Source organism: Cyanobacteria bacterium GSL.Bin1, from assembly GCA_009909085.1.
Lineage (GTDB): Bacteria > Cyanobacteriota > Cyanobacteriia > Cyanobacteriales > Rubidibacteraceae > Halothece.
The window spans coordinates 1-45,141 of sequence record JAAANX010000050.1 but is presented as its reverse complement, the minus strand read 5'-3'; the positions used below and the strand labels follow the sequence as shown (position 1 = coordinate 45,141).

At 43.8% G+C, this 45,141-nt stretch carries 41 protein-coding genes and 1 pseudogene; 28 read left to right on the top strand and 14 right to left on the bottom strand.

Annotated elements, in window-relative coordinates:
- The coding region (tnpB, locus tag GVY04_05410) for an IS200/IS605 family element transposase accessory protein TnpB (GenBank protein ID NBD15590.1) at positions 1-645 on the top strand (645 nt) is incomplete at its 5' end.
- Between the two features lie 178 nt (positions 646-823).
- Here the strand turns inward: tnpB and GVY04_05405 are convergent.
- Complete coding sequence (locus tag GVY04_05405) at positions 824-1,405, bottom strand: hypothetical protein (protein ID NBD15589.1); 582 nt, start codon at positions 1,403-1,405, stop codon at positions 824-826.
- A gap of 119 nt (positions 1,406-1,524) precedes the next feature.
- Between GVY04_05405 and GVY04_05400 the strand changes: the two genes are divergently transcribed.
- On the top strand, positions 1,525-2,142 hold the full coding sequence (locus GVY04_05400) for a hypothetical protein (protein NBD15588.1): 618 nt from the start codon (positions 1,525-1,527) through the stop codon (positions 2,140-2,142).
- A 90-nt stretch (positions 2,143-2,232) separates the two neighbouring features.
- Complete coding sequence (locus GVY04_05395) at positions 2,233-2,850, top strand: CBS domain-containing protein (protein ID NBD15587.1); 618 nt, start codon at positions 2,233-2,235, stop codon at positions 2,848-2,850.
- A 70-nt stretch (positions 2,851-2,920) separates the two neighbouring features.
- On the opposite strand, the gene GVY04_05390 is transcribed toward GVY04_05395, so the two are convergent.
- Positions 2,921-3,793 (bottom strand): undecaprenyl-diphosphate phosphatase, encoded by an 873-nt coding sequence (locus GVY04_05390; GenBank protein NBD15586.1) that lies wholly within the window; start codon positions 3,791-3,793, stop codon positions 2,921-2,923.
- A 138-nt stretch (positions 3,794-3,931) separates the two neighbouring features.
- Between GVY04_05390 and GVY04_05385 the strand changes: the two genes are divergently transcribed.
- Positions 3,932-4,852: a histone deacetylase gene (locus tag GVY04_05385; GenBank protein ID NBD15585.1), complete on the top strand. Its 921-nt coding sequence runs from the start codon at positions 3,932-3,934 to the stop codon at positions 4,850-4,852.
- A gap of 90 nt (positions 4,853-4,942) precedes the next feature.
- Here GVY04_05385 and GVY04_05380 read toward each other — a convergent pair whose 3' ends face one another.
- Complete coding sequence (locus GVY04_05380) at positions 4,943-5,506, bottom strand: plastocyanin (protein ID NBD15584.1); 564 nt, start codon at positions 5,504-5,506, stop codon at positions 4,943-4,945.
- Positions 5,507-5,617: 111 nt separating this feature from the next.
- Entirely contained in the window at positions 5,618-6,013 is a 396-nt protein-coding gene (locus tag GVY04_05375) for a plastocyanin (protein ID NBD15583.1), read from the bottom strand.
- A gap of 389 nt (positions 6,014-6,402) precedes the next feature.
- Between GVY04_05375 and pstC the strand changes: the two genes are divergently transcribed.
- Positions 6,403-8,325, top strand: a complete 1,923-nt coding sequence (gene pstC, locus GVY04_05370; protein ID NBD15582.1) for a phosphate ABC transporter permease subunit PstC — start codon at positions 6,403-6,405, stop codon at positions 8,323-8,325.
- Between the two features lie 32 nt (positions 8,326-8,357).
- The gene (gene pstB / locus GVY04_05365; protein ID NBD15581.1) at positions 8,358-9,167 is read left to right on the top strand and encodes a phosphate ABC transporter ATP-binding protein; all 810 of its coding nucleotides are present in this window, start codon (positions 8,358-8,360) and stop codon (positions 9,165-9,167) included.
- Positions 9,168-9,195: 28 nt separating this feature from the next.
- Here the strand turns inward: pstB and GVY04_05360 are convergent, their stop codons facing one another.
- From GVY04_05360 to fabG, 3 genes are all read right to left on the bottom strand, one after another.
- Complete coding sequence (locus GVY04_05360) at positions 9,196-10,656, bottom strand: amidophosphoribosyltransferase (GenBank protein ID NBD15580.1); 1,461 nt, start codon at positions 10,654-10,656, stop codon at positions 9,196-9,198.
- Between the two features lie 123 nt (positions 10,657-10,779).
- A complete protein-coding gene (gene recN, locus GVY04_05355) occupies positions 10,780-12,474 on the bottom strand; it encodes a DNA repair protein RecN (protein NBD15579.1) in 1,695 nt (564 codons plus the stop codon).
- A 209-nt stretch (positions 12,475-12,683) separates the two neighbouring features.
- Positions 12,684-13,382 (bottom strand): 3-oxoacyl-ACP reductase FabG, encoded by a 699-nt coding sequence (fabG, locus tag GVY04_05350; GenBank protein NBD15578.1) that lies wholly within the window; start codon positions 13,380-13,382, stop codon positions 12,684-12,686.
- 63 nt (positions 13,383-13,445) lie between these two features.
- On the opposite strand from fabG, the gene GVY04_05345 reads away from it, so the two are divergent.
- Genes GVY04_05345 through GVY04_05335 form a run of 3 tightly spaced genes read left to right on the top strand, consistent with a single transcriptional unit; the run spans position 13,446 to position 15,188 of the window.
- Positions 13,446-13,628 carry a hypothetical protein gene (locus GVY04_05345; protein NBD15577.1) on the top strand — a complete coding sequence of 61 codons (183 nt, stop codon included), beginning with the start codon at positions 13,446-13,448 and terminating at the stop codon, positions 13,626-13,628.
- On the top strand, positions 13,591-14,715 hold the full coding sequence (locus GVY04_05340; GenBank protein ID NBD15576.1) for an ATP-binding cassette domain-containing protein: 1,125 nt from the start codon (positions 13,591-13,593) through the stop codon (positions 14,713-14,715). The genes GVY04_05345 and GVY04_05340 overlap by 38 nt, the downstream gene beginning before the upstream one ends.
- 2 nt (positions 14,716-14,717) lie before the next feature.
- Positions 14,718-15,188, top strand: a complete 471-nt coding sequence (locus GVY04_05335; GenBank protein NBD15575.1) for a molybdenum cofactor biosynthesis protein MoaE — start codon at positions 14,718-14,720, stop codon at positions 15,186-15,188.
- A 62-nt stretch (positions 15,189-15,250) separates the two neighbouring features.
- On the opposite strand, the gene GVY04_05330 is transcribed toward GVY04_05335, so the two are convergent.
- Entirely contained in the window at positions 15,251-16,183 is a 933-nt protein-coding gene (locus GVY04_05330; GenBank protein ID NBD15574.1) for a 2-carboxy-1,4-naphthoquinone phytyltransferase, read from the bottom strand.
- Positions 16,184-16,383: 200 nt separating this feature from the next.
- On the opposite strand from GVY04_05330, the gene GVY04_05325 reads away from it, so the two are divergent.
- A complete protein-coding gene (locus GVY04_05325; GenBank protein ID NBD15573.1) occupies positions 16,384-17,811 on the top strand; it encodes an isochorismate synthase in 1,428 nt (475 codons plus the stop codon).
- Between the two features lie 7 nt (positions 17,812-17,818).
- Positions 17,819-18,010: pseudogene (locus GVY04_05320) on the top strand (hypothetical protein).
- Between the two features lie 50 nt (positions 18,011-18,060).
- Here the strand turns inward: GVY04_05320 and GVY04_05315 are convergent.
- Together GVY04_05315 and GVY04_05310 are read right to left on the bottom strand one after the other, a co-directional pair.
- Positions 18,061-19,107, bottom strand: coding sequence for an isochorismatase (locus GVY04_05315; protein ID NBD15572.1), 1,047 nt, complete (start codon positions 19,105-19,107; stop codon positions 18,061-18,063).
- A gap of 191 nt (positions 19,108-19,298) precedes the next feature.
- The gene (locus tag GVY04_05310) at positions 19,299-19,976 is read right to left on the bottom strand and encodes a hypothetical protein (protein NBD15571.1); all 678 of its coding nucleotides are present in this window, start codon (positions 19,974-19,976) and stop codon (positions 19,299-19,301) included.
- Between the two features lie 178 nt (positions 19,977-20,154).
- Between GVY04_05310 and sat the strand changes: the two genes are divergently transcribed.
- The 9 genes from sat to GVY04_05265 all read left to right on the top strand — a co-directional run bounded on the left by sat (position 20,155) and on the right by GVY04_05265 (position 32,122).
- Positions 20,155-21,324 carry a sulfate adenylyltransferase gene (sat, locus tag GVY04_05305; GenBank protein NBD15570.1) on the top strand — a complete coding sequence of 390 codons (1,170 nt, stop codon included), beginning with the start codon at positions 20,155-20,157 and terminating at the stop codon, positions 21,322-21,324.
- Between the two features lie 590 nt (positions 21,325-21,914).
- Positions 21,915-22,283 (top strand): hypothetical protein, encoded by a 369-nt coding sequence (locus GVY04_05300; protein ID NBD15569.1) that lies wholly within the window; start codon positions 21,915-21,917, stop codon positions 22,281-22,283.
- Positions 22,277-24,508 (top strand): hypothetical protein, encoded by a 2,232-nt coding sequence (locus GVY04_05295; protein NBD15568.1) that lies wholly within the window; start codon positions 22,277-22,279, stop codon positions 24,506-24,508. Before GVY04_05300 ends, GVY04_05295 begins: the two co-directional genes overlap by 7 nt.
- A 74-nt stretch (positions 24,509-24,582) precedes the next feature.
- The gene (locus tag GVY04_05290; protein ID NBD15567.1) at positions 24,583-25,314 is read left to right on the top strand and encodes an OmpA family protein; all 732 of its coding nucleotides are present in this window, start codon (positions 24,583-24,585) and stop codon (positions 25,312-25,314) included.
- A gap of 27 nt (positions 25,315-25,341) precedes the next feature.
- Positions 25,342-26,904: a hypothetical protein gene (locus GVY04_05285; protein NBD15566.1), complete on the top strand. Its 1,563-nt coding sequence runs from the start codon at positions 25,342-25,344 to the stop codon at positions 26,902-26,904.
- Between the two features lie 295 nt (positions 26,905-27,199).
- Positions 27,200-28,384 (top strand): aminotransferase class I/II-fold pyridoxal phosphate-dependent enzyme, encoded by a 1,185-nt coding sequence (locus tag GVY04_05280; protein NBD15565.1) that lies wholly within the window; start codon positions 27,200-27,202, stop codon positions 28,382-28,384.
- Positions 28,385-28,562: 178 nt separating this feature from the next.
- On the top strand, positions 28,563-29,798 hold the full coding sequence (locus GVY04_05275) for a glycosyltransferase (protein NBD15564.1): 1,236 nt from the start codon (positions 28,563-28,565) through the stop codon (positions 29,796-29,798).
- Between the two features lie 183 nt (positions 29,799-29,981).
- Positions 29,982-30,845 (top strand): DUF1092 family protein, encoded by an 864-nt coding sequence (locus GVY04_05270; protein ID NBD15563.1) that lies wholly within the window; start codon positions 29,982-29,984, stop codon positions 30,843-30,845.
- On the top strand, positions 30,842-32,122 hold the full coding sequence (locus tag GVY04_05265) for a TldD/PmbA family protein (GenBank protein NBD15562.1): 1,281 nt from the start codon (positions 30,842-30,844) through the stop codon (positions 32,120-32,122). The genes GVY04_05270 and GVY04_05265 overlap by 4 nt, the downstream gene beginning before the upstream one ends.
- On the opposite strand, the gene GVY04_05260 is transcribed toward GVY04_05265, so the two are convergent.
- Genes GVY04_05260 through GVY04_05250 form a run of 3 tightly spaced genes read right to left on the bottom strand, consistent with a single transcriptional unit; the run spans position 32,115 to position 35,927 of the window.
- Complete coding sequence (locus GVY04_05260; protein ID NBD15561.1) at positions 32,115-33,854, bottom strand: EAL domain-containing protein; 1,740 nt, start codon at positions 33,852-33,854, stop codon at positions 32,115-32,117. The two genes, GVY04_05265 and GVY04_05260, sit on opposite strands and share 8 nt — an antisense overlap.
- 57 nt (positions 33,855-33,911) lie before the next feature.
- Complete coding sequence (locus tag GVY04_05255) at positions 33,912-34,304, bottom strand: response regulator (GenBank protein ID NBD15560.1); 393 nt, start codon at positions 34,302-34,304, stop codon at positions 33,912-33,914.
- An 18-nt stretch (positions 34,305-34,322) separates the two neighbouring features.
- A complete protein-coding gene (locus GVY04_05250) occupies positions 34,323-35,927 on the bottom strand; it encodes a PAS domain-containing protein (protein ID NBD15559.1) in 1,605 nt (534 codons plus the stop codon).
- Positions 35,928-36,396: 469 nt separating this feature from the next.
- Between GVY04_05250 and GVY04_05245 the strand changes: the two genes are divergently transcribed.
- The 8 genes from GVY04_05245 (at position 36,397) to rsmA (ending at position 44,972) form a co-directional block, all read left to right on the top strand.
- Positions 36,397-39,042 (top strand): CBS domain-containing protein, encoded by a 2,646-nt coding sequence (locus GVY04_05245; GenBank protein ID NBD15558.1) that lies wholly within the window; start codon positions 36,397-36,399, stop codon positions 39,040-39,042.
- Between the two features lie 197 nt (positions 39,043-39,239).
- Positions 39,240-40,016, top strand: a complete 777-nt coding sequence (gene minC / locus GVY04_05240) for a septum site-determining protein MinC (protein ID NBD15557.1) — start codon at positions 39,240-39,242, stop codon at positions 40,014-40,016.
- 94 nt (positions 40,017-40,110) lie between these two features.
- The gene (minD, locus tag GVY04_05235; protein ID NBD15556.1) at positions 40,111-40,914 is read left to right on the top strand and encodes a septum site-determining protein MinD; all 804 of its coding nucleotides are present in this window, start codon (positions 40,111-40,113) and stop codon (positions 40,912-40,914) included.
- A 102-nt stretch (positions 40,915-41,016) separates the two neighbouring features.
- A complete protein-coding gene (gene minE / locus GVY04_05230; GenBank protein NBD15555.1) occupies positions 41,017-41,280 on the top strand; it encodes a cell division topological specificity factor MinE in 264 nt (87 codons plus the stop codon).
- Positions 41,281-41,351: 71 nt separating this feature from the next.
- Complete coding sequence (gene egtC, locus GVY04_05225) at positions 41,352-42,179, top strand: ergothioneine biosynthesis protein EgtC (GenBank protein ID NBD15554.1); 828 nt, start codon at positions 41,352-41,354, stop codon at positions 42,177-42,179.
- Positions 42,133-43,383, top strand: coding sequence for an ergothioneine biosynthesis protein EgtB (gene egtB / locus GVY04_05220; protein ID NBD15553.1), 1,251 nt, complete (start codon positions 42,133-42,135; stop codon positions 43,381-43,383). Before egtC ends, egtB begins: the two co-directional genes overlap by 47 nt.
- 33 nt (positions 43,384-43,416) lie before the next feature.
- A complete protein-coding gene (locus tag GVY04_05215; GenBank protein NBD15552.1) occupies positions 43,417-44,058 on the top strand; it encodes a hypothetical protein in 642 nt (213 codons plus the stop codon).
- A 104-nt stretch (positions 44,059-44,162) separates the two neighbouring features.
- Positions 44,163-44,972, top strand: a complete 810-nt coding sequence (gene rsmA, locus GVY04_05210) for a 16S rRNA (adenine(1518)-N(6)/adenine(1519)-N(6))-dimethyltransferase RsmA (GenBank protein NBD15551.1) — start codon at positions 44,163-44,165, stop codon at positions 44,970-44,972.
- Positions 44,973-45,065: 93 nt separating this feature from the next.
- On the opposite strand, the gene GVY04_05205 is transcribed toward rsmA, so the two are convergent.
- The coding region (locus GVY04_05205; protein ID NBD15550.1) for an IS200/IS605 family transposase at positions 45,066-45,141 on the bottom strand (76 nt) is incomplete at its 5' end.

Genomic DNA, 45,141 nt, shown 5'->3' with positions numbered 1-45,141 from the left:
CGAGACAAACGTCTCAAGTCCGTTTCTAGGCGGGCATCTCAAACGATGGGCAAAGGTGGAAGGTTGCACAAAGGTTTTTGTGCCAATACCTATCGCAAGTGCCAGAACATCAACACCCAGATCAGCCACGTTGTTTCTAAGCGAATTGTCCAGATTGCCAGCGAGTTTAACTCAGAGGCGATTGTCTTTGAAAACCTAAAAGGCTGGAAGGCGACAGGGGGGCGGAAACGCTCAAGCCTGCGTCAACGCTTTCATGGCTGGCTGAAGGCTAAAATCCGCGACTACACCGAAATGAAGTGGCGTGAAGCTGGCGGCAAGGTCATTGATATCGTTGCCGCCTATACCTCGAAGCTGGCTTACGACGGTTCTGGTATCGTTAAGCGTGATTCCCAGAATTACGCACTCGCAAAATTTTCCTCTAACAAGCGGTATAACGCAGACCTGAACGGTTCCAACAATATCGCCGCCAGAGGCATTATTAAGCTCACGCGCAGAAATGACCGTGAGGACCGTTCCAGCAAAAGTTCTGGACGGTCGCCTAGAAGCTGGGCTTGTCTGTGTGATCTCTGGACCAACGCTCAGGCTGGTGAGCCGGAATTGGATTCCGGCTCATTCCTGACTCAGGATAGTCTGAGATTAGCATAGGACACCTCCACCTCGGCTTTGCCAGGTGGGGAGAGCTTCATGACTATCTCGCTTACACTGACAATACAAAACAGCTTGATGAGCTTTTCAACGGGGAGTTAGTCGAATTGCCACCAGAATCCGGTGCAAATGTTGGCATTGCTAACTTTTTATTCTGTCAGTTTGCCCCCATTGTTAATTATCTCAGAGCAGGAATCGAAAACGTTTGTATTTTCTGAAACTGATACGGTGCCATTAACGCTCCCCAAATTGGCTTTTGCGTTTCTGGATCAATTCCTTTGTCATAGCTGAAAAATTCCTGGGCAGTCACACTAAACCCTAACTGAATTTGACATAAGTTTCCTTGCACATAAAATTGACATACTGAATTGGGAACAGGTTGCGCCGAAAACTGATTGGCTGTGGCTGTTACTTGTAGAACACAACCCGGCAGCTTTTCTAGATCTGTCAATGTCAGGGCATTTAGCTTCTCAGGGGTGATCCCGGCACCGCGCCACTTTAAATGATCTTTGAAGGCGTAATATTGCACCGTTATCGGTTCAGTGGCTGTTGCGGGTTGAATGACTAAAACTCGTTGGCGATAGGCTTGTTCTAGCTTCAAAGCAGGGGCTTGTTCGGCAAATAGGGCATAATTTCCAGCAATGGCAAATGGGAGAGGACGATGCCATAATTTGAGATTCACAAACCAAGCGGGCTGCGACAAGGCTTGGCTTTCATTGCTAAATTCTCCCGCTAACCATTGGGCAAGTTTGAATTCCATTTTATTAAAACTGTATTATTTCCTACAGATTCCATTGATATCAGTTATAGATCGTAAAGCGCCGATTGTTCTCAGCATTACCAATAAAATAAAAAACGAAGTCGTGTTTTCTGAGGCGAATGGACTATCAACAAATTCAGTCCGTATTAGAGACAATGATGCGCCGCTGTGAACAAGCGCAAACCCCTCTTTCTCATCAACAAGCAGAAATCCTCCAAGAAGTTCTTATTGAGATGCTGGCTTCCTCAACAACTGAACTGCCGGATGATGCTAATCCCCTTGATGAACTCACTCTAGAACAACGGGATGCTCTTTTAGAATTTATTGTGGAACAGGGAGAACAGCCTTGGAAAGCACGCATTCTTAATGATTGGTTACAAGGACGCGATTCAGGAAATGTCCAATTTTTACGAGAGGATTATGGTCCTCAGTGGCTCAATCGGGTAAAACCCTATCATGTGGCTCAATATTTAGAACAAAGCGATCGCGCTGAGGACGTCCAATTAAAAGTCGGCGATCGCGTCGAAGTCTCTAACTTAATTTGGGAATGGGTACAAGATGATGATCCCGAAAAACAAGACTGGTATCCTTGCACTGTAGTCAGTCTGTCTGAAGGAGAATACAACGGTCATCGCTACCAAAACTGTACGATTCGCTTCGATAATGGTGCAGAATGGGAACTTCCAGGGATTTATCAATGGAATCGTTATTACTGGCGTCTGGCCCAAAATAGCTAGCTTGGTAAAAAAAGTGCTGGTAGAGGACGCACAATGATAAAGTTTGATTAAATAATGTAAATGGATATTTCATCAGGAGTATCGATAATAATGATGATGAAAGCACAAGATATTATGACCCAAGATGTGGTCAAAATTAAAGGTTCAGCCCCGATTGCCGAAGCTGTTCAAGTCATGCGCGAGAAGCAAATTCGTTGTTTAATTGTTGACCGCCGTCGCGATGAGGATGCCTATGGCATTATTACCGAAACAGATATTGTGAATAAAGTAACGGCTTATGGCAAAGATCCGCAACAGGTGAAAGTGTTTGAAGTAATGACCAAACCTTGTGTTGTTATTAATCCTGAACTGGGTGTGGAATATGTTGCCCGTTTATTTGCGCAAACAAAAATTCATCATGCCCCTGTCATTCGCGGAGAATTATTAGGCTTGGTTTCTACCTCTGATATTCTCCATAAAGGCGACTTCGTGGAAAACCCGAAAGAGAAGTTTTTAGAAAAAGAGATTCAAGAGGCCATTGCTAATGCCCGGCAAGTATGCGCCGAAAAAGGTCCAACCTCAAAAGACTGTGCGGTCGCTTGGGATATTGTGGAAGAATTACAAGCCGAAGCCGCTCACCAAAAAGCGGAAAAACCCCCACAAACTGCTTTTCAAGAATATCTTGAAGAAAATCCTGAGGCAGCCGAAGCCAGAATGTATGAAGTGTAAGGTAACCTGATTGAGTCCCCTTCGATGTTTTTGACGAAATGTTGAAGGGGGATTTCATCGGCTGAGTGTTTTAAAAACGGTTTGCCATCACTCCCCACAAAATCAAGCAGCCAAAGATCAGACGATAGCCCACAAAAACCCAAGTGTTTTGTTGTTGTAGATAACGAATTAACCCCACCACTGAGAGATAAGAGAAAATAAATGTGGTGACAGTACCGATTAAGATCGGTAAAGTTTCCGCATCATTCCAGCCTTGTTCTAAGACATCGACTAATTCCACGCTCCCTGCCAGAAGAATGGTTGGAATGCCCATTAACAAGGCAAAACGAGCGGCTGTAGGACGGTCTAAGCCCATAAACAAACCAGCGGTAATGGTAATCCCCGATCGCGAGGTGCCTGGAATCAAAGCTAAGGCTTGCGCGATCCCCATCAGAATGGCATCTTGGGGTTTGAGGTCTTTTTCGGCGCGATCGCGCTTTCCGACCCAGTCTCCAAGGCCAAGGAGTAAGCCAATGCCAATGGAAGTGATAGCAATGGTCATCATACTCCGGATAGGAGACTCATCGTTGACCAACAGTTTCCAAAATATCCCACAAACCAGAATTGGCAGGGTTCCCAGTAAAATAGCAGCGGTCAAGCGCAAATCCGAATTGTAATAATCTTGTTCCCGGATTCCTTTGGCACTCCCTCGCAGCAGTTGCGTTAAATCTTGACGGAAATACCAAATAATTGCCGCAATACTCCCCAAGTGAATCACTGCAGAAAAGGTAATTCCTGGATCGCCCCAACCTAAGGCCACAGGGACGACTTTCAAATGAGCACTACTACTAATCGGTAAAAATTCGGTAATGCCTTGGACAATCCCCAAAACCACAGCTTGAAAGGCATTCATCGTCGTTTCTTCAGTTACGGTAGCGGTTTGTGCAGAAGCCGAGGGAAAAATCAAACAGAGGAGAAATCCAAGACCAACTGGAAAGAATCGGCAAAAGAACTTGGGAGATGGAGATGGTTTTCGCATTTTGATACTAGAATTTAGGAACTGCTTCGTTAACCGCTGGTTACTAATCGTTGGTTACTGTTAATGCCATTACCGATTATTTATCATCCTGATTATGTCACACCCTTACCCCCGGGACATCGTTTCCCGATGGCAAAATTTAGCCTCTTACAGGAAATTTTATTAGCCGATGACATTATCCAACCGCAACAAGTCTATCAGCCCGAGCTTCCACCGCAGGAGTGGTTAGAATTAATCCACACGCCAGACTATGTTGCCGCCTATTGTGATGGCACTCTCGATGCCAAAGCCCAACGCCGCATCGGACTGCCGTGGAGTCCAGAACTGGTGCGACGGACGTGTTTAGCGATTGGAGGCACGATTTTAACGGCAAAACTAGCTTTAGAACAGGGCTTAGCTTGTAACACCGCCGGTGGCACCCATCATGCTTTTCCCAACTATGGGGCTGGCTTTTGCATTTTTAACGACCTAGCCGTAGCACCAGCAGTCATGTTGGGTTTGGGTTTAGTGAAAAACGTTTTAATTGTGGATCTCGATGTCCATCAAGGGGATGGTACCGCTTTTGTTTTTCAAAATGACCCGCGAGTCTTTACCTTTTCTATGCACTGTGGCGATAATTTTCCCAGTCGGAAACAAGCAAGCGATTTAGATATTGTTTTGCCGCGGGGTTTAGATGATGAGGGTTATTTGCAAATTTTGGCTAAGCAGTTACCAGAGGTCTTGCAACGGGTCAATCCGGACTTGGTGTTTTATGATGCGGGAGTGGATCCTCATGTGGATGATCGCTTAGGCAAACTCGCCTTGAGCGACCGCGGCTTATATCGGCGTGATCGTCTGGTTTTAAGTACGTGTTGGGCGCAAGACTATCCCACCGCCTGTGTCATTGGCGGGGGCTATAGTGACGATTTAAAGGGTCTTGCTCAAAGACACAGCTTATTACATCGTGCGGCAACAACTGTTTTTCAGCAGTCGTTCAAGGGATAGGAACAATTAACCCCCTGCTGACTAAAAAATTAGACCAAACAGGGGGTTGATTGAGATGAATTAAAAGATTAGTGCCGTTTGCTGAAACGATTATTCAACAATGATTTTTCCATTCATACCTGCGCCACGGTGAGGCTGACAGTAGTAATCGTACTCTCCTTTCGGCGCATCTTCCGGGAACATAACGACGTGAGTTTCACCTGTACCCGATAGGAGTTTGTTCTTGCTAAGCGAACTCGCAAGCGCCTTTGATCCATCCGGAATCCCACTGCTGTCAAAGACAACATTATGGGGAGCCAGTTTATTCATCACAAACTCGACACTGTCTCCAGGATGAATGGTCAGTTTTTCCGGGACATATTGCAATTGTCCAGTATCAGACCCCATTTTCACCTGGTAAGTTTCCCCACCGCTAGTGCTGGCGTTTTCCTCGGTTTTAGCAGCAACTTCCGTTGTTTCCGTTTGTGAAGCAGCCATATCTTCAGATTCAGTGGTTGCTTCTTCTGTCGGTGCTTCCGTTTCCTCGGTTTGCACCGTTTCTTCAGTGGGAGCAGTTTGAGCGTCTGGGCTTTTCGCTTCACTGGAACCAGAACACCCGCCTAAGAGGAGGGTCACTGCTAATAGAAAAGTGAGGACAGTTTGAATTGGTTTCATTGTTTGAATTTCCCTATATGCTGAGGACGCTTAAACTTGGAAAAGTGATCGTTAAACTTAATCTGCTAGTTTTAACTGATACTCAATTTCACATTCTAGCTTAACAATTCTTTATTCAACGATGATTTTTCCGTTCATCCCCGCACCGCGGTGAGGCTGACAATAGTAGGTGTATTCCCCTTTGGGGGCATCTTTCGGGAAAGTAACACTGTAGCTCTGTCCAGGAGAGAAGAGCAGTTTGCTGGCACTGAGGGAACTGGCTAAAGATTTAGCGCCACTAGGAACGCCACTGGCATCAAAAACAACGTTATGAGGAGCGAGTTTATTCATGACAAACTCAACCGTATCTCCGGGCTTAATGGTCAGCGTTTCGGGCACATATTTTAACTGTCCGGTATCAGATCCCATTTTCACTTCATAGGTTTCTGCAAGCACGGGGCTAGCGGTAAAGACAAATGTCGCGATCGCGAATAACAGAGTAGAAAGAATTAAACCAAGTTTTTTCATTATCTTAATAACTTTAACTAACGTGACTTCAAATCAACATTGTTAATTTTACTACGACATTGTGTCAAACCTGAAGGATTACGGAAAAAAATGCCCTCTGAAGACGCTACTTAAGTATTGATCGGAAATCGCTAAAATAAAAAGGACTACCAAAAGTTCAGTGAGAGATTACCCTTTCTGAAAAAGAAGGCACTTGTCCTCACGCTTAGCTCCGGTAACCGTTGGTCAGCTATATCCCACATCTAAATTGAGAAAGTATTGTGACAGAACAATACGGCTTTAGCCAATCAGCTGTTAGTTGCCTATTGCTCGCAATCTTGTCGAATAGGACATTTTTGAATGAACGCTGCCGGATTCATTAAGCTGACCTCATCACCCCATAATTGAGAATGAGTAGCAAGCAAGCGGAAATCGAAGCAAATGCCAATTCATGGCAACGGAATTTAGCAAAGAGATTTGCCCTTGAAAAATGGGCGGAAAGAGGACTCGCCTTGCTGGGTTCGATTCCGATTTTAATCACCCTCTCGCTTACGATTCTTCTCTTATTGGAGACAGTTCTGTTTTTCCAAGATGTTTCTCTTTGGCGGTTCCTTACTGATACCCAGTGGACACCCCTGTTTGCTGCCAACCCCCAATATGGGATTTTGGTTTTAGCGAGCGCCACGTTAATGGTAAGTGTCATTGCTGCTGTAACTGCGATTCCCATTGGTGTCTTGGCAGCAGTTTATTTAGCAGAATATGCCACCCCCGATCTAAGACGCTTTCTCAAACCAGCCCTGGAAGCCTTGAGTGGCATTCCAACGGTTGTCTTTGGTTATTTTGCTCTCATCTTTTTCACCCCTTTTCTCAGAAACTTTTTTCCAGAACTATCTGCATTTAATTCTCTTAGTGCTGGCATTATTGTCGGCATTTTAATTACGCCAACTATTTCTTCTCTGAGTGAAGAAGCGTTGAGAAATGTTCCGACAACGCTTCGAGATGGCGCTTATGCACTTGGTTTTACGAAAAGTGAGATGGCGCTCAAAATTTTAATTCCAGCTGCTTTTCCTGGGATTATTGCCTCGATTACCCTTGCCATCTCTCAGGCGCTAGGGGAAACCATGATTGTTGCCATTGCTGCCGGTCAACATCCGAATTTAACCCTTAATCCCTTGGTTCCCGTAGAAACCATGACAGCGTTCATTATTCAAATCAGCTTGGGAACGGTGACCTTTGGTTCAACTGCTTTCAAAACGATTTTTACAGTAGGAACTGTTTTATTTATTATTACCCTGGTTCTGAATAGTTTTGGGAATTGGTTAATTCGTCGCACTCAGAAAGACATTACTGGCATCTTAACGCCAAAAGCAGAATCTTTAGAAAGTAAAACACCAGCAAGAAGTGCAGCCGAAGAAATTGCCTTTACCAAAACTCTGGGGGAGCGAACGAAAAATCCACAGGACAAAATGGCAGATCAGCCCGATCGCTTATGGCGAGACGAGGCATTTCGGATTTTAGCTTTGATTGCTGCGTTTATGGGCATTCTTATGCTCCTCATCCTCTTTTTTGACCTCGCACGACGGGGTTTACCCCAAATTGACTGGCAATTTCTCACCAGTTTTTCCTCTCGTAAGGCAAATGAATCGGGCATTTTAGCTCCGTTAATGGGCACAATTTGGCTCTTGGTCTTAACTGCAATTTTTGTGATTCCGATTGGGGTGGGAGCTGCGATTTATTTAGAAGAATATTACTCGGATCATTGGTTGAGTCGTTTGATTGAAATTAATATTGCGAATTTAGCGGCGGTTCCGTCAATTATTTATGGCTTGTTAGGATTAGAGTTGTTTGTTCGCTACTTGAAACCTTTGACGGGCGGCGGAACGATTCTTGCAGCAGGGTTAACGTTAACAGTAATTGTGTTACCCACGGTGATTATTGCCAGTCGTTCTGCATTGCGGGATATCCCAGAGAGTATTCGCGAAGGGGGGGTTGCCGTGGGGATGACAAAAGGACAAATGCTTCTTAATTTGGTTGTTCCCGCAGCCTTACCCGGTTTATTAACGGGAATTTTACTTGCCCTCTCTCGCGCAGTGGGAGAAACTGCAGCTTTAATTGCTGTTGGGGCTGTAGCTTGGGTTCGTTTTATCCCAGATCTACAAAGTCAATATACAGCCCTACCGGTACAAATTTTTTATTGGTTACAAGAAGTAGATACAGAAGTACAAAATAATGCTGCAGCAGCAACAATCGTTTTAATTATTTTGGTCCTATTATTAAATGTGGCTGCCGTCTTTTTAAGGGAATTTTATCGTCGAGAAATTAAATTATTTTAGAAAATTAACTAATAATTAAATGAGTAAAAATTATGCAATTTGCATTAGGGCACAAACAACAGGATATTATTTTAAATGCAAGTAACGTTTCGGTTTATTACCAAGAGCAGTGTGTATTAAATCAAATCAATTTAGCGGTGCCTCGACATCATGTTGTCGGTTTAATTGGTCCTTCTGGCTGTGGGAAAAGTACGCTTTTACGCAGCTTTAATCGTTTAAACGATCTGGTAAAAGGTGCAAAAGTAACGGGTTTAATTACGCTGAATGGTAAGAATATCTATGATGAAGATGTCAATCCGGCGGCGTTGCGGCAGCAAGTGGGAATGGTGTTCCAGCGTCCTAATCCCTTTCCCAAGTCAATCTATAACAATATTGCAGTGGGGTTGAGAGTCAATGGCTATCGGGGCGATCAAGACGAGTTAGTGGAGTATTCCCTGCGCCAAGTTGGATTATGGGACGAAGTGAAAGATCGCTTGCAGAAAAATGCTCTGACTCTTTCCGGTGGACAACAACAATGCCTCTGCATTGCTCGCGCGATCGCGCTGCAACCAGAAGTCATCTTGATGGATGAACCTTGTTCTGCCCTTGATCCGATTGCCACGGGCCGAGTGGAAGAGTTAATCCGGGAACTACAAAAAGAGTATACCTTGATTGTTGTTACTCATAACCTTAAACAAGCTTCACTCGTCTGCGATCGCGTTGCCTTTTTTGATCTCGAAGGAGAAGCGGAAAAATCTGGGCATTTGGTGGAATATGACCGCACCGAAATTATTTTCCAACGTCCCAGTCAGACAGCAACGCAAGACTATATTACCGGCAGACGAATGCGCCCCACCCTCTAGCAATGATCAGTGACCAAAGAACAAATAATTAACTCGAAACATTTTGTTCTAGTAATAATTTGCTCTGTTTAACTTGATCGGGAATTGCGATGGGATAATCTCCGGTAAAACAAGCCGAACAGAAGTGATCTGGATTTTCTCCAGTGGCTTTGAGCATTCCTTCCCAACTTAAATAAGCCAGGGAATCAACGCCAATTTGCTTGGCAATTTCATCCACTGACTTCGTTGCAGCAATCAATTGATCTTGATTGTCTGTATCAATTCCATAGAAACAAGGATGAGTGACCGGTGGAGAGGAAATTCTCATATGCACTTCAATTGCCCCTGCATCTCGCAGCGCCTGCACAATTTTACGGCTGGTGGTACCGCGAACAATGGAATCATCCACTAAGATAATCCGTTTACCATTGATAACATCCTTGAGGGGATTGAGCTTCATCCGAATTCCCGATTCCCGCATACTTTGGGTGGGTTGAATAAAGGTGCGTCCCACATAACGATTCTTAATTAACCCTTCTTCAAACGTAATTCCGGATTCATGAGAAAATCCGATCGCGGCAGGAACGCCAGAATCAGGAACAGGAATCACCGAATCTGCTTCGACATAAGATTCTCGTGCGAGTTGTTGTCCCAGTCGCAAGCGATAACTGTAGAGAGTTTCTTGATTAACCATGCTGTCGGGACGAGAGAAGTAAATCATCTCGAAGACACACAGTTTCGGTTCCGGTTTTTCTGACCAGTGGTAGGAAGCTAATCCCTCTTCCGTAATCCAAACCAGTTCTCCGGGTTCCACATCCCGTAAATATTCTGCACCGATAATATCTAATCCTGCTGTTTCCGAAGCCAGAACGTAATGCTGAGACTGTTTACCAAACGTTCCAATCACCAAAGGACGAATGCCATGGGGGTCGCGCACCCCCATTAATCCAGCCGGTGTGCCAATGACTAAGCTATAAGCACCCTGACAGCGATTAAAGGCGCTAATTGCTCCTTCTAGCCAGTCTTTTCCCGATTCTATTTCCTGCGCGATCGCGACAGCAATCATTTCCGAATCGGTGGTGGAAAGTAATTCGTAATTATCTTTTTCCAAACTTTTCTTTAGGTCTGGCGCATTCACCAGATTACCATTATGGGCGAGGGCAATTGACCCTAACCGACTCGGAATAACCACTGGTTGGGCATTGGCAATCAAGCTAGAACCGGTTGTTGAGTAGCGGGTATGACCGACTGCAAACTGACCTGGTAATTGGAGGAGGCTTTCTTCATCAAAAACACGAGCCACTAACCCCATATCTTTATGGAGACGGACACCATCGGCATTAAAGGTTGCGATTCCTGCCGATTCTTGACCGCGATGTTGCAAGGCATACAGTCCAAAGTAGCTTAATTTAGCGACATCTTCACCAGGGGCATAAACACCAAATACGGCACAAGCCTCTTCCGGCTTATCTGGAGATTCATTAACGGCAGAGATAGTGGCATGTGACATAGGGCAACGAGGAGAGAATTACCCCATTTATCTTAACAATCCCTTAACACAAAAAACAAGACTTCGTTAAGAGTCACTTAGTCATTAGTCATTAGTCATTGGTCATTGGTCATTGGTCATTAGTCATTGGACTTGGGCTTGTTTGAGTAAAGAATCGGCAAACGCGATCGCGTTCTCATCATTGTCTCCCCCAGCGAGTTGGGCGAGTTCATCCCGCCGGGTATTGGGATCGGCTAAGCGCATCACGCAAACAGTGGTGCGAGAGGAAGAAAATTGTTTCTCCACCCGAAAATGAAAGTCAGCTAAGGCGGCAACCAGAGGTTGGTGGGTAACACAAAGGACTTGCTGTTGTTGGGCCAGTTGACGGAGTTTCTGCCCGATCGCGTTGGCTACTCGCCCGGAAACCCCAGTATCAATTTCATCAAAGACAAGGGTTTGTAATTTCTGTTCAGCTTGGGAAAAGCAAGCTTTCAAAGCTAAGAGAAACCGGCTCATTTCTCCGCCAGAGGCAGTTTCGGAAAGCGGTTTTGGGGTTTCTCCAGGGTTAGGACTAAAGTAATAATTGACTTGTTCTGTGCCTTGGGCACTCGGAGCAATTTCAGTTAGCGTACAGTAAAATTGCACCTTTTCCATTGCTAAGGGTTTGAGTTCAGCAACCAGTTGTTCTTCGAGGCGAGTGGCAGCCTCTTTTCGTTGTTCACTAAGAATACCACAAGCTTCGATAAGGGTGGTGTAAGCAATATTAGTATTTTCTTCTAGGGTTTCTAAAGATTGTTCTGAATCATTGAGGCGATTGAGTTCTGCTTCGAGATCCGCTTGGTGCGCGATCGCGTCTTTTAAGTCAGGACCATATTTGCGACAAATCTGTTTCAAGGTCCGAATCCGGTCTTCTACTTCCGCCAACCGGTCTGGATCCGACTCTAAGCCTTCTCCATAGGCGTAAATTTGTTGTCCTGCTTCCACAATTTGCGTCATCGCATTTTGGACCATCTCTAATAAGGGGGCAAGCTGGGAATCATATTGCACCATTTCGGTGAGAAGATTTTCCGCATCGCCGAGAATATCTGTTCCCGCCGGGGCGTCATCATCCCGTTGATAAAGAGTTTGATAGACTTGATAACTCAGTTGCTGTAACTCTACCGCATGCAGTAAGCGATCGCGCTCTTGTTCTAACTCTTCTAATTCCGATTCTTGGTCTAATTGCGCCGAATGCAGTTCTTCTAATTGATGCTGAATCCAATCTAACCGTTGCAGACGTTCTTGTTCCGTTTGGCGTCGGGTTTCTAGGGTTTCCTTGCACTGGCTATAGGTTTCATACGCCTTCGCCACTTCTTTCCGTTGGATGAGTAAAGCTTGTCCCCCATAGGTATCAAGGAGTTCCCGTTGACGGGCGGGGATCATCAACGCCACGGTTTGTCCTTGCGCTGTAATTTCCACTAAATACGTCCGCAGTTCATTAATCAGTTGCCGGTTAATGAGAACCCCATTGACTCGCGATCGCGATCTTAACCCACTCCGCTTCAGTGACATTTCGCGACTACACACCAAGGTTTCATCATCGAGTAAATCAATTTCCTGTTCTTCCAACCACCTTTTAATTGCAGGCGTCAGGGAAAATGTGGCTTCCACTAATGCCCTTTCACTCCCCGTGCGCATAAAACGGCTGTTCACCTTACCCCCTAAAGCAGCATCAATGGCGTCGAGGATAATCGATTTTCCCGCCCCTGTTTCTCCCGTGAGGACATTCAAGCCTGTACCTAAATCAAGTTCCAGTTGATCGACTAAAGCAAAATTCTCAATTCTGAGGGAAATTAACATGGGCGTTCTGGCAATGGGGTTGCTTTTTATCCCCTATAGTAGAGGGTCCAACAAATTTTAACTTGCACTGGCTATCCTAAGGGACTTGTCTATGGAGTGACGCGATCACCCTTCTCAAGAGAAATCCAGGGTAAGGGTTCAAGGAGGGTTAAACTTGTCCTGATCCCTTACCCTTTCAGGTTAAAGCCTCAAATCCCCCTTTTCGCCACCTAAAGTTTTCCATAAACTGGGAGAGTGGCGCCACGAACTTCTCTTGCCGCTTCTGAAGCCAGATAACAAATTGCTTCTGCCAGTGATTCTGGTTTAACCCATTGATCGGCTTGGTCGCTTCCCATCGCTTCGCGGTTGGTGGGGGTATCAATAATGCTGGGAAGCACACAATTGGCGGTAATATTATCGTAATTTTTCACCTCTTCAGCAAGGGCTTGGGTCAGGGCAACAACACCGGCTTTAGATGCACAGTAAGAGGCGAGTCCTCCCATGGGTTGTACAGCCCCTTTTGAACCAACGGTTACAATGCGTCCATAACCCGCGTTAATCATGGCACGGAGGCTGTGTTTACAAACTAAGAAGGTGGTGTCGAGGTTGAGCTGGAAGTCTTTTTTCCAGTCCTCATAACTGTAATCAACCAGTTGTCCCATAGAAAAGCCCCCAACGAGATGAATTAAAACGTCAACCCGTCCCATATCTTCGATCAGTTGCGCGATCGCGCTTTCTTTGGTTAAATCCAATGTGACAAAGCGAATACTGGCAAATTCAGTGGGTGATAAAATTTGCTTGAGACGCTCGACTGAAGCTTCACTGCGATACGGAATCGTGAGTTTTGCCCCTCGTTTGACGACTGTAGGCGTAACACCTAAACCTAAACCGCCGGTGCCACCGGTAAGAAGAACTTGTTTCCCTTCCATGTTGAATCATTCCTTATTTGCTCTTCCCTCAACTTAGCAAACGTCCTCAAGGAATGAACCCGAATGCATACCTACGGCGCGGGCTTTCGCCCTACGGGTTCACAAGCCTTGAGCGTTGCTCAACTGCAAAAATTCTGCAAAAAGTCTTTTATGATGGGGGGAGTATTTGTAATTGCTGTCGCAAGCGATCCATCGCGCAAACTCACTGATGAAACAATCTCCCATTCTGCACCTAGAAGGCGTTAGTAAAAAGTATTCTCGTCAAGGCATCCCAGCTGTCAATCAAGTTAGCTTCACGTTACCCCAAGGGCATTTACTGAGCTTATTAGGACCGTCTGGGTGCGGAAAAACGACGCTTTTGCGGCTGATTGCGGGGTTTGAGCAACCGTTACAGGGTAAGATTACGATTGCTGGGAAAGTAGTTGCTGATGCCACGTCTAATGTGCCCCCAGAACGGCGGGATGTGGGAATGGTGTTTCAAGATTATGCGCTATTTCCTCATCTGAATGTGGCGAAAAATATTGCTTTTGGTTTAAAACAACATCGCAACCAGAGTGTGGCGAACCTCAAAAAACAAGTGCAAGCCGCTTTAACTCTAGTGGGTTTAGAAGGCTTGGAACAGCGCTATCCTCATGAACTCTCTGGCGGTCAACAACAACGAGTTGCCCTAGCCCGCGCCTTAGCCCCTCGTCCTAATTTAGTCTTATTAGATGAACCGTTAAGTAATTTGGATGTACAAGTCCGCTTGCGCCTACGAACAGAGTTACGAGATATTCTCAAAGCTTCCGGCATTGCTGCCGTATTTGTCACTCATGATCAAGAAGAAGCCCTTTCCATTTCCGATTCTGTGGCAGTGATGCAACAGGGTAATCTAGAACAGCATGATACCCCAGAAACGGTTTATACTTACCCGGCTTCGCGTTTTGTTGCAGAATTTGTGACTCAAGGGAATTTCCTCCCGGCTTCTCGCAGTAGAAACGGCTGGGAAACGGAAGTTGGAACGTTCATTTTAGACCCCTCACAAATTTCAGATCAGGTACAAGGGGATCAGGGGGATTTAATGATTCGTCAAGAAGATATTACACTCATTCCTGATGAAGCCTCAGCAATTGTGGTGCGCGATCGCGAATTTTTAGGACGGGAACATCGCTACCGCCTACAACTTCCTTCGGGACTGCAATTACAAGCGCGAACCTATCAAAAACAACCCTTAGCCTCGCAAACGCGAGTGCGAGTAAGCTGTAATGAGGGCTTATTACATCTCTTTCCCAGTCACGCTTCAGAGGAAGCCAAAGTAGGACACCAGCAACCGCAGTTAACCCAAAAACTTTAACCATGCTTTCTACGCCAACGATTACTCGTCATCCGCATGATCACTTTCACATTGCCTTGGCCCCCTTATCGTTTGATGAAGTGTATCGTCTCGCTGATGATCCCGCCAATGGCGCAATTGTGGTCATGAGTGGCACGGTACGGGAACAAACCGCCGGGAAACCCGTGGCGTATCTGGAATATCAAGCCTATGAACCCATGGCGATCGCGCTGTTTCAACAAATTGCAGCCCACATTCGTCAGCAATGGTCGCCCGTGAATCGGGTAGTCATTCATCATCGCATTGGACGGCTTCAAATTGGGGAAATTAGTGTCCTGGTTGCAGTGGGCTGTCCTCATCGCAGTGAAGCCTTTGCCGCTTGTCAGTACGCGATCGATACTTTAAAGCACAATGCCCCCATTTGGAAGAAAGAAGCCAGCATTAACCCAGATGGAACAATTGAAGCCAACTGGGTGGATTGCCCGCGCTGTTAGGGGGATTTGTGCCAGTTCTGATTTGACTCAAGCGCGATGACAGGACTAATGCTTTGAGATCGTTAACTCAAATGGGTTTGGATTTCGAGTAGTATCCCAACACCAAGAAACAGACTACTCCAGAGATAAAATTGCACGGCAATAAACTTGGAGTTACTGACCTTTTGCGGTTGATCATGATATTGTTGCACGTGGCGCACGAGCTGATAAGCCCAAGGTAAGGCGAGAAAAATGAGTAGACTGGCAATGGGAAAATACCCCCAAGTGATCCAGAAAACTGTTAAAAGAAAGATGCTTGCCGTTAGAGCAAAGAGAACATTTGCACCGGTTTGTGTTCCTAAGCGCACAATGGGAGAGCGCTTTCCCGCTGCCAAATCATCTTCTACTTGATGGAAATGGGAACAAAAAAGGATGATCGAGGTATTAATACCGATCAGGGTCGATATGGCCAAAGCAAAGGGACTAAACGCTTGAGCTTGGGAATAGTAGGCAGCACTAATCGCAAGTGGTCCAAAACAAATGAAGCAGATCAATTCTCCTAAACCTTGATAACCCAGTCGAAAGGGCGGTCCCTGGTAAGTGTAGCCTAAGAAACAAGCGAGAAGTACTCCTCCCACTACAAGCCAATCTTGTTGTAGCCACGCGATCGCGCCCAACCCGAAAAGGGCTCCCACTAGACAAATATTACTCACCCAAAAAACTAGGGATTTATTCCCGGTAATATTCACAACTGATGTGGTTTTATTAACATCAATTCCGGTTTCAGAATCAAAAACGTCGTTGCTTAAATTTAACCAAGCAATAATGAGAATTCCTGATAGTAGAAACAGGAAAAAGATCGACCAGTCCAGTTGTTTTGTTTCCCGGTAAGCAACCAGAGTTCCCATCGTAATTGGGACTACGGCAACACTATAAATTGGAGGTTTAATTGCCGCGATCCATAATGATGTATTAATTTTTTTTACAGTTATCTTTTGGGAACTAGTTAAACGCATAAGAAAATAACAAGCTCATCGCGAGTTTACCATTAAGTGTAACGCTTCAGCGATCTCGCTTCGAGGATCGCTAAAATCGTTGTTAAGATGAATTAATAGCGAGCAATGGTTGAAATCGGATACAACATCTCCATTAGAAATATCATCTTTGTTCCCCTAAGACCAGCAAGATTATAAAATTATTTACAATTATTGCCCTCATGTCAGTGACTTCCTGCTACGCTAGAGGTTTAGCCGATGATCAAAGCCTGTCTTCCTTCTTACAAAATTGTCAGCGTCAATGCCAAGCTCGAAACGAATCGTTAATTGTTAGCGTCACACAATTGCTTTCTGCGATCGATCCGCTGGCAACTTTACAACAATTTGCTTGCCCTCACCAACGAACTTTTTATTGGGAAAATCAACAAGAAAACAGCGCGATCGCGGCCTGGGATAGCTGTCAGGAAAAAAATATTACCACCCCTCATCGCTTAGAAAAAACCCAAGCCTTTATCGATCAGTATCAAGATAAAATTATTGAAACGGGAGAAACCAATGTTGCTGAAGTGGGTGTCAAATTTTTAACCAGTTTTACATTTTTCCCTTTTTCGCCATTATCCTCTCCCTTTCCAGCCGCAACAATTTTTATTCCGAAATGGCAAGTTACTCGCCGCCAAAATTCTTGCTTTCTCACTTATAATTGCACTTTATCTGCTCAGACAAATCCGGCAACGATTCAAGCAGAAATTCAAGCTAAAATTCAAGAAATTGAAGCACACTCTCAGTCTTTAGTAAGCTTTCCTTTTCCTTTATTTTCTGTTACCAATCAACCCTTACAACACACTGAAATTAGACAAAAAAATCAGTTTAAGCAAGCCGTTGATTATGCCTTGCAAGAAATTCGAGACAACCACCTCAGTAAAATTGTTTTATCTCATCACCTTGATGTCATTTCTCAGTGTAGGTTTGATCCCTTCCTATCATTGCATGATTTACGACAAAAACACCCAGCCTGTTACATTTTTTCGGTTGGCAATGATCGAGGAACAACATTTATTGGCGCAACCCCCGAACGTTTATTTAGTCTGAGGAAGCAACGGTTAGTCAGTGATGCGTTAGCGGGTTCTGCCCCTCGTGGCAAAAGCAGAATCGCCGATCAAAAACTGGCGCAAACTCTCCTCAACAGCGAAAAAGAAAGACGAGAACATCAAGCAGTGAGTGATTATATTAGTCAACAATTAACTGCAATTGGACTCACTCCGCAACGATCGCGCCGTCAACTTTTAAAACTGAATAATATTCAACATCTGTGGACACTGATTCAAGCAGACGTTCCTAGTCATCTGAACCCTTTAGATATCGTTGCTCAACTGCATCCAACACCAGCTGTAGCCGGTGTTCCTAGCGCGATCGCGCTCGAAAAAATCCGAGAATACGAAAGTTTTGATCGGGGTCTTTATGCAGCCCCCCTGGGTTGGCTAGATACTCATGGGAATGCTGAGTTTATGGTGGGAATTCGCTCAGCAATGATTAACAAAAACCGTGCCCGTTTATACGCTGGCGCAGGGATTGTTGCGGGTTCAAACCCGGAAAAGGAATTGGCGGAAGTCCAACTCAAATTGCAAGCGATGTTAAAAGCACTGCGATAACTTTAGTCATTAGTCATTAGTCATTAGTCATTAGTCATTAGTCATTGGTCATTAGTCATTAGTCATTAGTCATTGGTCATTGGTCATTGGTCATTGGTCATTGGTCATTGGTCATTGGTCATTGGTAACTGGTAACTCTCCAGAAACTTCAATTGAGGAAAAACACCTCAACTCCTCTCCTATCAAGGGATTAGGTTAGTTTCTTTTCTTCTGTTCGGGGCATAATGCCCTTCAGGAGCTGGTAACTGATCACTGTTTAACACTAGACAAATAATTTTTCATCGGTTCGGTGGATTGAACCAAGTGCATTCCGTTGGCTTGAAAACGCTGAAAAGCAGCATCTGCTTGTTCACTAAAGTCAGCACCACCGGGAACCACTACTGGCGAGGTACAATCTTCCAACAGATAAACTTTTTTGGCTAAGTTAGGATCGCGCTGCTGGATTTCGGTCAGTAAATCATCAATAGTCCAGGCGACACAATGGCTTTTGGCTTGTCCAGCAATGATTAAATGGTCAAAGTTTAATAATTGTTCAATTAAAGCGCGATTTTCCTGCGCGATGGGGTTGCCATTGTGATCGGTCATTACTTCCGGACGTAACACCGAATAATTTTCTGTGAGCGGGTTATTCCCTTTAATTTCGTATTGGGTTTGACGTTTGCGCGCTACGGTATAGAAAAATAGAGCCTCTTCTACAGAAGACACCAAAGCATGACCAATGCTTCCCAGCTTACCGTGGTAGGGCCAGATCATCAGCGGATATTTTCCTGTACTATCCAAGTGACGGGCATAGTGAAGGGCATAGGCTTGTAAGGCGGCATCATCCCAACCTGGAAAGTTTGGTACAACTGCTGGGTTAACCTGCCAAACGCCCTGTTCAATATCCTGATGAGAGATAATTGTTGTTGCTGGGGTCGGATGTTCTCCCTTGTCATTCACCCAGAAAACGGGATGAAAAATTTGCATCGCCACATGAGTATCCATCGTGGCGATAATTTGAGTTAAGCAATGGAGATTGCGGTAAATAAACTCACATAAACGGACGTTATCCTCGATCGCGCCCTTTCCTGATTTTCCCCCCACATACAATTCAAAGCCGGGTAAACAGAAGGTATTTTGCACATCAATCAACAATAAACCAATGCGAGTCTCATCCTGATCAGCCGGGGGAATTTGCTGTTCTTGTGCCCAGGCTTCTGCTTGTGCTGCGCGATCCGGATAAGGGACTTGCCACACCTCTCGTACCTTCTCTGGATTAAAAAAAGAAGGGATCGGCAGCTCAGAAAAATGATTCATGGTGATTTCCCTTGCTCAAAAAGCGCTTTGTCTAATATTGTGACTTAGAAAGTCCGTCCCTTGGTCAGATAAGCGTTTGTAACAACCCAGATAATGGTATGAAGAGAGGGTGGAAAAGAACGCGATCAGGATGTTACTCCTTCGATCCTGGGTATTAACCAATAACCAATAACCAATGACCAATGACTAAATTAAAGAGAATCAGGATCAATTCCAAGTTCTCGTAGTCTTCTGGCGTAGCGTTCGGCTTTGCTTTCAGCTTGGCGCGATCGTTCCTCAGGGGTTAAAAATCGCTCTCCGTTCTCATCAAACCAATAGAGCCATTCCCGCGTAATTTGTTGATACGTTCCCACTTCTTTTCCAATTCCTAAACCGATTTTGTCTAACCAGATGGGAGATTCATTTCCTAACAACACATACTGCTGATTTTCTAAAGAATACACCTCTAAACGCGGTTTTCTTTTCCGTTGCGGATTATAGATCGCATAATACTGAATGCCTAAATTTTGATAAAGCTCTTTTTTTTCAGTATATTCTCCGCGACGAGTTTGGGAAACCACTTCTAACACCAAAATGGGAACCGTTTTCTCTTCCCACAGCACATAACTCAAACGTAAGTTTTCATCTAAAATGCGAGGAACACCTACACTTAAAAAGCTATCAGGAACAATTGCACTTTTTTGCGGATCGTAATAGATTCCCATATCCACCCCAAAATACCAATCCCAACGATCTGACCAAATCATGGCAAGGATACTTTGAAGGAGATTAGGAATTAAACGTTGCAGTTCATTATCCACAGGGGTATCGTCGCTATCTGGTAAATCTTCAGCAGTGGGGAGATTTTGTCGCAAAGAATAGTCTAGCATTGTTCCTTTTAATGCCATGATAAGTTCACTGCTTCTAAGATAACTCCTCATGCCCTGGGGAACTTTCTTCACCTGCGCGATCACGACTTTGTTTAACATTGTGACTTAGAAAGTCCGTCCCTTGGTAGGATAAGAGTTTGTAACAACTTGTTAAATTTAGATTCCCTGCAAAACATTTATGAGTAATCAACACGACGCGATCGCGCCTCACGGGGGGCAACTAATTAACTGCATTGCTAATGAAGCCGAAAAACAAGAATTTCTTGCCCAAGCCGAGAGCTTAGCGCGAGTGCAATTGGATCAACGAGCGGTTTCTGATCTAGAAATGATCGCTATTGGTGGCTTTAGCCCTTTACGGGGGTTTATGGAACAAGCGGACTACGAGCGAGTAGTTGAGGACATGCACCTCGAAAATGGTCTACCTTGGTCCATCCCGGTAACGCTCTCTGTTAGTGAAGAAGAAGCAGAACCCCTCAAAGAAGGGAGTTGGATTCGTCTTGACGATCCTAACGGACGCTTTCTTGGCGTTTTAGAACTTACGCAAAAGTACCGCTATAACAAAGCTCATGAAGCGATTAACGTCTACCGCACCGATGAAGAAAAACACCCCGGCGTTGCGGTAATTTATCAAAAGGGGGCCATTAACCTCGCCGGACCAATTTGGTTATTAGAGCGGGATCCCCATCCTCTCTTTCCCAATTATCAGATTGATCCCATTCAATCCCGTGCCCTTTTCCGTGAGAAAGGCTGGAACACCATTGTCGGTTTCCAAACCCGCAACCCCATCCACCGCGCCCACGAATACATTCAGAAATGCGCCCTGGAAGTGGTTGATGGCTTATTTTTACATCCGCTTGTTGGCGCCACTAAAAGCGATGATATCCCTGCTGATGTGCGGATGCGGTGTTATGAAATCATGATCAATCACTATTACCCGCAAGATCGGGTGACCCTTGCGATTTACCCCGCCGCCATGCGTTACGCGGGACCCAGAGAAGCGATTTTCCATGCCCTGGTGCGGAAAAACTACGGTTGCACCCATTTTATTGTCGGGCGCGATCATGCCGGTGTTGGCGACTACTATGGCACCTATGATGCGCAAGAAATTTTCGACGAATTTGACCCCGAAGCGTTAGGCATTACTCCCATGCGCTTTGAACATGCTTTCTACTGCAAGCGTACCAAACAAATGGCAACCACCAAAACAAGCCCTAGCACTCCCGAAGAACGACTTCACCTCTCCGGAACCAAAGTTCGGGCAATGTTACGAGAAGGACAATTACCCCCAGAAGAGTTCTCGCGTCCAGAAGTTGCTCAAGAATTAGCCAAAGCAATGCAGAAAAATTAAAGCGTATTCGGGCAATCCCCATTTCACGAAGTTTGGCAGCCAGTTTGTTATTTTCAGCGTGTGCCTGCTAAGCTTCGGTTTGGGCTTCCTACAATTCTGTTTGAGTTTGTCTGAGCTTCTGCTTGCATTTTTTTTGATATAGCAGTACGCAACGAGGTTAGGACATTTGGCTTCGGTGGTCGTGTAATAGTATCAGTTTTTTAGACCATAACTTATGTCCTAACGTGAATCCGTAGCGCTATATAAGTAATTCTTTCCTTGTTGGGAACAAGTTCTCTGCTACATCAACCGAATTGGTGTTTCCCAAGTTAATGAAAAAAGTGACAAATGCAATAATTTATATGTGAATAGTAGTAAGCAATCGCGCTCTTGTTCTAACTCTTGCAGAATCCAGCTGCAGCGAATAACTGCATCCACTTTAAGGCATTGCAGCCGTTAGTCTTTGTTTTGACCTCGATTTCTAGCGTTTTCTAAGCTTTCGCCACCTCCCTCTATTGAACAATTTAGACTTGTCTCTCATCAGTATTGACAAGTTCTCGTTGACAGGCGGGAATCATCAACGCAACGGTTTGTCCCTACGCTGTCAACTTATGGAACTTAATCCTAATCCTAGTCTCAAAACTCTAGTTATAGAAATTACAAGCATTAATCACGCTTGGAAACAAGCCTCAGAAGAACTTTTGGATCATAATGCGGGCTTAGCTATTTCTCTGCGCGATCTCAAAAGTAGTCTTCAACTGCGACTATTACGGAATTATCCCCAACAAGTGTATCTCGTCCTTGATGAAGAAACAGAGAGCGAAGAACCGCTTTATAGTCTTCGTTTGCGCGATCGCATTAACGGACATTGGAATGCAGCCCATCTTCCTGTGCGGGTTGCTGAAGAACTTTTAACTGAACAAGAATTAACGCAATTGATTCAAAGGAAAAATAGTGAGGAATTTTCATCAATATGTTGAGCGCGATCGAAACAAATAACTTGTTTTTTATTAACATTGTACGGATCATTTTCATAATCGGATTGCTCATTGAAGCGTATCTGTGTTTTACCTATTACAGGCAAACTGGCAAAAAAGCAAACCAAATTAGTAAAAATCGCGATCTTTCTATTTTTAATAAAGGAAATATTCGCAGTCCATTACATTTTATTCCAACTTTACTGACCGCGATCGGAATCTTGGGAACTTTTTGGGGGATTTCTCAAGGCTTACAAGGCATTGCTTTAGAAAATATCAATAATACTGATGCACTTCTAAACAATAGCACTGAACTTTTAGCAGGAATGAAAACTGCTTTTACAACTTCTCTTTGGGGCTTAGGTGGCGCAAGTTTATTCATTTTTATTCTCGCTGGTAGCGAAACCTTAAAACGGATTCGCCGTAATTCTCTCATGCCGAAAATTCGTGAGCAAAATAATCGCAATCAACCCTCAGATCCCATTGAAGAATTAGGCAAAATTGCGAAAAAACTGGAAGGGCTAGGAACTCTCAACGCTCAAAATATTGGAGAAGAAGTTGCGACTGCTTTAAAACCAAGTTTCCAAGAGTTCAGAACTGATCTTCAAACTCAAAACGAAACTTTGCAAGCGTTAGCTCATCTTAAACCTGAAATAATTGGTGAGGAAGTTGCAACCGCCTTAAACCCTACTTTTGAAGAAATTAAAACAGATCTCAACCTTCAACGTGAAACCATTGAAAACCAACGTCAAGAACTTCTACAAACTTTAATTGTAGAACTAAAAACAGAGGTTATTGAACCTGTAATGACTCGTCTTGATGAAAGCGCAGCAATGACTCAAGAGGCTTCGAGTGCAGTTAAAGAACTGAAGGAAGAATTAGGGGGAATTTCTGAGAGTTTGGCGACATCTATTCAAACCATTCAACAATTCCAAGAACAAACGCTTGGACAACTCGAAGCCTTTGCTCAAAACCTACAACAAATTTTAGATCAGTTTAAAACCGATACCCAAGGCGTAATGCAACAAGTGGCGACAGATATTAATAACGCAGTTGATCAAAGTATTTCAGGAATGGAAGCCCAACGAACTGCTTTTGCTGAAAGTGCTGAACAAGCCTCCACAACTTTCCGAGGAATACGAGAAGACTTAGAACAAGCATTGACCACTCAAGCGCAACAGCAAAGAATAATGCTCGAAGAAGTACAAACTTCTACTCAAAACATTTTACAGGAAGCAAATAACGCTTTTGTGGAACAATCAAACACACTGACTCGCGTTGGAAATGAAGCCTCTGAGATGATGAGTAACGCTGGTGAGAATTTACAAACCAGTATTACCCAAGCCATGAATGAGAGTATTTCAGGCTTAGAAACTCAACGTCATGCTTTTGCTGAAAGTGCGGAAGAAACAGCAAATACTTTCCAACAAATACGAGAAGAATTACAAACTGCTCTCAGAACGCAAGCGCAACAACAAAGAACCATGCTTGAAGAAGTGCAAACTTCTACTCAAGATATTTTACAGGAAGCGAATAACGCTTTTGTGGAACAATCAAATACGCTGACTCGGGTTGGAAATGAAGCCTCTGAGATGATGAGTAACGCCAGCGATAACTTGAATGAAACATTAACTAATATTGATTTCATGTTGCAAAATACTCGTCAAACGGTACAGCAAGAATTAGAAAACTTTCGCGTTACCTATCAAAATTCACTCAATCAGTTTTTTGAAGAACAAAATAACCTCCTTGAAGAAACATTAGGAAGACAGCGAGAAGGCTTAGAGGAAGTTGTTAAAGAATTACAACGAGTTTTCCAAGAAGATACCAAAAATATGACAGAACAAGTGATTGAAAGTATGGAGAAAATTCAAACAACAACAAAAGCTGTTAGCGACCTAGCAAATACAACTGGTTTAACGTCTGCTGAACGTTTGGAACAAATTCAAGAAATAGCCAGAACTCTCGGAAGTGAATCGGAAAAAATCAATCAAGCCTACGATAATCTGATTCAAAAGTTCAATCAAGGGTTAGAAACTTGGAATGAGAATTTAAACAAATACTTTGAACAAGCTAATCAAACTTATGAACAAGGACGACAAGAATCAGAACAAGCAGCAGAAGAGGTTTGCAGTCAACTCAATAAAACTTCTCAAGGATTAATGGGTGTTGCTCAACATTTGGTAGCAGCAGCCAATGATTTAAGAAATTCTGATAGTAATCGTTAAAATTTTCATACATTTTCCTTAGAATATCAATTTAGGGAAAAAATAAATTTTTGTAGTCAATAATTTGGAGAAAAATGTCAGATCTTAAAAAACTTAATTCTAATTCTGAACTCGATCTAGATCTAGATATTGAAGAAGATCAAGAATCAGGAGTTTGGCTTTCGATTAGTGATTTGATGTCAGGATTACTTTTGTTTTTTGCTCTCTTATTTATCGCAACTCAAGTTCAATTGCAAGAAACAATCAAAGAGTTACAAAAATATAAAGATATTCTAGAAAAATTGCCTTCGCTAATTGCAGACGAAATTGAAGATAAAATTGGTGATGATGCTGTAAAAGTTGATCCAGAAACAGGAGATGTTAGTCTTGATGATAAAATTTTATTTGCAGAAGGAGAGTCTGAGCTAAAGCCAGAAGGAAAACAGTTTCTCAATAGATTTATTCCTACGTACAGTAAAGTGATTTTTTCTGATCAAGAATTTGAACAAGAAATCGCACGGGTTGTCATTGAAGGACATACGAGTTCTAAAGGTTCAGATGAAGCGAATCGGGCTTTAAGTTTAGAACGGGCTTTATCTGTCACTAATTATATTTTTTCTGATCAACTTAATTTCCCTAATGAAGAGCGTTTTGAGGAGAAGATTTTAATTAGTGGTCGTGGAGAAATTGATGCGAATCAAGCAAGTGATGACCCTAGAGATCGGAAAGTAACATTCCGCTTTCAATTACGTCGTCCTGATTTTAGTGAATTTGTTAATCAAGAAGAGGGGAAAATTAAAAAATCAATTGATAAAGAAAGCAAATAAAATTACTTTTAAGATGGAGAAAAATTAATGACTAAAGAAAGTCGGTTTATTCCTATTGCATCTATCTCATCATTTCAGTTAAAACCAACAGCACTAACAAAATTAGCTGCTGAAATTGGAACGAATAATAAATTTTCTCCGCCAGAACTACCTCCCGAAGTAAATCAATATCAAACTCGTTCTCCTCGTTCTTTAGATGAAATTTTTATGGATTTAGCACAAGGAAACGCCGAAAATATTAGTTTATTGGAGTGGGTTTACTGCATTTCTTATAAAAAAGACTGGGATCAAAAACATTCAAAAGACCAACGATTATCAACTTCTCGCTTGATTTGGGAAAGTGCTATTGATAATGATGTTGTAAAACAGCGTTTGTATTGGCGTTTAGCTCATTATTATGACGGTTATCGAAATAGTTTAGCACCCTCTTTGGTAGAAACCTTTTCTAACTTATCAGATGTCAATGATGATGATTTACCTGTTAAAATTCTAATTACCTTGCAACGGCGCGATCCACTTTTACCGATAGCTAAACTTTCACTTCAAGAAGAGTTAACACCTCAAGACTTATTTAAAACTGCTCAACTACCTACTAATTTAAGCATTATTGATCATGCTTTAGAATATGTCGCGACTGCTTTTTCTGAGCAATTAAATCCCAAACAAAAAAATGTTAATTGGTTACTCAACTGTTTGCAAGATATGACGATCGCGCAAGAAATTAGTGCAGTCGAAACCTTACTAAAAACAGTTAGTGCCGAAGTTGGGGGACAGTTTAACAATTTAGTCCAGTGGCTACAAACTAATTATAGTTCACGGGCAACAGCATCGAAGTGGAATCGGCTTTCTCCTGAAGGAAAAAGTGCGTTAAGACAATGGTTTAGTGCAGCTAACTATCGAGATTTCCAAAGGTTAGTTGAAATTATTTTAAAACGGTTACCCTTACAAGACTGGGAAGAAAATCAACTCGATAGCAGAAAGTATTTTTGGGAGCAATATTCAGATCGATTTGAACGCATTCGCATTTTACTTCCGCAGTCTTCAGTCAATGTTGTAGGAAATCAAATCCAACAAGATATAGATATTATTAAAAATGATGGGAGTGAGGAAACAGAAGTTTGTATTTTTGATTTTGGTGATTGGTTTGTTGTCGAGTTTTTCCGTGGGAGTGGAAGTGAAACTCGCATTTTTAACCGTCATCAGTATCCGAATATTGAAGAAGAATTGTTTGAGTCTTCTCAGTTATCCGTAAAGCGTTTACGGGCTTTCGGTGGAGAAAGACATGATCATAAATACCTGTGGCAAGTGTATTGTGAAAGATGGCTGCGAAAACGAGGAATTTTACCCAACTCTGGTACAACTCATTTCAAACGTAGGAATAAAAATAATCCCAATCAACCTTATCTTGATCCTTATAACCCTCAGCAGGGGCTTCGTGAACCTGATCGAGAAAAGCAATGGAAACGGGAAAGCGTTTTAGTACGCTGGCGACGAGAAATTGATCAGTTAGAACGAGAAGCACGAGCAGCTTTTCCTCTACCGCTTTTTTCCAGCAGTATAGCAAGCTTATACCCGCGAAAGGGGAGTTAAATCCTGAAGAATCCGCCAAGCATGATCGCTATAATACCAGGACAGGACTTCCACTTCATGATCCTGATAGCGATAAACGAAGAACACGAGAAAGAAATTTAATTAGATGGCGGAGAGATAATTGAGCAACTGGAACGAGAAGCAAAAAGAGCTTTTTCCTAGATGTGTGTTTAGAGGGCTTCAACTTCAAAGTTAATGTCAAAAAACTGTAACAAATACTACAATCCCCCTGCGATCGATAGGCATAGTCTGAGACACTAGAAGAGCAGTTATTTAAAATAGATGGGAGGATAGTGTGGGCGGATCGCGTGATATTCCTTTAGCCAATCGTGTTCGTAAAGTAACTCCTTCGTTAACGCTAGAAATTTCAGCCAAAGCCAAAGCGATGCAAGCAGATGGCTTGGATGTGTGTAGCTTTAGCGCGGGAGAACCGGATTTTGATACGCCAAAGCACGTTGTTGAAGCAGCGAAAAAAGCGCTGGATGAGGGCAAAACCCGTTATGGGGCTGCTGCTGGGGAAGCCCGACTTCGCAGCGCGATCGCGCACAAACTTTACACTGACAATAACTTACCCTACTCTCCCAATCAAGTCATTGTCACCAACGGTGGCAAATACTCGCTGTTTAACCTCATGCAGGCATTTATTAATCCTGGTGATGAAGTCATTATTCCCTCCCCTTACTGGCTGAGTTATCCGGAAATGGTAAAACTTGCCGGCGGTATCCCCGTTATTGTTCCTACCACTGCTCAACAAGAGTACAAGATTACCGCCTCGCAACTCGAAGCCAGTATTACTCCCAACAGTAAGCTTTTTATTCTGAACTCCCCCACTAACCCCACCGGTGCGGTTTACTCCCGAGATGAACTCACCGCCTTAGCGGATGTCATTGTCAGTAACGATCTCTGGGTGGTTTCTGATGAAATTTACGAAAAAATTCTCTATGACGATGCCGAACATATTAGCATTGGTAGTTTGAATTCAGACATTTTTGCTCGCACCTTAGTGAGTAGCGGCTTTGCCAAAACCTATGCCATGACTGGTTGGCGGGTCGGTTATTTAGCAGGTAACGAAGAAATTATCAAAGCAATGACCACTATTCAAAGTCATAGTACCTCTAACGTTTGTACCTTTGCTCAGTATGGCGCGATCGCGGCGTTAGAAAATCCTCGTTCTGAAACGGCGATTGACGAAATGCGAACGGCTTTCGCTCAGCGACGACGAATTATGTTAGATGTATTGACGAAGGTGCCAGAACTGAGTTGTTCCACTCCTTACGGTGCCTTTTACCTCTTTGTCGATATCAGCAAAACTGGAAAAACTTCGTTTAACTTTGCTAACGAATTACTAGAAGAAATGCAGGTGGCAACGGTTCCGGGGATCGCTTTTGGTAACGATGCCTGCATTCGTTTATCCTATGCCACTGATTTAAAAACCATCCATAATGGACTGGAACGTCTCACTAAATTTGTCCAATCTTAAAGCCTCTGGTTTAGACTAAAAAAATCTTTCCGAAAGCTGATTAACCCCTTTGTCGAGAATTGCTAAGTTAAAGCGCGATATGATGACAGGTTACAGTAACGGTAGCTGCTATCACTGTTGAGTTCACCCATCAAAACCTTTCGGACTAAGCATCAACCAGGAGGAGGGAAAGGAAAGAATGAATACCGATCATCGCAAACAGATTGCTTTAATTTCCGTACATGGTGACCCTGCCGTTGATATTGGAGGGGAAGAAGCGGGCGGACAAAATGTTTATGTACGGCACGTGGGAGATGCTCTGGCGGGCTTGGGTTGGGATGTCGATATGTTTACTCGCCAGTCCGATGCTAATAATTCCCGTATTGTTCAACATCAAAAGTTTTGTCGCACGATTCGTCTAACTGCTGGTCCGCAAACCTTTATTCCGCGTCAAGAAATTTTTGAACACTGTGATCAATTTGTGGAAGAATTACTGAAATTTGCTCGCAAGGAAGGGAGAGAGTATGCACTGATCCATACCAATTACTGGTTATCGGCTTGGGTGGGATTAGAACTCCGGAGGCGGTTATCACTCCCGATGATCCATACTTATCATTCTTTGGGGGCAGTGAAATATCAATCGGTAAAAGAGCCCCCCCATACTGCAAGCCGACGTTTAGAAATTGAAAAAGCCACCTTAGAAACTGCTGATTGTATTGTTGCGACCAGTCCTCAAGAAAGAGACGATCTGCGCTCACTCGTTTCCACTCGCGGTAATATCGAAATTATTCCCTGTGGCACAGATATCCATCGCTTTGGTTCGATCACTCATGAACAAGCGCGAGCCAAATTAGGCTTTGCACCAACAGAAAAAATTATTTATTACGTGGGACGCTTCGACCCGCGTAAAGGGATTGAAACCTTGGTGCGAGCCGTTTATCAGTCTCAATTGCGTGGCAAAGTCCCTTTACGGCTCATCATTGCCGGGGCTTACAGTCCTGGTCAAAGTGACGGTGAGGAAAAAGACCGGATTACAAAAATTGTAGATGAATTAGGGCTGAGTGAGATAACAGACTTCCCCGGACGCATTTCTGACGAGGATCTGCCCGTATATTTTGCTGCTGCCGATGTCTGCGTTGTTCCGAGTCACTATGAACCTTTTGGTTTAGTACCGATTGAAGCCATGGCAAGTGGCACGCCGGTTGTGGGCAGTGCTGTTGGCGGGCTTAACTTCACTGTCGTCTCCGAAGAAACTGGATTACTGGTTCCCCCCAAAGATGAGCAAGCATTCGCGAAAGCAATTGATCGCGTTTTAAATGATCCCCAATGGCGCAATCAACTCGGTGAAAATGCGAGAAAACGGATGGAAAGCGAGTTTAGTTGGGAAGGGGTCGCTTCACAACTGAGTCACTTATATCGCTCTATCCTCAATTAAATGAAACGGCTTAACACTGTGTTTCCCATTAGTCATGACCAGGGGGGATCAGGTTCTCGACCCTCGAAACCAGAAGGGAGTCACCGATTAACTCGGGTTGAGGAAGTAGCGAAACCATTTCAAAAATCTCGGAAAACTTGCTAATGTGCTAAGAGGGGTCAACTATTGATGAGAACCTAATTTATGGAAACGATTTGGGAACTTGATTTCTACTCTCGTCCGATTCGAGATGAAAACAATAAAAAGCAGTGGGAAGTCTTAATTTGTGAAAGTCCCCTCGAGGTGCAAGCAACCGAAGCAAAATTGTTTCGCTATTCCAAGTTTTGTGCGGCACAGAATGTGAACTCAATTTTCCTGCAAGAAGCTTTGAAGGAGGCGATGGAAAAGGCAGACACTGCCCCCAAAAAAATTCGCTTCTTTCGTCGTCAAATGAATAATATGATTACGAAAGCCTGCGATGATTTAGGGATTACTGCGCTTCCCAGTCGGCGCACTTATGCGTTACAGAAGTGGTTACAAGAGCGATTAGAACAAGTTTACCCCCAACAAGAAGGCTATGATGAGACGGCGATGAGTAATGCCTCGGTGCAATATCCCGCGGAAAGTGCGGTGATTCTTCCCGATGCGATTCGGGGGGATAAGGGGGATAAGTGGGCATTTGTCACCCTGGAAGCAGCAGCTTTTCAAGAGATGGGAGAGTGGGAGATTAGTTTTGGAGAAGGGTTTCCTCTCTCTTTATTTGAATTAGCCTCAGAAACGAAGATTCCGGGCTTGGTTATTTTTTCACCGCGGGCGATGCCATTTGCCGGTTGGATGTCGGGGATGGAACTTTCTCAAATTCAATTGCAGCAGGGCAGCTTGCCCCGTTTAGTGCTACAAACCGGTAGTAGTGAATGTTGGATTTTAGCTGATATTACCAATCCAGAGACGCTCAAGGAAGCGCAAGGATTTGCTGCTGCCAAGAAGGAGGCAAAAGGGGTTCACTTCTTAGCCATTCAGAGTGATCCGAGTTCGCAATCCTTTGCCGGGTTCTGGTTACTAGCATGATCAACCCAGAGGAAATTTTAGAAACGGCGCAAAAAGCTGGGGCAGAAGAAGCAGAGGTCTATCAACTGATCTCTCGTTCTCATCCGGTCTATTTTGAAGCCAATCGCCTTAAGCAGCTCGAAACCATTGAATCAGAAGGTATTGCCTTACGGGTGTGGCGCGATCGCGCCCCTGGTGTGACTGTCGCTTATGGGAAAGTGGACCCCGAACAAATGGTACAACGGGCGTTAGCGTTGTGTCCCTTGAATCCCCCAGAAACGATTGAACTCACCGCTGATCATCAGCAAGTTTATCCGACACAGGGTCACTCAGTTGCCCAAGATCATCTCATTGCAACCGGTCAAAGCGCGATCGCGCAACTCTCTAACTTCAATTCCAGCGTCATTTGTAGCGGAGAACTCGACTGCGAACAACACACCACCCGCCTCCTCAATAGCCGAGGAACCGACTGTCAATATACTGACATCAGCCTCAGTGCCTTTTTCCAAGTGGAGTGGGTCCGCGGCGAAGATTTTTTAGGGATTGCCGATGGGATTGAATCAGCCCATACCCTTGATTTACAGCCTCTTCAGCAACGCATTGCCCAAGGGATGAAGTGGGCACAAGCAACGGTTCCGGCACCGCAAGGACAGGTTCCCATCATTTTTATGCCGAAATCAGCACCGTTATTTTGGGAGACTGTGATTGCTGCACTCAATGGAAAACGCATTTGGGAGGGGTCTTCTCCCTGGAGTGATCGCGCAACGCAACAAGTGATCTCAGACCAAATTACACTCTGGCAAGATCCGACCCGTAATCCTGAACGCTGTCCCTTTGACGATGAAGGGACACAGACACAGCAGCTAACTCTCATTGAGAAAGGACAGTTAAAAGAATTTTATCGCGATCGCGCTATAGGACGTTTACTCGGGACAGGCAGCACTGGTAATGGTTTTCGTCCCAGTTTAGGGCGTTATCCCACCCCAAGTCTGATTAACTTAATCGTTGCCCCTGGTAAGGGAAGTTTAGACGATTTAATCGCCCAATTAGATAACGGACTGGTCATTGATCAACTCCTAGGAGGCGATGCAGATCTTTCGGGAGACTTTTCCGCCAATATTGAACTGGGCTATCGCGTTGAAAACGGCAAAATTACCGGTCGTGTGAAAGATACAATGGTTGCCGGTAATATTTATACGGCACTCAACCACCTGATTACTCTCGGAGAAGATGTGCAAATGAATGAATCTTATGTCACTCCTTCTCTGGTTGTGGAAAGCTTATCCGCTGTTAGCTAGAAAAGAGATATTCAGACGCCTCTTCTGCACTCATGGGCTGAGCAAAATAATAGCCTTGTCCAAATTCACAATTGAGTTGTTTGAGTTGAGCCACTTGAGAGGCTGTTTCGATCCCTTCTGCAGTAATACTCATTCCCAATGCTTTTCCTAGATAAATGATCGCGCGGATAATTTGCAAGTTATTGACATCGCTTTCTAAAAGATTGACAAAGGCGCGATCAATTTTCAGGTTATTAACCGGAAACTGCTGGAGATAACTCAGAGAAGAATACCCGGTGCCAAAATCATCAATACTGAGTTCAATACCGCGCGATCGAAAGGCTTTGATCACTTTGACAGCTTGGTGTAAATTTTCCATTGTCAGCGTTTCTGTAATTTCTAATTTCAACTTTAATGGCGATAACCCAGTTTGATACAACACGGACTCAACATCATGAAGGAGACTTTTTTTTCGAAATTGCAACGGCGATAAATTAACGCTAATTTGTAAGTCTGGCTTGCCCTGTTTTTCCCATACCTTTAATTGCTGACAGGCTTTTTTTAAAATAACCATACCAACGGGAATAATTAAACTTGTTTCTTCCAAGCAGGCGATAAACTTGTCTGGTAAAACTAACCCTTGCTCTGGATGTTGCCAACGAATGAGGGCTTCAAAACCACTGATCCGATCTTGCTTTAAGTCAATAATGGGCTGATAGTAAACGCAAAATTCATCTCGGACTAAAGCTTGGCGCAAATCTCTCGCTAGCTGCAACTTTCCTCTTGTGATTTGATGCATATTGGCTTGGAAGTGCTGGTAATTATTTTTCCCTTTTCTTTTTGCCCAATTCAGGGCTGTATCTGCATTACGCAAAATGCGTTCTGCATCTTTTTCCCAAGGTACGCTTTGATAAACCACTCCCATTGAAATTGACAAATAAATTTCTTGGTGACTAATCAAAAACGCCTGTTTAAAGGCAGCAAAAATTCGATCAATAATCGCCTGTACGTTTGCTTCATTTCTAGCATGGGTGATCAGAATACAAAAATCATCTTCGCCGAGGTGAGCAAACCAATCATTAGCGCCTAAACACAGAGAAACGCGATCGCGAATGGCTAACAGTGCCTGATCGCCAATTTCATAACCATAACAACTATTCACCAACTGAAAATCATCACAATCAAAATAAAGCAGCCCAAATCCTTGATCTGTACTCAACAAATCATTCAGCTGCTGCAAGAGAGAAAAACGAGTCGCTAACCCTGTCAGTGGATGATAACAAATCATATCCTGCAGTTGGCGGGTACGGGCTTCTACTTTTTGCTCTAAAGTTTTATTGAGTTCCCGAATTTTTTGATATTGGTTACTTATTCGGAGCATAGAGCGCACTCTTGCTCGTAATTCTAAACCACTAATGGGCTTACTAATAAAGTCATCGGCACCAGCTTCTAAAGCCTGCGATAAGCTGGCGCGTGTTCCCAATGCGGTCATCATAATAATGGGAATACCTTGATGAGCGCGATCGCTCTTAATTAATCGGCATAACTCCAGCCCATTCATTTCTGGCATCATCAAATCTAATAAAATCAAATCAATTTTGATCTGTTGCAGCTGCCTTAAGGCAATTTTCCACTTTTCTGCATAGTGGAATTGATAGATCTGATCGTAGAGTAAGCTTTCAATCACATCATAGTTATTGGGATCATCATCGACCACGAGAATGGATGGGTAAGTGTCAGTGTATATATCCATAATTTTACTGACTCTCGATTTTGACAGGCAGCTCTTGATTGATGTTACTCATTTGGTTCAAGATTTTTGGTCTTGATATTGCGCGAGAACCATCGTAATTGCTGCATGCACTTCTCGCTGTTTATAAGGCTTTAAAATGTACCCTTGACCACCACTTTCTTGTACGCGCTTAAGCGTCTCGTCATCGCTATAAGCCGTTAAATAAATAATCGGGATATCAAATTGTTCTCGAATCTTTTTTCCCGTTTCAATACCATCCATTTCTCCGGCAATTACAATATCCATTAAAACTAGATCGGGCAGATTATTTTGGATGATTTCCAATGCTTTTTTTCCAGAAGAGGCAGTTCCTACTAACTCATAACTTAAATTTTCCAATTGCCGAGCCAAAGACTTTGCAATAATGAGTTCATCTTCAACAATTAAAATTTTTCCCCGACTCGATTTCATCTCTCCTCCTTTAATTTTTTAATAGCGTTGACGATATTGTAATTCTTGGAAAGTAATTTGAAAACTTGCACCTTCGTTGTTAGTGTTAGTAATTGATAACTCGCCTTGAATTTGCTCAGTTAAGGTTACAATCAGTTCCATTCCTAAAGATTGGACTTGCATGGGATCGAAATTGGGAGGTAATCCTACACCATTATCTTTAACTTCTAAAGTGATTTGATTATTATCTTTGCTTTGGCGTAATTCCAACCAAACTTTTCCTTCACAACCATCAGAAAAGCCATGTTTAAGAGAATTAGATATTAATTCATTTACAATCAAACCACAAGGATTTGCGGTTTCTACATTCAGCCAAACTGGTTCTAGTTTTAATGCCAATTCAATGTTCTGATTGTCGGCAATATAAGAGTCGAATAAAGTCTGTGTCAAATCTCTTAAATAATCAGCAAAGTTGATTTTTTTTAGCTCTGTGCTTTGATAAAGTTTTTCATGGATGAGTGCCATAGAATGCACCCGATTTTGACTTTCATTCAGCAAAGTTGATACTTTTTCATCTTCAGCATAGAGACTTTGTAGTCCCAATAAATTTGACACAACTAAGAGATTATTTTTAACTCGATGATGAATTTCTTTTAAAAGTAAATCTTTCTCCTGTAATGAAGTTTTAAGTTGTTCTTCATCGCGTTTGCGTTCTGTAATATCTCGATACATCCATAAATGACCTTGACAGGAACCATCCACCCAAATTGGCGCATAATCGCGCTCTAAAATCCGGCCATCTCGCAGCGTCCATTCTTCATTAATAACGGATTTTTGGCCTCGCAACAGCATGGTATTTTGTTGACAAAATCGTTCAGGCTCTGAGAAATACACTTGATAATAGTCTTCTAATTCAGAATTTGTTTGTCCGGTGAGCACATCAATCGCAGGATTGAGGTTGAAAATTTCGTAAAATATCTGATTGGGTAAAATAACATTCCAATTTTTATCCTGAAGGAGAACACCACTCTTTAATGTATTCAGTAATGTTATCAGTTGATTAGTTGTGACTTGCAGTTCTCTCTCTGCTTGTTTCCATTTTGTAATATCAATTCCTACGGTTACAATCGACTGTCCTTGCTCATATTTTTGAGCAACAATTAGATTTTCTCGTAGTTTTTCTTGAAAGTTAACACTCAGAATGATTTGTGCAGTTTCCCGCTTCGTTTTGCCAATAAAGTCCTGAATAAATGTTTCAAATTCTTGAGCAGAATCTAAAAAACCTAAGGGTTGACCCACAAATTCTTCAGTAGCTATCCCCACCGCTTTCGCAAGCCGTTGGTTAACGCCGCGATATCGCAAGTCGTTCCCGATCCAAGAGATAAAACCAGGAACTGCATCAATCACTGCTTGCAATTGTTCATTCATTTTCGCTAAGGAGACTTCTGCTTCTTGACGATGACGTAATTCTTCTTCTCGACTGGCCAATAAAGCTCGCAACTGATCATATTGCTTTTTAATCCGCACTAGACAAGCGACTCTTGCTTGAAGTTCAAGGTAATTCAAGGGTTTACTTAGAAAATCATCTGCTCCTGCTGCTAAAGATTGAACTAAGTCTTGTTTCTCGGTGAGAGCAGTTACCATAAGAATCGGAATGTGCTGTGATCGCGGATGATTTTTCAGCTCACGACAAAAACTGATGCCATCTTGATCGGACATCATCACATCCAGCACAATTACATCAACGGGTAAAATTTCTAATTGCTGCCAAGCATTATGGGCATTGCTAGCATATTGGAGTTGATATCCTTGATTGACAAGAGCCGTTTCAATGACATCAAAGTTATCAGGTTCATCATCTACAACTAAGATGGAGGCAGGTTGATCATTTGGCCAATTCATGTTTTTTTATGGCTTAATCATAATCAAATTTTAAGTGCAATAAAACCGAAGATTTACTTAAATTAAATAAAAATTAATGCTAATTAAATAAGTTAACCCCACGATAGTCCAGGCATAATATCGGTCAATACAAGAAACTTTGTTTATTTTTTATACCAAATAATCTGTCAATTACTAGTTATAATTATTAACTCTTAAATATTAATGATTAATGTTTTCTTCTTGGTTAAAATTTCTCCGTTTACGACCCGTTGATCAGCGCTATGCTCTCTTGGAAGCGTGTCTGATTGGAGTCATTTCAGCACTAGCAGCACTCACTCTCAAACAGGGGATTAGCTGGCTCGGGAATTATCGTGTGGCAGCGGCCAATGAACACGGTTGGCTCGTGCTTCCTCTTGCTAGTTTTTTGTTTGGCGGGTTAACTGGCGTTTGTTTGCAATGGTTGGCACCTGATGCAGCTGGCGGTGGCATCCCGCAAGTCAAAGCCGTTTTAGCGCAATTACCGATGTCGCTTTCGCTACGCTCCGCGATCGTGAAAATGTTAGGAACGATTTTTATTTTAGGGGCTGGGTTTACCCTCGGCAGACGGGGACCCACGGTTCATATTGGAGCGACGTTAGCGGCACAACTCAGTGTTTGGCTACCGACTTCTCCGCAACACCGCCGGCAGTTAATTGCGGCAGGGGCAGCAGCTGGGTTAGCAGCTGGGTTTAATACGCCGATCGCGGGCATTGTGTTTGTCGTGGAAGAGTTGATGCGAGATATTTCTGGGTTTACCCTAGAAACGGCCATTCTGGCCTCTTTTACAGGAGCGGTTGTTTCTCGCTTACTGGGATCATCCGATGTCAATCTCTCTGGGCTCGTTTCGGCAAGAGAATGGGAAGTAACCTTTGCGTCTCAGGAAATTCCGTTTTTTTTATTGTTGGGAATTACGGCTGGATTAGTGGGGGTATTGTTTAATCGGGGGATTCTATTCAGTCTCGGCTTCTATCAGAGTTTATCTTGGCCGCTGCCCTTACGAATTGCGGTGGCCGGATTAATTTCAGGCTCGATTATCGCAGCATTTCCCCCATTTTTCCGGGATAATGCCGGGTTACGGGATTTTTTAATTACCGGGGAAGGCGGTTGGCAAATGACCGCGATCGCGCTCATTGCCTATTTTTTTCTCACCCTGATTGCTTATGGCTCCGGGGCACCCGGCGGATTATTTTCCCCCGCCCTTGTCATTGGTTCGGCATTAGGCTACCTGATTGGCGTTGCCGAAGTGGCAATGGTAGGTGCCGGGAGTGCCAACACTTATGCCTTAGCCGGTATGGGAGCAATGTTTACTGCTGTCGTGCGAGTCCCCGTCACTGCCATTATCATTATTTTTGAACTGACTGCCAACTTTGAGTTAGTCCTCCCCTTAATGATTAGCTGTGCTACGGCTTATTTGGTGGCAGAAAGTCTCTCCTCTGGCTCTCTTTATCAAGAGTTATTAGCCGCAAAAGGGATCAACCTGCGAGAAGAAATGCAAGTGGATCCGCTGCTGGGGCGGGTGAGTGCCGAACAAGTGATGCAATATCCGGTGGAAACCCTTTCTACCGATTTAAATTTAGATGAAACTTGTCAAGCCTTTTCCCGTTCTCCCCATCGCGGATTTCCGGTGGTAGAACAAGGGAAGTTAGTGGGGATGATTACGCAAACTGACTTAGGGAAATTTATGGGACGCTCCCAACCCTTGCTCCTCCGAGACATGATGTCCCAGCGACCCGTTAGTGTTAGTCCTTCGGCACCCTTACAAGAAGTCCTTTATCTGCTCAATCGTTACCATCTCTCTCATTTACCCGTGACCAAGCAAGAACGACTGGTGGGCATTATTACGCGCAGTGATATTATTCGGGCGGAAGTGGAAGCCTTGCACGAGGCGAATCGTTTTGATCAACCCGCTGCCCAACGAGTCATTGGGGAACCGTCGTATATTATTTATCAAACACGCTCCCCCGCAGTGGGGAAAGGACGAATTTTGTTGCCGGTGACGAATCCCGAAACCGTTGTTGGTTTAACCGAGTTTGCCAGCGCGATCGCGCAATATCGGCAAGCGGAACTCGAATTATTACATCTGATGAAAGTTCCTCGCAACTTAGCTCCTGATCAGGCTTGGGTCAATCCCACCCTCGGTCGCCAATTATTGCAACAAGCAGAAGCCGTTGCTGCACAGTACAACTTACCGGTTCATACACAACTCAGAACCACCCATCAGCGCAGTGAAGCTATTTTAGAAGTCATCCAAGAACGGAAGATTTCTCTGTTGATTATGGGTTGGAAAGGAACAAAAAACATTTTTACGGGACGTTTATTTGGGGATATCACCGGCAAAATGATCCGAACTGCAGCCTGTGATGTGGTTTTTGTGAAAGGGAGTCGAAAAACAGTCCCTAAGGAGAAGTCGGTTACCCAACGGTGGCTCGTTCCCCTCAACTTAGGAGAAACGAACCTCAAACACCTGACTGACCTCTTACCCCAGTTAAGTGCTTTTTGTGCTGCCCCGGAATATATTTTGTGTACCATCAATAGCAATGGGAATCGTCAAAAATTAACCCCGAAACAAAACCCTCTCGAAGCCACTGTGCAAGAATTTAGCAAACAACTCCACGCCCCAGTGGAAGGAATTCGGTTACCGCCTCCAGCCACTGAAAATCAGGTGTTGCAATTAGCAACGGAAAAGGAATGTGATGTCATTGTTTTATTGACTACCTTACAACGGGCCTCTCGTTCTCTGGCTTTAGATGCTAGTTTCGAGCATAATCTGCCAGCGATGATTGCCAATCGGTTTTCCGGAACTGTTATCTTAGTCCGTCCCGGAGTCAAAAGTTAAGCCAAAATCGGTTAATATTTTTTGCGACCACTTGTTGGACAATAGAAAAATAGAGACACACGATTGAATTGCCTTGTCACCCAGTTCCCTTCTCTTGGTAACTGATCAGTGGTAACGAGTAACTGATAAATAGTGGTAGGATAGCGTTGATTTCCGCGCTGATTGATTCATTGAAGAAGTTTTAGTACGCCTCTGTTATGAACCAGAATAGTCACACGAGCGAAGAATCTCCGGTGCGTTTGCAACGAGACGAAACCCAAGTGGTGCTCTATCTCCCGCCTGCCCCTGTCCTGGATGGGACTAATGACTGGGCTGAGTTGTGGCAACAGTTAAATCATCGCCTCAATGCGAGTGAAAAGTTTTGGGAACCGCAAACGTTGGTCGCTATGCAAGCGCGCGATCGGCTTTTGGATGGATCACAATTAAACGCCATCGCGCGTGCGCTCAAACAAGTGGATTTATATCTCTTCTCTGTGGAAACCACGCGTCGGCAAACGGCTGTTGCCGCAGCAACAGCGGGGTACTCTGTCATCCAACCTCCTCCGGTTTCATCGCTGAACCCCTCTCGCAATGGGACCCCAATCAAGCATGGTGAACCCCTTTACTTAAAAACCACCGTTCGTTCGGGGATGGAGATACGCCATGATGGAACAATTATTCTCTGTGGAGACGTCAATCCCGGTGGAGCTGTCCTTGCCCAAGGAGATATTATAATCTGGGGGAGACTGCGAGGGCTAGCCCATGCAGGGGTGAAAGGGGATCGCACCTGTCGAATTTTTGCCTTACAACTGCAACCGACTCAGCTGCGGATTGCCGATGTTGTGGCGCGTGCCCCTAATCCACTTCCCCAGCAACAGCAACCTGAAATTGCATATATTGCAGCGGAAGGCATTCGGATTACGCGGGGACTCGATTTTGCAAAAACTCGCCGCTTTGATAGCGAAAAACAATTTTGGGAGGATCGAGCGGCTTAATGGGAAACCGAAAGCGATTTCTGCTAATGGTATCCGTTTCCTCCTGACTTACACCATGAAACTTGAAAATTAGTCGGTCTTATTCAATATAATTATGAGTCGAATTATAGTCATTACCTCTGGAAAAGGTGGCGTTGGTAAAACCACAACCACTGCCAATATTGGCTCAGCTTTGGCGAAATTAGGCAATAAAGTAGCGCTCGTTGATGCTGACTTTGGGTTGCGTAATTTAGATTTATTGTTAGGGTTAGAAAGTCGAGTGGTTTACACCGCAATCGATGTCCTCAGTGGCGAGTGTCGTCTCGAACAAGCGTTAGTTAAAGATAAACGTCAATCTGGACTGGTCCTGCTTCCTGCGGCACAAAGTCGCGGCAAAGAGGCAATCAACCGGGAACAAATGAAAGAGTTAGTGTCTCGTCTCGCCCCGGATTACGATTATGTAGTTATTGATTGTCCTGCTGGCATTGAAATGGGCTTTCAAAACGCGATCGCGCCCGCAACAGAAGCCATCATTGTCACAACGCCAGAAGTAGCAGCTGTACGTGATGCAGATCGAGTTATTGGGTTACTCGAAGCCAACAGTATTAGTAACACCAAACTGATTGTGAATCGGGTGAAACCAGAAATGATTCAAATGAATAATATGATGAGTGTTGAAGATATTTTAGATATTCTTTCGGTTCCTTTAATTGGCATTGTTCCAGACGATGAACGGATTATTGTCTCCAGTAATCGCGGAGAACCCCTAGTCTTAGAAGAAAAACTGTCAATTCCCGGACAAACCTTTAATAATATTGCCCGCCGGATCAAAGGAGATGAAGTCAGTTTTCTGAACTTGATGGACACGCAAGAAACGTTACTCAAGCGGATCCGTCGTTGGTTTACGGAACCGCTCTAAAACAATGACTTGTCGTCAGTTACCCAGTACCATAATGAATAGAGCGGGAGAGTCGGGTCACCCATAACTTTTTGATCACAAATGAAGAAATAGCCACATAGGATAATGGAACTTTTAGAACGACTGTTTAACCGTAACCCATCCCGCAGTAGTCGGGATGAAGCCAAACAACGCCTTAAACTGATTATTGCTCACGATCGTTCCGGGTTGAGTGAAGAAACTCTAGAAACCATGCGCAAGGAAATTTTAGAAGTGGTCGCCCGGTATGTGGAAATTGACATCGACAGTACCGAGTTTAATCTCGAAAGTGGAGAAGGGATTACAGCCCTGATTGCAAATTTACCCATTCGTCGGGTTAAAGAGTGAACGGCTTTGATGAATGAGAACGTTAAAATTAAAACGCAATCAATCTGAATGTAATTACTGCTGAAATCATTATGTGCCGTCTCCTCGGTTACCTCGGTTCGCCCGTACAGCTAGACCAACTCCTTTGTCAACCTCAACACTCCCTAGTTGTTCAAGCTTATCAACCCAAAGAAATGGAGTCGGCATTGATGAATGCAGATGGGTTTGGGATTGGCTGGTATCATCCTCACCAGGCAACATCGCCCTACATTTATAAACAGACAATGCCGATTTGGAGCGATCTGAACTTACCGCAAATTAGTCGCTATGTGGAAGCGGGATGTTGGTTAGGTTATGTTCGCAGTGCAACGCCTGGCTTAGCCGTTGATTTAAGTAACTGTCAGCCTTTTACCAGTGAGGGCTTATCACTCTCTCACACGTTATTGTTTACTCACAATGGCTATATCGATCAGTTTCGGAAAACCCTCTATCGTCCTCTGCGTCTCAATTTACATGATGAGGTTTATCTGCATATTCATGGCACCACCGACTCCGAACATATTTTTGGTTTAATTCTGCATCAGCTGTACACACAACCGAAACTCTCTTTAGCACAAGCGGTAGAAACAGCCTTGAATCAACTCAGTGATATTGCCCAAGCCCAAGGCAATATTTATTTTTGTGCCAACATTGTGGTGAGTGATGGTCAGCAGTTGGTTGCTAGCCGTTTTGCCAGTCGTTCGCCAGCACCCAGCCTCTACTGGCTAGAAGCGGATCCCAACTATCCTGATGCGGTTATCATTGCATCAGAACCGTTATTTGAGGGAAACTGGAAACGTTGTCCAGAACAAAGTATGATTTGTGTGGGAGAGGATGGAACAGTTCACATCAATCAAGTTACACCGCAGTGCTATTTATGATGCCTTAGAACAAACGCGCGATCGCAGCCTTGAATTTTTTGACAGCTTAGATTTTGATCGGTTTTGCACCCAAGCTCATCCTGACTTTAGTCCAGTGGGGTGGCATCTAGGACACATTGCCTTCACCGAAGGATTATGGATTTTAGAACACCTCAAAGGCACTCCTCCTCTCTACCCTCAATATCGCCAGCTTTTCGCTGCGGATGTTCTCCCCAAAGAAGACCGACAAAATCTGCCCTCGATCTCCCTCATTCTCGACTATCTTCACGATATTCGCGCTGCAGTTTTAGACTATTTAGAAACTGCACCCGTTGCTGAACAAAGTCGTCTTTGGTGGTGGCTGATTCAACATGAATGTCAACATAGCGAAACCATCAGTTTGATTTTACAACTGCAACAGCGCCAACGTTTGCCTTTGTATCCTATTGCTCCCTCTAACAGCACTGGAGAAGTCGTTGCTGAAATGGTCAAAATTCCAGCCGGCGAGTTTATCATGGGCAGCGATACAACCCCTCAAGATAATGCCCGTCCTGCCCATCCGGTTGATTTAGACGATTATTGGCTCGATCTCTATCCGGTTACCTGTGGACAATATCGACAATTTATGGAAGCTGGGGGATATCAAACTCGGGAATGGTGGTCCTCTACGGGATGGCAATGGTTACAAAATAATCCGGTTGCCAAGCCCTTATACTGGTCAGAAGGAAAAGAATGGGCCGATCACCCCGTTTATGGCGTCAGTTGGTATGAAGCAGAAGCCTATGCCAATTTTGTGGGGAAACGTCTCCCAACGGAAGCGGAATGGGAAAAAGCAGCCTGCTGGCAGCCCACTCTTGGCAAATCGACCACTTATCCTTGGGGAGAAGAGTTTCCTCACTCTGCCCACGGCAACTATGATACGCGCATTGGACAAACAACACCGGTGAACGCTTATCCGGCTGGAGAAAGTCATTATGGCTGTTACGACTTACTGGGCAATGTTTGGGAATGGACGGCATCTTGGTTCTCTCCCTATCCAAATTTTGAAGCCTATCCCTATCGCGGTTATTCAGAAGTTTATTTTGACAACCAGCATCGGGTGTTACGGGGAGGCAGTTGGGCCACTCGCCCTTGGGCATTAAACAGTAGTTGGCGTAACTGGTATTATCCGCATCTCCGTCAAATTTTTGTCGGTTTTCGCTGTGCGAAGACTGTTATAAATTAACTTGAGAAATTTAAGTGTTAGCTTTCTGAGACAATGACCATTTATATCCAAGATCCCGCGATTAAGAATCAATATCGTAGCACCGGCATTGTGCGCGGGATTTATCTACCTAGCGATACAGCAAGTGCTGAGGGTGTCTTAATGACGCGAGATGGAATGTTTCCCGCTGAATTGTTTCGGAGATGGTGGCAACCCCCCAATGAAGAACTGGTTTGGAACTGCTGGCTCAAAACCTTCAAAGAGGATCCTTGTCTCCATTTTATTTTAAAAGGAACCTATCGCAATGAAGAGGGAGCGAATATTGCACCGGATAGTATTTTAGAAGATCGGTTTAGTATTCGGGGGAATTTACTATTCTGGAATGAAGATCAAGGCAATTTTGGCATTAGTATCCGTCCCAATAAAGAAGCGATTCGTAAATTTAACCCTTTTTTTGTGGAAATTAAGGGTCACTTAGTGAATCCGATGCCAGGAGCATTTTGGGAAGTCGAAGCAGTAAGAAAAGGGAATGAACTGCTTTTAGTAGAAGCGCAAGAAGTGTTTCCACCTATGAAGAAAAAGAAAGGCAAACCGAAGCCCAAAGACAAAGGGAAAGAGAAAGCACCCTCTCCAACAATAAGCTCACGACCAAAAGGAAATCAATCTCAGGAAATAAGTCAAATATCAGAAAATTAATTCGTCATAATCAGGATATTATTCAAGCAGAAATAAGCGAAAAAGTGAGTAAAAATTATGTCATTTATCTTCTCTTTGATATAAAAATAAATAATTGATTAGAAATGCGACCTCAAAAACGATTGGCTCAGCATTGGCTCAAAAGTGAAAAAGCACTCAAAGAAATTATTACAGCAGCTGACTTAAAACATGAAGATATTGTTTTAGAAATTGGTCCTGGAACCGGGGTTCTAACGGACCAATTATTAGCAATAACCAAAACAGTCATCGCGATCGAGCTGGATCAGGCTTTAATTAAACATCTCAAGGAAAAGTTCCGTAAAACTGAAAATTTAGTGCTTTTACAAGGAGATTTTCTAAAGCTCGATCTCAATCAAATTATTTCAGAAACTCCAAATAAAGTAGTGGCGAATATTCCTTACAATATTACAGGACCGATTCTGGAAAAATTATTGGGCTCGATCACCCAACCCCAACAACGCTATGAAATAATTGTTCTCTTAGTGCAGAAAGAAATTGCGGAACGGATTTGTGCTCAATCGGGGTCAAAAACATTTGGGGCGCTATCAGTACGAACGCAATATCTGGCTAATTGTGAATTGATTGCTTTGGTTCCTGCCAAAGCCTTTTCCCCACCCCCAAAAGTTGATTCCGCGATTATTGCCTTAACCCCACGCCCGTTTCCGTTACCGGTGACTTCACCAAAACGATTAGAACAACTGGTCAAATTGGGGTTTGCCAATCGTCGGAAAATGTTGCGGAATAATTTAAAGGGTCTTATTTCTCCAGACACGTTAGAAAGGATTTTAGAAAAATTAGAAATTACTCCTTTAGCACGGGCGGAAGCGATTCGTGTTTCCGATTGGGTGCGACTATGTAATGAAGTGGATCAACTCATCCCTTCCCAGAAGTAGGAAATGAGCTTCGGGCGACAGCCCCGCGTTGTATGCGAAGCATCAACGTCGGGAAGGATAGCCCGTGACTCGTAGCGAAGCGGAGAGGCACAATCAATCTGGTCTTTCTTGCTTCTCAATATAGTTCTTAAGTTGAGATACCGTCACTCCTCCACAACTAGCAATGAAA

What these genes read in the sequence shown, in the direction of transcription:
- pstC (NBD15582.1), top strand. Translation starts at nt 6,403, where the DNA reads ATGAGTAGCAAGCAAGCGGAAATCGAAGCAAATGCCAATTCATGGCAA.
- GVY04_05315 (NBD15572.1), bottom strand. Translation starts at nt 19,107, where the DNA reads ATGAATCATTTTTCTGAGCTGCCGATCCCTTCTTTTTTTAATCCAGAG.
- GVY04_05250 (NBD15559.1), bottom strand. Translation starts at nt 35,927, where the DNA reads ATGGTAACTGCTCTCACCGAGAAACAAGACTTAGTTCAATCTTTAGCA.
- GVY04_05360 (NBD15580.1), bottom strand. Translation starts at nt 10,656, where the DNA reads ATGTCACATGCCACTATCTCTGCCGTTAATGAATCTCCAGATAAGCCG.
- GVY04_05340 (NBD15576.1), top strand. Translation starts at nt 13,591, where the DNA reads ATGAAACAATCTCCCATTCTGCACCTAGAAGGCGTTAGTAAAAAGTAT.
- GVY04_05385 (NBD15585.1), top strand. Translation starts at nt 3,932, where the DNA reads ATGCCATTACCGATTATTTATCATCCTGATTATGTCACACCCTTACCC.
- GVY04_05285 (NBD15566.1), top strand. Translation starts at nt 25,342, where the DNA reads ATGACTAAAGAAAGTCGGTTTATTCCTATTGCATCTATCTCATCATTT.
- GVY04_05265 (NBD15562.1), top strand. Translation starts at nt 30,842, where the DNA reads ATGATCAACCCAGAGGAAATTTTAGAAACGGCGCAAAAAGCTGGGGCA.
- GVY04_05335 (NBD15575.1), top strand. Translation starts at nt 14,718, where the DNA reads ATGCTTTCTACGCCAACGATTACTCGTCATCCGCATGATCACTTTCAC.
- GVY04_05255 (NBD15560.1), bottom strand. Translation starts at nt 34,304, where the DNA reads ATGAAATCGAGTCGGGGAAAAATTTTAATTGTTGAAGATGAACTCATT.
- rsmA (NBD15551.1), top strand. Translation starts at nt 44,163, where the DNA reads ATGCGACCTCAAAAACGATTGGCTCAGCATTGGCTCAAAAGTGAAAAA.
- minC (NBD15557.1), top strand. Translation starts at nt 39,240, where the DNA reads ATGAACCAGAATAGTCACACGAGCGAAGAATCTCCGGTGCGTTTGCAA.
- minD (NBD15556.1), top strand. Translation starts at nt 40,111, where the DNA reads ATGAGTCGAATTATAGTCATTACCTCTGGAAAAGGTGGCGTTGGTAAA.
- GVY04_05270 (NBD15563.1), top strand. Translation starts at nt 29,982, where the DNA reads ATGGAAACGATTTGGGAACTTGATTTCTACTCTCGTCCGATTCGAGAT.
- GVY04_05275 (NBD15564.1), top strand. Translation starts at nt 28,563, where the DNA reads ATGAATACCGATCATCGCAAACAGATTGCTTTAATTTCCGTACATGGT.
- GVY04_05395 (NBD15587.1), top strand. Translation starts at nt 2,233, where the DNA reads ATGATGATGAAAGCACAAGATATTATGACCCAAGATGTGGTCAAAATT.
- GVY04_05345 (NBD15577.1), top strand. Translation starts at nt 13,446, where the DNA reads ATGCATACCTACGGCGCGGGCTTTCGCCCTACGGGTTCACAAGCCTTG.
- egtB (NBD15553.1), top strand. Translation starts at nt 42,133, where the DNA reads ATGGAACAGTTCACATCAATCAAGTTACACCGCAGTGCTATTTATGAT.
- GVY04_05260 (NBD15561.1), bottom strand. Translation starts at nt 33,854, where the DNA reads ATGGATATATACACTGACACTTACCCATCCATTCTCGTGGTCGATGAT.
- GVY04_05330 (NBD15574.1), bottom strand. Translation starts at nt 16,183, where the DNA reads ATGCGTTTAACTAGTTCCCAAAAGATAACTGTAAAAAAAATTAATACA.
- GVY04_05300 (NBD15569.1), top strand. Translation starts at nt 21,915, where the DNA reads ATGGAACTTAATCCTAATCCTAGTCTCAAAACTCTAGTTATAGAAATT.
- GVY04_05215 (NBD15552.1), top strand. Translation starts at nt 43,417, where the DNA reads ATGACCATTTATATCCAAGATCCCGCGATTAAGAATCAATATCGTAGC.
- egtC (NBD15554.1), top strand. Translation starts at nt 41,352, where the DNA reads ATGTGCCGTCTCCTCGGTTACCTCGGTTCGCCCGTACAGCTAGACCAA.
- GVY04_05290 (NBD15567.1), top strand. Translation starts at nt 24,583, where the DNA reads ATGTCAGATCTTAAAAAACTTAATTCTAATTCTGAACTCGATCTAGAT.
- sat (NBD15570.1), top strand. Translation starts at nt 20,155, where the DNA reads ATGAGTAATCAACACGACGCGATCGCGCCTCACGGGGGGCAACTAATT.
- GVY04_05400 (NBD15588.1), top strand. Translation starts at nt 1,525, where the DNA reads ATGGACTATCAACAAATTCAGTCCGTATTAGAGACAATGATGCGCCGC.
- pstB (NBD15581.1), top strand. Translation starts at nt 8,358, where the DNA reads ATGCAATTTGCATTAGGGCACAAACAACAGGATATTATTTTAAATGCA.
- GVY04_05380 (NBD15584.1), bottom strand. Translation starts at nt 5,506, where the DNA reads ATGAAACCAATTCAAACTGTCCTCACTTTTCTATTAGCAGTGACCCTC.
- GVY04_05310 (NBD15571.1), bottom strand. Translation starts at nt 19,976, where the DNA reads ATGCTAGACTATTCTTTGCGACAAAATCTCCCCACTGCTGAAGATTTA.
- GVY04_05325 (NBD15573.1), top strand. Translation starts at nt 16,384, where the DNA reads ATGTCAGTGACTTCCTGCTACGCTAGAGGTTTAGCCGATGATCAAAGC.
- recN (NBD15579.1), bottom strand. Translation starts at nt 12,474, where the DNA reads ATGTTAATTTCCCTCAGAATTGAGAATTTTGCTTTAGTCGATCAACTG.
- GVY04_05375 (NBD15583.1), bottom strand. Translation starts at nt 6,013, where the DNA reads ATGAAAAAACTTGGTTTAATTCTTTCTACTCTGTTATTCGCGATCGCG.
- GVY04_05295 (NBD15568.1), top strand. Translation starts at nt 22,277, where the DNA reads ATGTTGAGCGCGATCGAAACAAATAACTTGTTTTTTATTAACATTGTA.
- GVY04_05245 (NBD15558.1), top strand. Translation starts at nt 36,397, where the DNA reads ATGTTTTCTTCTTGGTTAAAATTTCTCCGTTTACGACCCGTTGATCAG.
- fabG (NBD15578.1), bottom strand. Translation starts at nt 13,382, where the DNA reads ATGGAAGGGAAACAAGTTCTTCTTACCGGTGGCACCGGCGGTTTAGGT.
- GVY04_05405 (NBD15589.1), bottom strand. Translation starts at nt 1,405, where the DNA reads ATGGAATTCAAACTTGCCCAATGGTTAGCGGGAGAATTTAGCAATGAA.